This is a genomic window from Nocardioides sp. P4_G10 (genome assembly GCF_056401175.1).
In genome coordinates, this window is the sequence record NZ_JBFUJV010000020.1 from 1 (window position 1) to 56,148 (window position 56,148).

Sequence of the window (56,148 nt, forward strand, 5' to 3'; positions counted from 1 at the left end):
GCAGCGGCAGCCGCGCGGCGACCCTCGCGGCGTACCGCCCGCGGCCGGCCGCCGGCGTACGGCCGACCGCGAGCGCGTCCACGGCCGAGAGCCGCCCCGCTCGTCCCGCGGCGGCCGATGCGGTGACCGTGACCACCGCCAGCGCACCGACGAGCACGGCGGCGTCCACCCAGGGAGCGATCGTCAGGGCGACGGTGCCGTAGAGATCCTCCGTGTCGGCCAGCAACGGCACCGCGACCAGGTTGCCAACCACGACACCCAGCACCGCCCCGGCCGAAGCGGGCAGCAGCGCTTGAGCGACGTACGCCCGCACGACCTGGGACGGGGTGAAGCCGAGCGCCTTGAGAATGCCGATGCGGCGGGTCGTCGAGCCGACCGCGCCGGCCACGACCGTGCCCACGATCAGGACGGAGAGGAGCAGGCTCAGACCGCCGAACGTCAGCAGGAAGGGCACGAACAGCGACGTCTGGCCGTTGGCCTCCTTCTTCACGACCAGCCACGACCGTGCGCTGGCGACCGCCGCGTCCGGGAGAGCGGCCGTGACGGCGTCCCGCACGTCGCCAACTCGAGACGCGGTCCCGGCTTCGTCGAGCCGGTACAGCATCTGGTAGCCGCTGGACATCGCGGGCAGGGCCGCCAGGCCGCCGGGCGTCATCCAGGCATCCGCCGTGTCGCTCACCGACCGCGCCAGGCCGACGACGGTGACGTCCCGGGCGTTCGTGCCGTCACCCATGGTCAGGGTGTCGCCCACGGCGACCCGGAAGTCGCCACCGGCGGCCAGCAAGACCTCACCGGGCTCGCCCGGCCAGCGTCCCTCGACCAGGGTCACCTGGTCGACACCGGTTCCCGGGCCCGTCCGGGCGGCGACGGTCAGGACGGGGCCATCCGCGCCCACGGACGGCTCGCTCAACCCGGGTGGTGGTGGCGGCAGCACCATGACCTGCGCCACTGCGAAGGGGCCGGAGGCCTCGGCCACACCGTCGACATCGGCGGTGGCAGCCAGCTGGCTGGTCGTGGCCTGGTCGGGATCCGTCAGCACCGTCAGGTGTGCCCCGCGCTGGGCGGCGAAGGCGTGGTCGAAGGGTGCATTCGAAGCCACGAGCAGGCCGACCCCCAGCAGACCCGAGGTGACGGCGGCGGCGGTGGCCAGCGTGATCACGACGGTCTGCACCCAGCGGCGACTCACCCCGGAGCGGACGACCCGGCTCAGAGCGCTCATCGCAGCGGTACCAGCGCGGTGTCGGAGGCGATCCGGCCGTCGACGACCTCGATCGTCCGGGTGGCGCACTCGTCCGCGAGCGTCCGGTCGTGCGTGACCAGCAGCATCGTCTGCCCGTCGCCGTGCAGGTCGGTGAGGAGCCGTCGTACGTCGGCGCCGGAGCCGGTGTCCAGCGCTCCGGTCGGCTCGTCGGCCAACAGCAACGCCGGCCGGTTCATCAGTGCCCGGGCCACGGCCACCCGCTGCCGCTCACCGCCGGACAGCCGACCCGGGTAGTTGCCGGCGAGGTGGTCGATCCCCAGCGTCCCCAACAGCTCGGTGGCCCGCCGGGTCGTCTCCCTGCGAGTGCCGCCGGCCAGCTGGGCCGGCAGGACGACGTTGTCGAGCACGGTGAGGTCGTCCAGCAGGTTGAAGAACTGGAAGACCAGCCCGATCGTGGCACGCCGGTACTTCGCCGAGGCGGCCTCGGCCAGCGTGTCGATGCGGCTGCCGCCCACGCTGACGGTGCCCGCAGTCGGCCGGTCGAGGCCGGCGACCAGGTTGAGCAGCGTGGACTTCCCGCTGCCGGACGGCCCGAGGATGGCAACGGCCTCGCCCGTGGCCACGGTCAGCGACACGTCGTCCAGGGCGGGTGGGCCGTCGTCGTAGCGGCGGGTGACGCCCTTCAGCTCGATGAGTGGTGCGGTCATGGTCGGCTCCCCCGGTTCGTCGGTCGCTGGTGGCGAGAGGAACGCTAGGAGCGACACCCGGTGTCGCGCGTCGCTCGCGATGGCGCATTCCGGTCCTCCCTCAGGACCACGCTCGCGGAGTGTCATCCCCGAGGGGTAGTCCGCCTCGGCCGTTGTCGCTCCCGAGGAGGACGCGTGGGTTCCTCGCACGGTGGACAATGAGTCGGTGAAGAGTCGGCGCCTGCGCGACGCGGCCTGGCCGGCCCGTTCCCTACCGGAGTGGGTGCGGCGCCGTCCCGGTACGACCGAGCAGCGGTCCTTCCGGAGCTGGTTGCTCGACATCGGCCTCGCGGCCGGGCTCGCGCTCGTCGCGATCCTCAGCCACGACCAGTCCGACCAGCCGCAGCCCAGGCCATTCGACGGGTCGGGCGTGCCAGCGCCTCCCGTGTTCCCCCCGCCACCGGAGCCGTCCGACCAGGCGTCCTTCTGGGACTGGGGCGGACCTGCGTTGCTCCTCGTGATGATTGCGGCACCTCTGGTCTTCCGGCGGCGCTACCCGCTCTCGACGCTGTGGGTCGTGATGCTGATGGCCACGATGGTCACGGAGCACCCGGATGCGCTGAGGCTCTCGTTCTACGTGTGCGTCATCGCCGCCTACAGCGCCGCCGTGTACAGCCCGTACCGGGTCCCAGCGCTCCTGAGCCTCCCGGTCACCGCCTTCCTCATGGGTGAGCTGCAGGACGACTCAGCCCAACCGGCCCTCGGTGGGGCGATCAACGCGGTGCCCCAGGGCGCCGTCCCGTTCCTGATCCTGGCGCCGATCGCCGTCGCCGCGTGGGGTCTGCGCACCATGCAGGACCGCGCCGACGCCGAGCAGGCGCACGTGGTCACGTTGCAACGGGAGGGCGCCGAGGCGGTCCGCCGCGCGGCCGAGGAGGAACGGGCCCGGATCGCGCGGGAGCTGCACGACGTCGTGACCCACAACGTGAGCGTCATGGTGATCCAGGCCGGGGCGGCACGCAAGGTACTGGACGCGTCGCCGGGTCAGGCTCGCGAGGCGCTGCTGTCGGTCGAGGCAAGCGGCCGGGCCGCGATGACCGAGCTACGGCACGTGATGGGGCTGCTGACCGCGGACGGCGAGACGCTGGACCTGGCCCCACAGCCCGGGATGGCCGAGCTCGAGTCCCTGGTCGGCCGGGTCCGGGCCTCGGGACTGCCGGTCGAGCTGGTGGTGACGGGGTCACCGGACATCCTGATGCCGGACGGCGTCGTCCTGGCGGGGTACCGCGTCGTGCAGGAGGCGCTGACAAACGTGGTGAAGCACGCGGCCGGCTCGTCGGCGACCGTCCGAGTCGACTATGGGTCCACCCACTTATCGATCGAGGTCACCGACACGGGCGGCACGCAGCCGCTGTCGGCCGACGCCGGGAGCGGCCGGGGACTGATCGGCCTGCGCGAACGGCTCGCGCTCTACGGCGGGACGCTCGACGCCGGCCCGCGCATCCGCGGTGGGTACAGGCTCGAGGCGGTCATCCCCCTGGCGCCCGCCGGCCCCGACCCCGTGGAGGTCCCGTGAGTGACCCCGCGAGTGACACCGTCCGGGTCGTGGTGGCCGACGACCAGGCCCTGGTGCGCACCGGCTTCCGGATGATCCTCACCGCCGACGGCATCGAGGTCGTCGCCGAGGCGTCCAACGGCACCGAGGCGATCGACGCCGTGCGGCGCACCCGCCCCGACGTGGTGCTGATGGACATCCGCATGCCGGGTCTGGACGGCCTGGAGGCGACCCGCCGCATCCTGGCGGCCGACGGCGACGCACCCCGGGTCTTGATGCTCACGACGTTCGACCTCGACGAGTACGTCTATGCGGCGCTGGCGGCGGGGGCCAGCGGGTTCCTGCTCAAGGACGTCACACCGGAGCAGCTCACCGCCGCCGTGAGGCTGGTGCGGGACGGGGACGCGCTGCTGGCGCCGTCGATCACGCGTCGGCTGGTGGAGAGGTTCGCGCGCGGCGGCAAGGAGAAGTCCGTCGTGCACCGCGAGCTGGCGTCGCTGACCCCGCGCGAGCGAGAGGTGCTGCAGATGCTTGCGCGGGGGCTGAGCAACGCCGAGCTCGCCGCCGCGTTCCAGCTGTCGGAGGCGACCGTCAAGACGCACGTGGCGCGGATTCTGGGCAAGCTTCAGCTGCGCGACCGGGTCCAGGCGGTCGTGGTCGCCTACGAGACGGGTCTGGTCGCACCTGGGGAGGCGTGAGGCCCGCCGGGCGCTCCAGGCCAGCGAGTCGATCTGCGCCTGGCCCACGTGTCCTTCGAGCTCGGAGGAAAGAGTGCCACGGGCGACCTGACCTGCGGGTTCTCGCATCTCGCGCCGCTACCGGTCGCGCGGGGGCCGCGTCATGGCACGATGCGCCAAGCCAGCCACGCTGGGTGGAAGTCGCGGTGCGTGCTGTACGCAGATGCGTACTCGCCCAGCGCGCGAAGGCAACGCTGCGGAAGTGGGCAGGGCGCTCCTGGTCGGCAGGCGTCGCGAGCCATGTCAAGGAGAACCCGCTCGACGACGTCACACATGCCGAGAAGGGACTCGTCGACGGGCGTCGTCAGCTGGGCACCGAGTCTGTCCTCCTCGACACGGGCGGCGACGAAGGCAAGGAGGCCGGCCACCCGAGGATCGCCACACTCAATCGCTGATCCAGCCACATGACCAGTGTGTCGCCCGCCTCGCAATCCGTACACAGCTCTCTGGATCGACATGCGTCATCTGTGTGCTTGTCAGGTGCGAGACGTCGTGCGCGCCTGCGGGTCCGGGCTCGGCAGGGCGTGGGTGAGGACAAAGGCCACGACCACGGCAACGATCACCGGCGGTGTGACCGACACGCCGTCGGTGCCGAGCAGCAGCGTGGCGAGCAGCGTCGACGTCATGGGCGCGGTCGCAGCTCCGGGTGCGGGCACAGTCGTCGCGCGAGCCGCCGCGGCCACGGATGTCTCACCCACCCTGCATGAGGCGCAACTCGTCAGGTCGTCCCAGCCTGAGAGCAGGGTGCAGCAACGACAGGACGGAGCCGCGATGTCCCAACCTGCAGGGTGGAGACGAGGCGGATGAGCTGGGCCGCCCGCTTCCAGCTGCGGCAGCACTTCCGCCAGAGCCTGTGGGCAGTGCCCCTGCTGGGTGCGATCGCCGGGGCGGCACTCGCCGTCGTCGACCTGGGCGTGGAGGCTCGGGTGACGATGCCTGCATCGTGGTCTTACTCGCCGGCGACCGCGAGCAGCGTGCTGACGACGGTGTCCGGGGCGATGATCGGGCTCCTGGGCCTCGTCGTCACGGTCGGCGTCCTCGTCGTGCAGATGGCCACCGGCACCCTCTCGCCGCGCTTCATGCGGCTCTGGTACCGCGATCGCCTGCAGAAGCTCGTGCTCGCGGCGTTCACAGCGACCTTCGCCTTCTCGTTCGCACTGCTCGGCACGGTCGAGGCTGCATCGGTGCCGAATCTCGGGGTGACGATGGCCGGCCTCGCCGTCTCCGTCGACCTGGTGCTGCTGTTGCTGTACCTGGACCGTTTCGTGCACGCGCTGCGTCCGGTGGCGGTCGCGGCCTCGGTGGCGCGGTCGGGTCTGGCTGTCGTCACCGAGGTCGACCACTCCGGGATCGACCTGCAGGCCGGGGACCGCAGTCCCCGGGCGGTGCAGGGCCACAAGGTCCAGGTCCGGTCGAGGAAGTCGGGCGCGATCCAGGCGATGGACGCGCGCGGGATGGTCGACCTCGCCACCCGGCACGACCTCGCGTGCGTGCTCACGTGCTCCGTCGGCGACTTCGTGAACGCCGGTTCAGTGGTCATGGACGTGTACGGCTCACCGGACCAGCGTGTGCTGCGACGGCTGGGAGGGAAGATCGCCCTGGGCCACGAGCGGACGATCGACCAGGACCCCGCGTACGCGGTGCGGATCATCGTCGACATCGCCATCCGGGCACTCTCGCCCGCGGTGAACGACCCCACCACGGCAACGCAGATGATCAACTACCTGGGCGCCGTGCTCACGGCCGTCGGAGCGCGGGAGCTGGGCAGGCACGGGAGCCTGCTCGACGCGGAGGGACACCTGAGGCTCGCCTTCCGCATGCGCACCTGGGACGACTACCTGCACCTCGGTGTCTCGGAGATCCGACAGTACGGGCGAGATTCTCCCCAGGTGTGCCGACGCCTGCGGGCGATGCTCGCCGACCTCGATGACACGGTCCTGCCCGTCAACCGGCCCGCAGTCCGGCGCGAGCTCGAGGTGCTGGACCGGACCGTACGGCTCTCCTTCGTCGAGGGCGCCGACCAGGCGTTCGCGCTCGGACGGGACCGGCAGGGGATCGGCGGGGCCTCCCAGGCAACGCCCGTGGCCGATGTCGCTGACGGGGAGTAGCGCCTGATCACCGTCGTGTGCGGCACTGACATCCGGTTCACCCGCCTCGGAGGAGGCCGGATCCCGCTGGACGGAGCAGCGTGACGGTCATGAACCTCATAGCCGCGCGCTTCCGTCTGTGGTGGGTGGGCGCACTCGTGGTGCTGGTGGCGACGCTCGCCGGGTGTGGATCCGGATCCGGTGAGGACGACACCCCCGCGGTCTGCTCCAGCGTCGATGCCCTGCGGTCCTCTGTCGCAGCGCTGACCGACGTGCAGGTCGAGCGAGGCGCTCTTGACACGTTCCAGAAGGCCTTCGACAAGGTGAGGTCGAACCTCAGCACGGTGGTGAAGGACGCCAAGCGCGAGTACGCGGACGAGGTGGACACCGTCGAGGAGGCCATCTCCGACGTCGGCACGAGCCTCGACGCAGCCGTCTCAGGACCGACTGCTCCGAACATCGCCGCAGTGGGCGCGGCGTCCAAGGCACTGGGTACGTCGATCAGCGCGCTGGTCGACGCTGTCGACAGCACCTGCTGACTCCCGCCCCAGCGGTCAGGGTGCTTCGCGTGGGCGCGTCGGACCGACGACCTGGCGGAGACCCCACGAGCACCGCCACGGTGTCCCCGGCTCCAGGTCGAGGAGGTCCACGCCGGTGCGGAAGGCGTCCGGCGGACAGGTCATCGGCTCGATGGCAACGGCCGTGCGCCGCCGGTGCGCATCGCCCACGAGGTCGCCGGTGTAGACCATGAGGTGGCGAAAGGCGTTGTCGACCCACAGCTCGACGGACTTTCGGTCCGCCGGGTCGCCCAGACGAGCCACCGCACGTCCGTCGCGGCCGACGACGAGGTCGCTGAACGCCGTGTCCAGCTCGACCGGTCCGATCCTGCGCGGCTGCCGGAAGTCGTGCGCGGTCCCGGCCACGCTGGTCGACGTCCCGTCAGCCGGACCGTCCGGATCGACGAAGGCGGCAGCAGGGACGGTCAGGTCGAGTCCGTCGATCGACGTCGTGCCGAGCGTGAGGTAGGGATGGAACCCCACCCCGAACGGCGCCGGCTCACGATCGGCATTGACCGCCTCCAAGGTCACCGTCAACCCTGACTCGTCCAGTGCGTAGGTGACCTCGAGGTGGAGGTGCCACTCGTAGCCGGGTTGCGGGCGCACGGCGCAGGCCAGGGTGACCGCAGCGGGATCCCGCTCGACGAGGGTCCAGTCGAGCCACCTCACCAGTCCGTGGATGGCGTCGTGCCGACCGATCTCGTTCAGCGGCGCCTGACATCGGCGGCCGCGGTACTCGTAGTGACCGTCGGTCAACCTGTTGGGCCAGGGCGCGAGCACCTGTCCCCGGCCATCGGTGGCGCGCGCGCCTGCCCCGAAGCCGTCGATCACGTCCAGCGCGCCGACGCTGTAGCGACGAAGGGTCGCACCGACCTGGGTGACGACCGCCTCCGAGTCGCCGTGCGCGATGCCGTACTGCTCACCCGAGGGCGGGGCCTGCATGCGTCGTCCCCGGTCCTGCCGCGCGCTCACGTGAGCTCGCTGGCCCTCTCGGCGGCGATGATGCGTGCGGCGGCCTCGATGAGGGCGAGGTGCGAGAACGCCTGCGGGAAGTTCCCGAGGTGGCGGCCGGTCTCGACGTCGAACTCCTCGGCGAAGAGCCCGAGCGGTGAGGCGACCCGGAGGAGCCGCTCCATCAGGTCCTGGGCCCGCTGCTCCTCACCGATGATCGACAGCGCGGACACCAGCCAGAACGAGCAGATGAGGAAGGTGCCCTCCTTGCCGGACAGTCCGTCGTCGGTCTCGTCGGTGCGGTAGCGCAGCACGAAGCCGTGCTCGGTGAGCTCGTCGGCGATCGCGAGCACGCTGGCGCGCAGCCGCTCGTCGGTGGCGGGGAGGAAGCCGAATAGCGCCGCCAGCAGCGTCGATGCGTCCAGTGCGTCCGTCTCGTAGTGCTGACGCAGGACGCCGCGGTCGTCCACACCGTTCGCCAGGATGTCGGCCTTGATCTCGTCGGCGGTCTCCCGCCACGTCGCCGTGAGCTCCGCGTCGCCCCGGATCTCCGCGAGCTTCGACGCCCGGTCGAGCGCGACCCATCCCATCAGCTTCGACGACACGTAGTGCTGCGGTGCGCCGCGGGCCTCCCAGATCCCTTGGTCGGGCTCGCGCCACACCTCGGTGGCACACCGGGCCTGCGACTGGACGATCGGCCACAGCCGTCGCGGGAGTCGCTGGCTGCGGCGGGTGTGCAGCAGGACCGAGTCCAGGACCGCGCCGAACACGTCGTTCTGGCGCTGGTCGAACGCCCCGTTCCCGACCCGCACCGGTCGAGCGCCCGCGTATCCCGAGAGGTCGTCGCGGGTGGACTCCGTCAGGTCGCGTCGGCCGTCGATGCCGTACATGATCTGCAGGGCCCCCGACTCGGTCGCCTCCAGGTCGGCGACGAACTGCATGAACTCGTCGGCCTCCCAGTCCAGGTTGAGGAAGTGCAGTGCCTGCAGCGTGAAGGTGCTGTCGCGCATCCAGGTGTAGCGGTAGTCCCAGTTCCGCTCGCCGCCGGGCGTCTCGGGCAGCGACGTCGTGAGGGCCGCCACGGTGGCGCCGGTCGGCATGTAGGTGAGGCCCTTGATGGCCAGGGCCGACCGTTGGATCGGGTCGCGCCAGCGATGGTCGGGCATCCGCGCCCGTCCGAGCCACGCGCGCCAGAACCGGACCGTGGCGTCGATCCGGGCGTTCGCCTCGTCGATGTCGACCGGCGCCGCCAGCCCGTCGGCCCACGACAGGGCGCAGAAGCACTCCTCGCCGGCGGAGAGCACGTGTCGGGCTCGGACCCGGTTGCCCTCCACCCCGAGCGCGAGGTCGGTGCGCAACCGCATGGTCTGGCCGTCTGCTGTCGCGTCGGCGGCATGCCGCTCGTCGTCGACCAGCGTCCAGTCCGCCGACGTCCGCCCGTAGTCGAAGGCCGGCTCACAGACCAGGTCCAGCTCGACGGTCCCCGACAGGCAGCGAACCGTCCGCACCAGGAGGTGGTCGGCATCGTCGTCCGCCGGGGGCCGGGTGTGGGGCGTCACCACGTCCTCGGTCGTCCGCGGGCCCATCGTCAGCGCATCGCGGACCAGCACCCAGCCGGACGGCGTCTTCCACGTCGTCTCGAGGACGTTCGTGCCGGGCACGTACGCACGCGAGGTCGGGTGGTTGATCCCGAAGGGCCCGAGTCGGAAGTAGCCCGCCTGGCGGTCGAGCAGGGTGCCGAACACGCTGGGCGAGTCGAAGCTCGGGAGGCACAGCCAGTCGATCGCCCCGTCGGGCGCCACCAGGGCGCCGGTGTGGCAGTCGGACAGGAACGCGTAGTCGGCGATGGGTGGGAACGGCGACGGCGCCGCGGCGCTCTGGGGCATCACGTCGCTCATGACGCGATCCACGGGTCGTGCCAGCCGCCGTGCTCGGCCGTCAGCCGGTCGGCTTCCGCCGGCCCCCACGATCCCGGGGCGTACGCGTGGACCGGAGGTGGGGCGTCGAGCAACGGCTGCATGACCCGCCAGGTCTCGTCGACCCCGTCCTGCCGGGTGAACCTGGTGCTGTCCCCGCGCAGCGCAGCCTGTAGGAGCACTTCGTAGGGCGTGGCGCCCTCACCGCCCTGGTCGGCGAACTCCATGTCCAGGTCGATCCTCCCCACGGCCGAGAGGTCGCTGCGTCGTGCGTCCAGGATCATTCGGATCCCCGTCGACGGGTCCAGCTTGACGACGACCTGGTTCGGTTCCGTCTGCGGTCCCATCACACCGAAGCCCAACGGAGGTGGACGCTTGAAGATGACGCGCAGCTCGGTCTGGGTCACGGGGAGCCGCTTGCCGGTCCGGATGAAGAACGGGACACCCGCCCATCGCGAGTTCTGGATCTCGAGCCGCATCGCGGCGTAGGTCTCGGTCGCCGAGTCCGGTGCCACCCCGTCGATGTCGCGATACCCGGCGTACTGCCCCCGGACGTAGTGAGCCGGGTCGGCCGCAACGACGGCCTTGAAGAGGGCGACCTGCGCATCCTTGATCGACGTCAGGTCACCGCGTGAGGGCGCCTCCATCGCCGCCGCCGACACGACCTGCATCAGGTGGTTGACGATGACGTCCCGCATCGCACCGACGGGGTCGTAGAAGTGGCCACGGTCCTCGACCCCGAAGTCCTCCGACATGTTGATCTGCACGTGCGAGACGTAGTTGCGGTTCCAGACCGGCTCGAGGATGGTGTTCGCGAAGCGCAGGTGCAGGATCTCGTCGATCCCCATCTTCCCGAGGTAGTGGTCGATGCGGAACAGCTGTGACTCGTCGATGTACTGGTGCAGCTCGTCGGCGAGCTCGCCGGCAGAGGCCTGGTCGTGCCCGAACGGCTTCTCCACGACAACCCGGGCCGATCGGGTGAGATCGGCCTCGGCGAGGCCGTGCACCACTCGGCCGAAGAGGAAGGGCGGGATCTCCAGGTAGAACGCCGGGCACTCGGCGCCCTTGATCGCGTCGGCGACCCGTTGGTAGGTGGCGGGGTCGGTGAAGTCGCCGTGCACGTACGACAGCCTGGCGGTGAACCGGTCGAACACCTCAGGGTCGATCGTCTCGCCGGTGCCCTCGATCGACTCACGCGCACGCGCGACGAGCTGGTCCTTGGTCCAGTCGTCGACAGCGACACCCACGACGGGACAGTCCAGCACGCCGCGTGCCTCCAGCCGGTACAACGACCGGAACGTCATCACCCTCGCCAGGTCGCCGGTGATCCCGAAGACCACGAGGACGTCCGCGGGGCGCTGGTCGGAGCCATGTGTGGGTGCCACTGTCCATCTCCTCGGCTGGGCGCACGTGCCGGTCGTCGGTGCCGGGCAGCGGCGCAGAGCGCCAGACCTGACCCATCCTTGGTCGAGGCAACACCGCGTTCGCGACGTGGCGCCTCCCCCGATCCGGGTGATGCGCCCGTCGGCCGCGACGAGGCATCGTCCAGATGGTCTGACGACACGGGCGTCGCACCGAGAGATCGCCGGTAGGAGCGGTTCTCTGAGGGTGAACGTAGGTCGCCCGCCGACCCCGAGGTTGAGCCATGGCAGATGACCAGCACTACGACGTCGTGATCATCGGGACCGGAGCCGGGGGAGGGACCCTCGGACACCGGCTCGCCACACGGGGCGCGAAGGTGCTCTGGCTCGAACGAGGCGACTTCCTGCCCCGGGAGCGTGACAACTGGGAGACGCAGGCGGTGTTCGTCCGCGGCAAGTACCTCGCGCCAGAGGTCTGGTACGACGGTCACGGCCACGACTTCCAGCCCGAGGTCAACTACTACGTCGGTGGCAACACGAAGTTCTACGGAGCGGCCCTCTTCCGGCTGCGACCGGAAGACTTCGGCGAGCTGCGCCACCACGGCGGCATCTCGCCGGCCTGGCCCATCTCGTACGACGACCTCGAGCCCTACTACACCCAGGCCGAGCACCTGTACCTCGTGCACGGCGAGCACGGCGAGGATCCGAGCGAGGGTCATGCCAGTGCGCAGTACCTCCATCCGCCGGTCTCCCACGAGCCCCGCATCCAGCAGCTGAGCGACGACCTCGAGAAGCTGGGTCTCCACCCCTTCCACCTGCCCATCGGGGTGAACCTCCAGGAGGCGGCGCCCGGCGTCGCGGCACACGGGAGCGCCTGCATCCGCTGCGACCGGGTGGACGGCTTCCCGTGCCTGCTCGACGCCAAGTCGGACGCGCAGGTCATCTGCGTCGACCCGGTCCTCGCCCAGGACAACGTCACCCTCGTGACCGGCGCGCACGTGCAGCACCTCGAGACGGATCCGTCCGGTCACACGGTCACCGGTGTCGTCGCCACCCTGGACGACGGCTCGGTCACCACGTTCACCGGTGACATCGTGGTGGTCGCGTGTGGTGCGGTGAACTCCGCGGCCCTGCTGCTGAGGTCTCACAACGATCGCCACCCCGACGGCCTGGCCAACGGCTCGGGCGTGGTCGGCCGTCACTACATGAGGCACAACAACGTCGCCCTGATGGCCGTCTCGCGCGAGCCCAACCCCACCAGGTTCCAGAAGACGCTCGCGATGAACGACTGGTACCTGGGTGCGGACGACTGGGACTTCCCCCTCGGGGGCATGCAGATGCTCGGCAAGTCCGACAACGAGGAGATCCACGCCCAGGCGCCGCGCTGGGCGGGCCGGCTCTCACCGGACCTGCCCTTCGAGGTCCTCGCACACCACGCGGTCGACTTCTGGCTCTGCGGGGAGGACCTGCCGCTGCCGGAGAGCCGCGTGACGCTCGACCGCGACGGTGCCATCCACCTCAACGTCGAGGAGAAGAACAACGGTGAGGGCGTCAAGCGCCTCCGTCACAAGCTCGACGGGATGCTCGACGAGCTGGGGATGCAGCGACACCACCTGCTGGACCGCAGTCTCTACCTGCACAAGAGCATGCCCATCGGTGCGACGGCCCACCAGGCCGGAACCGTCAGGTTCGGCCGCGACCCCGCCTCGAGCGCCCTCGACGTGAACTGCAAGGCCCACGACCTGGACAACCTCTACGTGGTCGACACGAGCTTCTTCCCCAGCATCGGCGCCGTGAACCCCTCCCTGACCGCCATCGCCAACGCGCTGCGTGTCGGCGACCACCTGACCGAACGCCTCGCCTGAGACCGCTGCTCCATGACCGATACAGCGGTTCACCAGGTTGTCATCGTCGGAGGCGGCTTCGGCGGGCTGTTCGCGGCGAAGTTCCTGCGCCGGGCGCCCGTGGAGGTGACGCTCGTCGACGCCAGGAACTACCACCTCTTCCAGCCGCTGCTCTACCAGCTGGCGACCGGAATCCTGTCCGAGGGCGAGGTCGCACCCCCGCTGCGGGACATCCTGCGGCGGCACGCGAACGTCACCGTCGAGATGGCCACGGTCCAGGGCTTCGACCTGGCCGCCCGGACCGTCACCGCACACCGACCCGACGGCACGGTCCGCACCTACGCGTACGACAGCCTGGTCGTCGCCGCCGGGGCAGCGCAGTCGTACTTCGGTCATGACGAGTTCTCCCGTTTCGCGCCGGGGATGAAGACGATCGACGACGCCCTCGAGCTGCGGGGCCGGATCTTCGGTGCCTTCGAGATGGCGGAGAACGAGCCGGACCCGGAGGCGCGTCGCGCCTGGCTCACCTTCGTCGTGGTCGGTGGGGGCCCGACCGGGGTCGAGATCGCGGGTCAGATCGCGGAGCTGGCCCGCACGGGCCTCGAGGGCAACTTCCGCCGGATCGACCCCTCGGAGGCCGAGGTCCTCATCGTCGACGGCGGCAGGGAGATCCTTGCGACGTTCGGCGACCGGCTCTCGGCGAAGGCGGCCGCCGAGCTGCGTCGGCTCGGGGTGACGATCCGCAGCAGGTCGATCGTCACGGACGTGGACCCGTTCGGGGTCGACGTGCGCGACGCCGACGGGACGACCGAGCGGATCGTCTGCCGGACGAAGATCTGGGCCGCCGGCGTGCAGGCGTCGCCGCTGGCGGGGCTGCTGGCCGAGGCCGGCGGGGCCACGTGCGACCGTGCCGGTCGCATCGTCGTGAACGACGACTGCACGCTTCCCGGCCACCCGGAGGTCTTCGCGATCGGCGACATGATGGCGCTCCGCGACCTTCCCGGCGTCGCCGAGGTGGCGATGCAGTCAGGCATCCACGCCGCCAACACGATCAAGCGCCGGCTGCACGGCGAGGAGGCGGCGATGTTCACCTACCGCGACCTCGGCAGCATGGCCACCATCTCCCGGTTCCACGCCGTGGTCAGCTTCAGGAAGCTCCGGCTGTCCGGCTTCCTCGGCTGGCTGATGTGGCTCCTGGTGCACCTCACCTTCCTGACTGGCTTCCGGAACCGGCTCTCCGCGATGTTCCACTGGACCGGGACGTTCGCGGCGGGCGGGCGCGCCGAACGCACGATCACGGTGCGCCAGACGGTCGGTCGGGTCGTCCTCGAGCAGGCCGGCGAGGGCGACATCGCTCGAGTGGTCCCACCATTCGAGCGGCCAGACGCTGCCGGTGACGCAGCCCCGGACGACGCGTGACCGCCGCGATGATCGAGGTCCTGACGAGCACTGCCTTCGCCGTCGACCCGGTGCCGTGGGCTCGGTCGCAGATGGCGTTCACGCTGGCCTTCCACATCATCCTCGTCCCGCTGGGGGTGTCGTGGTCGGTGATGGCCCTCATCGCCAACTACCGGGGGATCAAGCACGACGACGCGGACGCCCTGCTGCTCGCGCAGCGATGGTCGAAGTACATGGCGGTCACCTTCGCGGTGGGCGCCGTGACCGGGACGGTGCTGTCCTTCGAGTTCGGCCTGCTGTGGCCGAAGTTCATGGGGCAGTGGGGCGCGGCCTTCGGCGTGCCGTTCGCGTTCGAGGGGATCTTCTTCTTCGCCGAGGCGGTCTTCATCTCGATCTACATCTTCGGGTGGCGGCGCCTGAAGCCGTGGACCCACTTCTGGACCGGCGTGCCCATCGCGGTCGCCGGCATCTTCGGCAGCATCTCCGTGGTGGCGGCCAACGCCTGGATGAACTCGCCCCAGGGCGTGACGCTCGACGCCTCCGGCAAGGTCACCGACGTCGACCCGATGGGGGTCATCTTCAACGACGCGATGCCGCTGATGGCCGCCCACATGGTGGTGGCTGCCTACCTGGTGGGCGGCTTCATGGTCGCCTCGGTGTACGCGGTGGGGATGCTGCGCGGGCGCACCGACCACTACCACCGGACCGGCTTCGTCATCGCCTTCACGGTGGCAGCGATCGCGACCCCCGTGCAGATGGGCGTCGGGGACGGACTCGCCCGCTGGGTCTACGACAACCAGCCCACCAAGTTCGCGGCGATCGAGATGGTGCCCAAAACCAGCAGCGACGTGCCGGAGGTGCTCCTCGGACACCTCGACTCCAAGGGTGAGGTGGTCGGCGGGATCCCCATCCCGGGGTTGGCATCGATCCTGTCCGACCCCGGCAAGGGGACGTCGACCGAGATCCAGGGCCTCGAGGAGACGCCCGCCGCGGACCGCCCGACCAATCACCAGGTGAACGTGACCCACCTCGCGTGGGACGTGATGATCGGCCTGGGCACGCTGCTGTTCCTGCTGACCCTGTGGTGGTGGGCGGCCTGGATCTTCCGGCGGGACATGCCCCGGAGCAGGTGGTTCCTCCGGGTCTCGGCAGCCTCCGGGGTGCTCGCGGTGATCACCATGGAGGCGGGCTGGGTCGTCAGCGAGGTCGGACGACAGCCGTGGATCGTCTACGAGAAGATGAAGGTCGAGGACGCCGCCACCGGCAACACGGGGATATGGATCACCTTCATCGGCGTGGTGCTGCTGTACGTCGGGCTGGGCGTGACGACGATCCTCGTGCTGCGGCAGATGAGCCGCAGGTTCCGGGAGGGTGACCGCACCGGCGAGGCCGACGTGCCCTACGGGCCGAACGACCCGGACCCGTCCGCCCCCGCGGACGACGAGAAGGTGCCGGTGTGATGGCCACGACGGCTGCCGTGATCCTGTTCGTCGCGGTCATCGCGTACGCCGTCCTCGGAGGCGCTGACTTCGGAGCCGGGTTCTGGGACCTGGTGGCCGGGGGCAGCAGGCGCGGGCGACGGCCTCGCGAGGTCATCGACCACGCCATCGCCCCGGTCTGGGAGGCCAACCACGTCTGGCTGATCTTCGTCTTCGTGCTGCTGTGGACCTGCTTCCCGGAGGCGTACGCGTCCATCACCCTGACGATGTTCGTCCCGCTGACCCTCGCCGCGCTCGGCATCGTGCTGCGGGGAGCGAGCTTCGCGTTCCGCAAGGCGGTGTTCGCGACCCGGGACCGCCGCAACTTCGGTGCAGCGTTCGCGGTCTCGTCGGTGCTGGTGCCCTACTGCTTCGGTGCCGTGGTCGGCGGAATCGCCTCGGGGCGGGTCCCATCAGGGGGCAAGGCGGGTGACCCGTGGGACAGCTGGGTCAACCCGACGTCCGTGGTGGTCGGGCTCCTGGTGGTGTGCCTGGACGCGTACCTGGCCGCGTTCTTCCTGGTCCGTGACGCGGACCGGCTCGCCGACGAGACGATGGTCGCCTACTTCCGCCGCCGGGCGACCGTCGCGGCGGTCGCAGCCGGCGTGGCGGCCGCGGTCGGGATCGTCGTGATGCAGCAGGACGCCGCGTACCTCTTCGACGGCCTCACCTCGCGAGCCCTGGCCCTGGTGGTCCTGTCGGCACTCTCGGGAGTGACCGCGCTCGTGCTGGTCGCCCGCCACGTCCACCGGGGCGCGCGCCTGGCCGCGGTCGGGGCGGTCGTCGGCGTGGTCCTGGCCTGGGGCGTGGCCCAGTGGGACTACGTGCTCCCCGAGTCGCTGACCGTCTCGGCGGCGGCCGCGCCGACCGGAACGATCACGGCCGTGCTGGTCGCCACGGGCCTCGCGGTGGTGCTCATCGTGCCGGCCTTCGTGCTGCTGTACGTCCTGGACCAGCGGTCACTGCTGCCCGAGGAAGGCATGCCCGAGCCCGTGCCGGGACGGACGACCGGATGAGCCGGAAGCGGGCCACGCTGCTTCAGCGCTGGTCCGACGGCTCTTCCTCGGCGCGGTGTGGCCGTGGCGCGCCGCGGTCGAGGGCGACGGCGAGGCCCGGGAAGAACATCACCGACAGGACGCCGGCGCCGATGAGTGCCGCGGCGTTCTCCGGGAGCATCTCTCCGGTGCTCAGACCCACCGTGGAGAGCGCCACCAGCAGGGGGAGCGAGGTCGCGGTGAGCAGCATCATCTGGGCGCGTCGTCGCACGTCGAGGTCGCGGCGGTAGAGGACGAACGAGGGAAGTCCACGCACCGCCAGCAGCAGCACGAAGAAGGCGACCAGCCGCAACGGAGCCTCCCGGATCGAGTCCAGGTCCAGGCTCATGCCGGAGGAGACGAAGAAGACGGGGATGAAGAACCCGTACCCGACGGCGTCCAGCTTGTCCTCCAGGGCCGCCACGTCGCCCGGCGCCCAACGGCGCAGGATCACGCCGGCGAGGAACGCGCCGAGCACCACGTCGAGCCCGGCGTCGCTGGCGAGCACGAGCAGGCCGAAGAGGAGCATCAGGGTGAGCCGGAGCGTGATCTGCGACGTCGCGTGCTCGCCCTTGCGGGAGATCGCCTCGATCCGGGGCAGCCGAGCCAGCCGTGGCAGCCACGCGAGACCCAGCGCGACCGCGCACATCGCCAGGAGGGAGAACAGACCGACCAGGCGACCCTGCGAGCCGAGGAAGATCGCGATGCCGGCAATGGGCAGGAACTCGCCCACGGCGCCTGCAGGCATGATGAACCGGCCCAGGGGACCGTCCAGCATGTCGTTGTCGCGCAGGATGGGCAGCAGTGTGCCCAGCGCGGTCGTGGTGAGAGCCAGCGCGACGGGCACGAAGGCGTTCACCAGGCCGGCGGCCGCCAGCGCCCCGGTCACGCCGATCGAGAGCACCGCGCTGACCGCCCAGCCGGCGAGGGCGAGTCGTCCGGACCGCTCGCGGAAGTGGCCGAGCTCCAGCTCGTAGCCGGCGAGCAGGAACAGGAAGCCCAGCCCGACGTTGGCGACCAGCTCCACGGACTCCGGCTGCGCCAGCCCGCCGACCTGCGGTCCGATCAGCACGCCGCCCGCGATCAGCACCACCACCTGCGGAACCAGCAGTCGCGCGAGGAACGCGCTGACGAAGGGCGCGGCGACGGCGACGACGGACACGACCAGCAGCGCCTGCAGCTCTGTCTCGACGTCCATCCGCCCACCTCTCGACACCCACGACCGGCTGGTGCCGGCGTCCCGCCGGAGGCCAGGACACCTCGCGCCAGGCATGCACCGCGGAGACGCCGAGGTGACCGATCGTCGCCGACCGCGCGGGGCGTCGGCATCCTCCGCCGAGGGTGAGGCACGCCTCGACGCGCCGACCTCACCCGGCTCCTTCCTCACCCGGCTCGGGGGAGGTGATCGGCGCGGACGTCGATCTACGTTCGAGTCCGAGGCGGCTCGGCCACGGTCGAGCCCTTCCGCCCTCTCGACGGAGAAGCCATGTCGCAACTCTCGCCACCGAACACACCCACCACGCCGATGGAGACGCTGCCTGCCCCCGGGAGGCCGTCTCGGGGCCGCTCGATCGCGGCGGTCCTCTGCCTGGTGCTGGCCGGGCTCCTGACCACGCCCGCGGGGGTCGCGTACTGGGGCCAACGCACCCTGAACGACACCGAGCGGTACGTCGCGACCGTGGACCCGTTGATCGACTCGCCCGAGGTGCAGGACGCCATCGCCACCAAGGTGACCGCCGCCATCGAGAAGCAGGTCGACATCGAGGCCGTCCTCAACAACGTCTTCGAGGGCGTGATCACCGAGCGGCCGCGACTGGAGCAGCTGGTCGGGCCCCTCTCGGCAGCGATCAACAGCCTCGTGGAGCGGGAGGTCCGCGCCTTCATCGCCTCGGACGAGTTCGCCGAGCTCTGGCTGCAGGTCAACATCCGAGCACAGCAGGCACTGCAGCGCGTCCTGACAGGTGAGGGGACGGGAGCCGTCACGGTCCAGGGCGACCAGCTCGTCCTCGATGTCGACGAGGTCATCAAGAAGGTGAAGGAGCGGCTCGTCGCTCGCGGACTGACCTTGGTCGAGAACGTCCCGATCCCCGACACCGACCGGCAGATCGTGCTGGTGGAGTCCGGTGCGCTCGAGCAGCTCCGCACGATCTACGCCTTCGGCAATCCGGTGGCCATCTGGATGCTCCCGGTCGTCGCGGTGCTCTACCTCCTCGCATTCGTGCTGGCCCACCGTCGCCCGCGGATGGGCGTGCTGATCGGCGCCGTGCTCGCCGCCAATGCCGTCCTGCTGGCCCTGTGCCTCTCGATCGGGCGCCAGCTGTTCGTCAACCAGCTATCGGGCACGGTCTTCGGCCCCGCGAGCAAGGTCTTCTACGACACCCTGCTCTCCTACCTCGAGCGTGGGCAGGGCGTCCTGCTCGCGCTCGGGCTCCTGCTCGTCGTCGCAGGGTGCTTCGCCGGCACCAACCGGTACGGCACCGCACTTCGCACGTCCCTGGGCTCGGGACTCGAGAGTCTCGGAGACCGGATGGGAGGCGACCACCTGGGGACAGCGGGGCGCTGGGTGGGGAGCAACCAGGGGTGGCTGCGCGTCGTCGTCGTCCTTGTGGGCGTGCTGGCCCTGGCCTGGGGCAACCAGATCACCATGGAGCGGTTCTGGTGGTCCCTCGCGGCCGTGGTCGTGGGCCTGTCCGTGCTCCAGGTCCTCGTGGGCGCCGGCAAGGCCGCCCGCGTGGCCGCGCCACCAGAGGGAGACTCGGTCCCGGTCGATGCCGGCTAGGGGCGGCGCCGGCGCGACCTCGTCACCCCTGGCGCCCGGGATGAAGACTTCCCGACGGAGGCACGCGTAGTCGAGACCACGCGGGTCCGGACCCGTGAACACCCACCCCAGATCGGGGATATCGATCCCGCCCCCTTGCTCTCTTTCGGGTGACCTCGGATCCTCGGGACGTGGCTTGCCCTGCCTGCGCTCGCTGGGCTCGTGGTGCGCCCGCCACTCCCTGGCCGGCACGGACAGGGAGGCGACCAAGGACCTCGTGGAGGAACGCTGCCCCCCGCCGCAGAACGGCGTCAACCCGATCGTCTTCGACGTGTCGACGGGCAAGCTGACAGACGACCACGCGAAGCAAGCGGTCTCCGAGTCGGTCAAGGCGATCGCCGCCGTGCCCCATGTCGCGAGCCCGCACGCATGGACCCGATCGGACGGGGTACGGCGACAGGTCGGGGGATCCCTCATCGGACAGAGCGCATCATGCGACACCCCCTCGGCCGGCGGCCCGTCACCCGGCCTGCCGCCCACCGCAGCCGACGTGGCTCACCACGACCCTGCACGGCTGCCCTCCGCGCCCGCGCGCCGCCCGCCGCGTCGTCCGTGGCCCTCGCCCGCGCCCGCTACCGGCTCCCCGCGCACCTGCGCGGATCCCGTCGCGAGCGACGTACGGCCACGTGACGTCCAGCGCCACACCGCCCCCTGAAGGGAACCCCCATGAACGACCACCTTCGCCGATACGGGCCCGCCGGGCTCGCCCTCGGATGCATCGCCACGCTCGCCATTGCCGTCAGCGCCCAGTCCGCCCCGAGCTCGGGCCCGGACGCTCCCACGCTCGAGAGCCGCGTCACGGCGCTCGAGCAACGGGTGACCGCGCTCGAGAACGACCAGCCGACGCCGACCCCGACCCCGACGCCGACGCCGACCCCCACACCCACGCCGACGCCCACCCCGACGCCCACGCCGACCCCCACMCCCACGCCGACCCCCACACCCACGCCCACCCCGACGCCTGCGGGTGACTTCCCCAACGCCGCGACCACCGGCGTCCCGGCCGGCGTGACCCTCGAGCCCTACACCGGTCCGTGCATCTTCCGGGAGTCCAACGGCTCCTCTGCGGAGATCGACGGCAAGGACGTCCGGGCGAAGTGCGGCGAGCTGTTGGCCTACCACCCGTTCGCGCTGACCGTCCGCAACAGCCGCGTGCCCCGCATCGAGGTCACCGGAAACGGCCAGAGCCTCGACATCAGCGACAGCGACGTCGTGGCGGGCGCGTGGTCCGACGGCGCGCTGTGGGGGTCGAACATCACGGCCACCCGCGTCGAGATCACCGGCGGCCAGCACTCGGCGCACTGCGAGGACAGCTGCACCATCGTGGACTCCTGGCTCCACGGCCAGTACAACCCGGACGGTGGGGCGTTCCACACCAACGCCTTCCTCACGAACGGCGGCAGCGGCATGGTGCTCCGGCACAACACCCTGCACTGCGACTCGATCCTGAACAGCACGGACGGCGGGTGCACCGCCGACGTGTCGCTGTTCGGCGACTTCGGTCCCGTCTCCGACGTGCTCGTGGAGCGGAACCTGCTGAAGGCCAACGCCTCGTCGATCTCGTACTGCGCGTACGGCGGCTACAGCCCCAGCAAGCGGTACCCGATCGCCACCGGAATCCGGTTCATCGGCAACGTCTTCGAGCGCGGCACCAACCGCCGGTGCGGTGTCTACGGCCCGGTCACGTCGTTCCAGGCCAGCGCCGCCGGCAACCAGTGGTCGGGCAACACCTGGGACTCCGGCGAGCCCCTGACCCCCTGACCGCGCCCGACCCGTAACACGCTCGGCCTTCACGGCGCTGAAGGGAAGAGGGCAGCGGCGCGACCATTTCCCCCCGGATCGAGGTCGCGCCGCTGTTCCCTGTCTTGCACAGCCCCCCGGGCTGTACCGTGGACCCAGGCGTTCGATCCGGGGGGATGGACTGCCTGGTGGCGGCCCGGGTGCTCACATCCTGAGCACCCGGGCCCGCCGCTGATCTCGCAGCGGGGCCGGCGGCCTCAGTCGCCCGTCGGGCCGAAACGCTCGACGCGGATGGCCGCGGGGTCGAGCCCGCACGCGACGAGCAGCTCCTCGGCGTACGACGCGAAGCGCGCCGAGCCGCAGACGTAGCCGAGGTCGACGCCCTCCAGCAGCGGCGCCAGCTCCGCGGTCGTGAACGGCCCGGCCGGCCGGCCGCCGACGTCGGCGCGCGTGAACGCGAGCGTCGCTCCGTAGCGCTCGAGCTCGCGGGCGTAGGCGAGCTCGTCGGGCGTGCGGCCCATCGCGGCGACGCGCAGCAGGTCGGTGCGCCCGAGCCGGCGTGCCGTGCGGGCCATGGCGACAGCAGGCACGACCCCGGTGCCGCCGACGAGGCACAGGACACGGGACTTCGTGTCCCAGACGAACCAGCGGCCGATCGGTCCGCGCAGCTCGAGCACGTCACCGACCTCGGCGACGTCGGCGAGGAACTCCGACACCTCCCCGTCCGGCTGCCGCTCGATCAGCAGCTCCAGCAGCGGGTCGTCGCTGTCGGAGGCCAGGGAGTACGAGCGCTGGGCGGTGTAGCCGTCGGGCGCGCGCAGCCTGAGGATGTAGTGCTGGCCGGGCAGGTGGTGGGGCCGGTCGTCCACGTGCAGCCGCAGCCGGACCGTGTTCGTGGTCGGCTGGTCCTTCTCGATGATGCGGCCGTCGCTCCAGGCCGCCATGGGGGCCGGGGCCACGTCAGTCGTCACCCTGGTAGCGCTGCTCGCGCCACGGGTCGCCGCGGTCGTGGTAGCCGTTCTGCTCCCAGAAGCCCGGCCGGTCATCGGTCATCAGCTCGAGGCGCGAGAGCCACTTGGCCGACTTCCAGAAGTACAGGTGCGGCACCAGCAGCCGGAGCGGACCACCGTGCTGGCGGGGGAGCGGCTTGCCGTCGAAGCTCCACACCACCCACGCGCGACCGCCGGTGACGTCCGCCAGCGGCAGGTTGGTGGTGTAGCCCGTCACCGAGTGCGCCATGACGTACGCCGCCGAGGTGTCCGGCTCGGCGACCGCGAGCAGGTCGTCGACGCTGACGCCGCTGAAGGTGGTGTCGAGCTTGGACCACGTGGTCACGCAGTGGATGTCACCGAAGTAGGTCGAGCCGGGGAGGGCGTGCAGCTCCTGCCAGGTCCACGTGTGCGGCGACTCGACGAGGCCGTCGATGCTGAACGTCCACGACTCCTCGGGCTGGTGGGGCGTCGCCTCGGCGCTCAGCACCGGCCACGACGAGCCCGTGTCGTACTGCCCGGGTGGGAGCCGACCGCGCTCGGGCTCGGGGCGGCGGCGGTGGAATCCTCGGGTGACAGGCATGACTCTGCTCCTGGTGGCTCGCTGCTCAGGCGGACGGGGCCAGTCTGCCGTGGACCGGGCATGGACCGCACGCAGGAAGTCGAGGACGGCTCAGCCGTTGCGGCCGCGGGCGGTGACCGGCCAGGGGGCGCTCCCGGTGGTGGGCCACAGCTCGTCGGCGAGGTTGACCGCGCTGCAGCAGTGGTTGGGCACGACGAGCACCCGCCTGCCGAGCCGCGGGAGACGGCCCGGCAGCTCCACGACCGCGTGGTGCTCGGACAGCTGCACGATCCGGGCCTCGGGGTGCTCGAGGAGCCGACCGGACCCCGAGGCGTAGGGCGCCCGGTCGGCGCCCAGCACCTTGGACCCGGCGTCCAGGACGGCGCGGCCGCCAGCGTGGCTCACGACCGTGGCCACCGCCGTGAGCGCGACCTGGTCGGGCGTCGCGGAGCCGAGCTCCCACTGCTGGGCGTCGCCGAAGACGTAGACGCCGGGCCGGACCTCGGTCAGGACCGCGGTGTCGGCGTGCTCGAGCGAGGGCGTCGACCCGCCGCTGACGACCTCGATCTCGATCCCGGCCGCGGTGACGGAGGCCCGCGCGGCCGCGAGGGCGACGCCTTCGTCGCGGGCCGCGACGGCCCGGGCGTCGGGGGAGTAGGAGTGTCCGGGGAAGGTGTAGACGCCCCGCACGGGGAGGTCGCCGGCGGCGAGCGCGACCTGCCCGGCCGACGACGGCTCGACGCCGCTGCGGTGGTGGCCGCAGTCGACCTCGACCAGCACCTCCAGCCCCGAGCCGGCCAGGAGGGCGGCGGCGGTGCGGGCCCCGCCGACGGAGTCGACGCCGATCGCGAGCCGTACGCCTGACGACGCGATCGATCGCAGCCGCCCGGCCAGCTCGGCGGTCAGCCACAGCGGGTAGGCGATGAACAGGTCCGCCACGCCCTCGGCGGCGAAGGCCTCGGCCTCGCCGACGGTGGCGACCGTCAGTCCGACGGCGCCGGCCTCCAGCTGCAGGCGGGCGATGTCGGCGGACTTGTGGGTCTTGGCGTGCGGACGCAGTGCGACACCACCGGCAACGGCGGCCCCGGCCGCGCGGGCCACGTTGGCACGCAGCCGGTCGACGTCGACCCGGAGGTAGGGCGTGGGCCGCTGGTCCGTGCTCACCCGAACCGTCGCCACTCGCCCTCGGAGACGACCTCGACCCGGTCGCCGTCCACGAGCACCGCCGACTGCTCGTCGAGGGCATACGCCGGGTTGCCGAGCTCGGCGGCCCACTGCTCGGCCACCTCCAGGGTGTTGCCCGGGAAGAGCCCGACGTGCGGGAACAGCGAGAAGTCGACGAGGCCGAGCGTCCGGTCGCCGTCCTCGGGTCGCCACTCGACGAACAGGTCGCCGATGCGCGGGGTCAGCACCATGCTGCCGGCGCTCACGCCCACCCACACGGTGTCGGTCAGCTCGGGCAGCAGGTCGGCGAGCCCCGACTCGACCAGCCAGTGGGCGAGGTAGGTCGCCTCGCCGCCGTCGACGAGCAGCACGTCGGCCTCACGGACCCACGGCACCCAGCGGTCGGGGCTGATCGTGGGGAGCGCCGTCAGCTCGAGGAACCCGACGGACCGCCAACCGAGGCCGGTCATCGTCGGCGGCGACCCGTCGGTGACGAAGCGTCGCAGCGACTCCGGCCCACACTTCGGATGACCCCACTGAGCCGTCGGGATGCACAGCGCGGTCGACTCCTCGACCGGCTTGTCGAGCAGGTCGACCAGGGCCGCTCGGATGCTGTCGTTGGTCACGCCACCGGAGGTGAGCAGGAGCTTCATCCCCGCATCGTCGCAGGCTCGTCCGACGCTGACCGCGGCACGCCCGCGCGGCCTCAGGAGATCCGCACGCGAGGATCGAGCACCGCGTAGGTGAGGTCGACGAGGATGTTGGCGACCACCACCGCGGTCGAGGCGAACAGGACGACCCCGATGATCACGGGAAGGTCCTGCTGGGTGATCGCGACGATGGCGGTCTGCCCCAGGCCCGGGAGGCTGAAGACGGTCTCGGTGACCACGACGCCGCCGACGAGCTGGCCCAGGTCGATGCCGAACTGGGTCACGATGGGCGTGAGGGCGCTGCGCAGGGCGTGCCGGTAGGTGACGCGTCGCTCGGAGATGCCCTTGGAGCGGGCGGTCCTGATGTAGTCCTCGCTGAGCACGTCGAGCATCGATCCGCGGGTGAGTCGGGTGTAGGCAGCTGCCGACACCAGCGCAAGGGTCGCCCAGGGCAGCACCAGGTGGTTGACCCACGGTCCGATGCCCTGGCTCACGGGCACGTACCCGCCGGGTGGGAACCAGGCATAGCCCGCCTTGGTGAGCTGGAAGTAGAGGAAGTAGAGGAGCACCAGGCCCAGCAGGAACGACGGCATCGAGTAGAAGAACAGCGCGAAGGCGGTCAACGCCCGGTCTGCCAGCGAGCGGGGGTGCGTGGCCGAGACGACACCGTTGCTGACGCCCAGCACCAGCCAGATCACCGCCGCTCCCACCGCCAGCGAGAGGGTCACGGGCACGGCCTGGGTGATGATCGTGGTGACCGGGACCTGGTGGTAGTAGTCGTAGCCGAGGTCGCCGTGCAGCGCGTCGCCGACGAAGCTGGCGTACTGCTTCCACAGCGGCTGGTCGAGGCCGAGGCGTTCGTTGATCGCGGCGATGGTCTCCGGTGTGGCCTGTCGTCCACCCAGGGTGCGCGCGACGTTGCTCGGCACCACGTAGAACAGCGCGAACACCGTCATGCTGATCAGCCACAGGACCAGGAGCCCCGTCAACGTCCGCACGATGAGGAACCTCACCATCCGGGCTCACCTCCCGATCAGCCGGTCGACGCGCGGGTCGAGCGCGTCGCGCACGCCGTCGCCGAACAGGTTGAACGCCAGGGTGGTGATCAGGAGTGCGCCACCGGGGAAGGCGATGAACCACCACGCGGTCCGGTAGTAGCGCTGCGCGGTGCTGATCATCCCGCCCCAGTCCGCGGTCGGCGCCTCCAGGCCGAGGCCGAGGAAGGAGAGCGTCGCCTGAGCCACGATCACCACCGGCACCAGCAGGGTCGTGTAGACGATGATCGGCGCCATCACGTTGGGCAGGACGTCGATGAACATGATGCGGAGGTCCCCGGCACCCAGCGAGCGCGCAGCCTCGACGTACTCCCGCTCCTTGACCGAGAGCACCTGCCCACGCACGATGCGCGCCATCGAGGCCCAGCTGAAGAAGCCGATCACCACGATCGTCACCAGCAGGCTCGGGCCGGTGATGGACACCAGTGCGACGGCCACCAGCAGGAACGGGATCGAGAGGACGACGTCGATCAACCGCGCGAGGACCAGGTCGACCAGGCCCCCGAAGAAGCCGGCGGCAAGGCCGACGACGACCCCCACGATCACCGTCAGCATGGTCGCCAGCACGCCGACGCCGAGCGAGACGCGAGCTCCGTAGGCCACCCGGGTCAGCACGTCACGGCCCAGGTCGTCGGTGCCGAACCAGAAGGTCGAGCTCGGACCGACGGGCAGGCCGTCGGGAGTCAGGCCGGTCTCCCGGTACTGCACGTTGGGCGGGTGCCCGGTGAGCCAGGCGAAGAACGGCGCGAAGATCGCGACCAGCACCAGCAGGCCGATCACCACCAGGGACCAGATGGCGACCTTGTCCTTCCTCAGCCGGAGCCAGGCCAGCTTCCACGGACCGCGGCCCTCGATGGTGCGGGGAACGTGCCCGGTGGTCACCGTGTCGGTCATCGTCGGGACGCTCAAGATGGGGTCGGTCATGGCTCGACCTCCCCGGGGGTCGCGATCTCGAGGCCGGGGACCGCGCTGCCCAGGCTCTCGCCGTGCGCGAGCGGGTGCCAGCACGCGGTCACGTGGACGTCCGGGTCGCCCTCGACCGGCTCGAGCGGGGGCTGCTGCTCCCGGCAGTCCGCGCGGGCCTTGGGGCACCGGGGGTGGAAGTGGCACCCGCTGGGCGGGTCGACGGCCGATGGCAGGTCGCCGCTGAGGACGACGTGCTCGCGGCTGTCGGCCGCGTCCGGGTCGGGCGCGGGCAGCGCCCCCAGGAGCGCCTTCGTGTAGGGGTGCCGGGCCCCGCCGAAGAGGTCCTCCACCGTTCCCTGCTCGACCACCCTGCCCAGGTACATCACAGCGATGCGGTCGCTGACGTGACGCACGACGGACAGGTCGTGGGTGATGAAGAGGTAGGTGAGCCCCAGCTCGTCCTGCAGGTCGATGAGCAGGTTGAGCACCTGCGCCTGGATCGAGACGTCGAGCGCGGACACCGGCTCGTCGCAGATGATCAGGCGAGGACGGAGCGCCAGCGCACGGGCCACCCCGATGCGCTGCCGCTGGCCACCGGAGAAGTCGGCGGGGAACCGGTTGTAGTGCTCCGGGTTGAGCCCTACCAGCTCCATCAGCTCCTGGACCCGGGCCTTGCGGGCCGGGCCCTTCTCCAGGGCGTGGATCGCGAAGGCGTCGCCGATGATCGAGCCGACCCGCCGTCGCGGGTTCAGGGAGCCGTAGGGGTCCTGGAAGATCACCTGGATGTCGCGCCGCAGCGGCCGCATCTCGCGGCGGGAGAGGTGCGTGACGTCCCGGCCGTCGAACCACACCTCGCCCGCGGTGACGTCGTACAACCGGGCCAGGCAGCGTGCCAGGGTCGACTTGCCGCAGCCGGTCTCGCCGACGAGGCCGAGGGTCTCCCCGGGGAGCACCTCCAGGTCCACCCGGTCGACGGCGTGCAGCACACCGGTCGCGCGTCCCGTCAGGCTGGTGCCGCCGGCCGGGAACTCCTTGCAGACCGCACGGGCCTCCAGGAGCGGTGTTGCCGTCGACGTGGTCACGACGCGGCCCCCTCAGCCCCCTCGGCCGTCTCGGCCGTCTCCACGGTCTCGTCGGCCGCGGCGGCCGCGGCGGCCTCGGCGGTCTCGGCGCGGAGGCGGTCCCGCATCGCGGTGCGCGCAACCAGGTCGGCGGGCAGCCAGCACGCGGACCAGTGGTGGACGTCGCCGAAGACGCGGGCGAGCGGAGGCTCCGCGGCCCAGCACCGGTCGAAGGCGTAGGGGCAGCGCGGAGCGAACGAGCAGCCGGGCGGGAGCTCGATCACGCTGGGTGGGGTGCCGCGGATGGGGGTCAGCCGGCGTCGGCCCGCGCCCACGGCGGGCAGCGAGTCGAAGAGGCCCTCCGTGTAGGGGTTGTGGTGGTGGTAGAAGGTCTCGCGTCGGGGCGCGTGCTCCATCACCACCCCCGCGTGCATGACCACCACGTCGTCCGCCACCTCGGCGACCACTCCGAGGTCGTGCGTGATGAGCACGATGGCGGTACCGAACTCGCGCTGCAGGCGCGTCATCACCGCCAGCACCTGCGCCTGCACGGTGACGTCGAGCGCCGTCGTCGGCTCGTCGGCGACGAGGAGGTCGGGGTTGAGCGCCATCGCCATCGCGATCATGACCCGCTGGCGCATGCCGCCGGAGAACTGGTGCGGGTAGTCGTCCAGGCGTTCCTCGGGGTGCGGGATTCCGACCAGTCCCAGCAGCTCGGCGGCCCGGGTCCGTGCCTGCTGCCGGGTCACGCTGCTGTCGTGTGCCTGGATCATCTCCCGGATCTGCCAGCCGATGCGGTAGAGCGGGTGGAGGCTGGAGAGCGGGTCCTGGAAGATCATCCCGATCCGCTTCCCACGGATCTGCCGCAGCTCGTCGGGCTGGGCGGTCAGCAGGTCGACGCCGTCGAAGAAGGCGTGACCACTGACCGTGGCGCCACGGGTGAGTCCGGCGATCGTCTGCGTGGACACGCTCTTGCCGGACCCGGACTCCCCGACGATGCCGAGCGTGTGGCCGCGGTCGAGGTCGAAGCTGACTCCGCGGACCGCCTCGACGACGCCGTCGTCGGTCGAGAACGAGACGCGCAGGTCCTGGACCTCCAGCAGGCGCATGGAGGTCAGCCCCCCTGCATGTCCGGGGACAACCAGACGTTGGCGGGGTCGAAGTTCTGGATGGCGGGCAGGTAGATCGCGTTGTTGACCTGCGTGGCGTGGTAGTTCGCGTTGAGCGGCGAGGTGATGGGGAAGAACGGTGCGTCCTTCATCACCTGCTCATCGGCCTTCGCCCACAGGGACGCGGCCGTGGACTCGTCGGGTGCCGCCGCGGCCTGATCGATCAGCTTGTTGGTCGCCGGGTTGTCGTAGAACCCGAAGTTGCTGCCGACGGGCGGGAACGACGGCTCGCCGGAGAACAGCGGACCGAAGAACGACAGGGCCGCGTTGCCGAACCAGTCCGGCCCCCAGCCGGCCAGCGAGACGTCCCACACCCCGCTGCGCGCGGCAGTGGGCTCCTGCAGGTACTTGGTGTAGAAGTCTGCGTCGGGCGACGGGACGCCCTCGACCTTGATCCCGGCATCGGACAGGTCCTGCTGGACGGTCTGGAACGCCTTCGTGCCGCCCTCGGAGGAGCTGCGGTAGAGGAACTTCAGCGTGAGACCGTCGGAGTAGCCCGCATCGGCGAGCAGGGACTTGGCCTTGGCCACGTCGTAGGGGTAGAGGTCGAGGTCCTGCGAGCCGACGATGCCGGGAGGCAGCACGTGGGTGAGCGGGGGGTTGACCTTCGGTCCGCCGAGGACCTGGATGATGTTGTCCCGGTTCATGGCGTACTCCAGGGCCTGACGTACCTCCGCGTTCTTCAGCGCGCCCCCGTTGTTGGGGGAGACGGTGTTGAACACGACGTACGGGTTGGTGGAGTTGGTCTCGCCGAGGTTGAGGTTGGGGTCGTTCGCCGAGATGAGGCCCGGGAGCTGGGACGGCGGCGGGAAGGTGCCGAACTCCATGTCGGCGCTCGCATTGCCCGTCTGGAGCTGCTGCTGCACCGATTCCTGGCTGACCGTCTCGTTGACCACCACCTTGTCGACGTAGGCCTTCCGGATGGGGTCCGAGTCAGCCGTCCAGGCCGGGTTGCGCGTGAAGACGATCTCCTTGGTCGGGTTCCAGGACTCGATCTGGTAGGGACCGTCGGAGACCTGGTGCTGGCCGAGGTCCTGGCTGCCCGGAAGGTACTTGAGCACCTCCTCCGGTGCGGGGGAGAAGGCCGGCAGGGTGAGCATGTCGACGAAGTACGACGCCGGTTGGGTGAGCGTGAAGACCACGGTCTTGTCGTCCTTGGCCACCACCCCGGGCAGGTCGTTGCCGTCGATGTAGGAGGCGATCGCCTCTGGGGTCTGGCCGGCGTTCGTGAACCCGTCGCAGAAGTCCTGGTAACCCTCGATCAGGGTGGCGAAGTCGGGGATGCCGCCGAACGGCTGGACGGGGTTGCACGTGCGCTTGACCCCTCGCACCACGTCCTCGGCGGTGACCGGCCGAGCCGGGTCGGTGTTCCACTGCGCGCCCGAGCGGAGGGTGATCGTGTAGGTCGTGCCGTCCTTGCTGATGCCGCCGTTGTCGGTGGTCGGGATCTCCTCGGCCAGGTCCGGCGCGGCGGTCGTGGTCTGGCCCTTGACGGCGGAGTAGGTGAACAGCTGGCGGCTCCACAGGCGCAGGGCGCTGTAGCCCACGCTGTAGTAGGAGACGTTGGGGTCCATGTAGTCGACGTCGCCGGTGCCGAGCATGTTGAGCACGCCGCCCGCGCTCGGCTCTCCCGAGCTTCCGCCTCCGCCGGAGTCCGACGAGCCGCCCGAGCCGCCGCAGGCGGAGAGCAGGAGCAGGGCTGTGGAGGCGAGCGCCAGGGCGGGCAGGCGACGGACGGTGGGCTTCATGGGGTCCTCCAGACCAGAGCGAGGTCGATCTGGCCCCGAGCACCAGTCGTCTCCATTGGACGCGTGAGCCGCGGGCCTTTCCATGCCTGCGGCCCGGATGTCACGGGTCCGTCACCGAGCTGTCACGTCGGCCGACGGTTGTGGCGCGATCGTGACGAATGTGAACGGTTGTGTGTCGCAGCCGAAGGGGGACACTGGAGGCGTGACGCGCACGGTGCTGCTGATCGAGGACGACCCGCGGGTGAGGCGGTCACTGCACCTCGCGCTGCAGGACGAGGGCTACCAGGTCGGGGAGGCGGCGACCGGCGAGGCGGGGCTGCGACAGCTGCGGGCGCAGGCACCCGACGTCGTCCTGCTCGACCTCATGCTGCCCGACACCGACGGCTTCTCGGTCTGCCGCGAGGTGCGACGGTGGACCGACGTCCCGGTGATCATCGTCTCCGCACGGACCGACAGCCACGACGTGGTCGCTGGGCTGGAGGCCGGGGCCGACGACTACGTCACCAAGCCCCTCGTCGCCAAGGAGCTGTCGGCGCGGATCCGGGCGCTCCTGCGGCGCGTCCACCACCCCGAGGCGACGGATCCTCGAACCCTGGTGCTCGGCGACATCTCGGTCGGGGTCGACAGCGGCGTGGTGACGGTCGGCGGGGTGGGGGTCGACCTCACCCGCACCGAGCTCCGCCTGCTGGTGGAGCTGTGCCGCAACGAGGGCCAGGTCGTGAGCCGGGAGGACCTGCTCGAACGCGTCTGGGGCTACGACTACCTCGGCGACGGCCGGATCGTCGACGTGCACGTCCACCGGCTGCGCGTGAAGGTCGAGGCGGACCCCGCCAATCCCCGCCACGTCGTCACCGCTCGTGGGCTGGGCTACCGCGCGGTCCCGTGAGCGTGCTGCGCGATGAGCCGACTGCTGCCTCGCCGACTCCTTCCTCGACGACTGGGCCTGCGTGACCGGGTGGCGCTCGGCTTCGGCCTGATGGCGCTGGTCCTTGCGACGCTCCTGGCCGTGACGACGTGGCTCCTCACGTCGGCGTACCTCACGGCGCAGCAGGAGGACGCGGCGCTCGCCCAGGCCACCGACCACGCGCTGACCATCAAGGTGGGCGTGCGGGCGGGCCAGGACGTCGCCACCCTGGTCGACCGCCTCCGCTACCCGAAGGACGGCGCGGCCCTCCTGGTCCGCGACGGCCAGCGCTACCGCGGCACCACCTCGACCGACGCCACCTTCCCGCAGGACCTGGTGCGACGGGCGGCGTCGGCGACCAGTTCCTCGATCCACGAGAGCCGTGGTGGCACCTACCTCGCCGTGGGCATCCCGATGGGCCACGGTGACGTCTTCCTCGAGCTCTTCCCCCGGGCAGACCTGGCCCGCACCCTGCGCGCGCTGTGGCTGAGCCTCCTGATCAGCGCCGTGATCACCACGTCGCTCGGGGTGGTGGCGGGTCGCGTCGTGGCACGGCGCCTGCTGCGGCCGGTGGAGGAGGTGACCGCCGCGGCCGCCGCCATCGCCGAGGGCGACCTCGACGCACGGCTCGACCCGGGCGCCGACCCCGACCTCGCCGAGCTCGCCGCGTCGTTCAACCACACCGCCCGCTCGCTGCAGCACCGCGTGCAGGCCGACGCCCGGTTCGCCGGCGACGTCAGCCACGAGCTGCGCACCCCGCTGACCACCATGGTCAACGCGATGGAGTCGCTGAAGCACCGGCGCCGCGTCCTGCCGGCCACGGCTCTCGAGCCCCTCGACCTGCTCGACCACGAGCTCGAGCGCTTCCGGCAGCTGGTCATCGACCTGCTCGAGATCTCGCGCGCCGACAGCGGCGACGAGGAGGTGCGTGAGCCCGTGCGTGTCGCGGAGCTGGTGCGCCATGCGGCCGACGCTGCTGCCGGACGTCCGGTCACCTCCGTGGCGCCGGCGGCGGAGCACCTCGAGGTCGCCGCGGACCGCAGGCGCCTGGCGCAGGTCGTGGCCAACCTGGTCACCAACGCGGAGCTGCACGGCGGCGGGTGCACCCGGGTGTGCGTCGAAGCCACGGGACGAGACGTCCAGGTGACGGTGGACGACGCCGGCCCGGGGGTGCCGATGGACAGCCGGCAACGGATCTTCGAGCGCTTCGCCCGCGGTCCCGGGCGGGAGGAGGGCGGCTTCGGACTGGGCCTGGCCATCGTGGCGCGTCACGTCGCCTGGCACCGGGGCACCATCTCCGTCGTCGACGGCCCCGACGGTGGGGCGCGCTTCGCGCTGCGGCTCCCGGCCTCGACCGGTGGGGTCGCGCCCAGGAAGGTTCCGGCGACTAACGTCGGAGCGTGACCGACTTCCAGCGGATCCTCGTGGTCAGCACGCGGGCCGACGCTGCGGAGGTCGGGCGGGTCCGGGCCGGCATCGGGTCGTCCGCGGTCGTGATCACCGCCCCGACCGCCGACGGCAAACGGATCGTCCAGGGGCTCGGGCACACCGCCCACCCGGAGGTGGTGCTGGCTCCGGTCCGCTTCCCCGACGTGGACCGCGGTCACCGGCTCGACGAGGTCGTACGCCGCCACGCGGTCGCCGACCGGTTCCGCGACGTCGTGGTGGTGGCCGACCCGTCCACCATCACCCTCCTGCTGCGGGTGCTGGCGCCCGACCAGCTGCCCGCGGCCGGCCCCGTCACCGAGGTCGGCCTCCCGCGGGGACCGCGGCCGGTGCCGCTCGGTCGCGCGGCTGCTGCGGGCGTGGGCCTCGCCCTGCTGGTGTCCTTGCTGTCCGCGGTGGTGCCGGTCTGGGTGCTGCCCGCGGTGGCGGCCGCAGGCGGGCTCGTGCTGCTGGCGCTGCCCGGGCGTCGCTGGCTCGGCCTGTCGGTGCTCATCGCGGTCGGGGTGGCGCTCGGCGTATCGCTGCTCGCCATCGCGGGGTCGGCGAGGTTCCCGGGCGCCTGGTGAGGCGGGCCCGGACCGGTCAGGCGGGGGCGCCCGGCGCGGCCAGGGCGGGGGTGCGCCGCAGCACGACGACCATCGCGCAGACGGTGAGCAGGAGCGCCGAGGCGAGGGCGACCACGCCCGGCCAGCCGGCGTGGCTCCAGGCGGCGCTGCCGAGGTTGCCGAAGACCGACGCGCCCACGTAGTAGGCGAAGAGGTAGAAGGCCGCAGCCTGCCCCGTGCGTACGCCGGCGAGGTGGGCGCGCGAGGTGACCCATCCGCTGGCCAGGCCGTGGATGCAGAAGAAGCCGACGGTGAGCGCCGCCATCCCGAGGACGACGACCGGCAGGGCGTGGGCCAGGGTCAGCCACACGCCCACGAGGGCGAACGCGCAGCCGACCGGGATGGTGGCGCGACGGCCGATGCGGTCGGCGATCCGTCCGGACGTCGCCGAGCTGACCGAGCCCAGCGCGTAGACGAGGTAGACCAGGCTGATCGTGCCGACCGAGAGCCCGTAGGGCGCGGAGCTGAGCCGGAACCCGAGCGCGTTGAAGACCGCCACCATCGTGCCGATCCCGCAGGCGCCCAGGACGTAGAGCGCCACCAGGGCGCGGTCGCGCACCGCCGCGCGGGCGCCGTCGAGCACCGACCGCAGGTCGGCCGGCCGGCGCACGAAGTGCTGCGACGCCGGCAGCAACCACGCCACCACCGCCGCGCACGCGAGTGCGGCGAGTGCGGCGGCCGCCATGCCCCAGCGCCAGCCCGCGGCGTCGGCGATCGGGGCGGTGACCACCCGGCCGGCCATGCCGCCCAGGGCGGTGCCGGCGATGTAGAGGCCGAAGGCCCGACCGTGCGCGGAGGGATGCAGCTCCTCGCGGAGGTACGCCGTCGCGACGGCCGGCAGCCCGGCGAGGGTCACGCCCTGCAGCACCCGGAGACCGAGCAGCGCCTCCCACGACGGCGCCAGCGCGCACAGGACGCCCACGACCGCGGCGGACCACAGGGCGAGGTGGATCAGGGGCGTGCGGCCGACTGCTTCCGAGACCGGCCCGGCGACGAGCAGCGCCACGGCGAGGGCCCCGGTCGTCAGCGACATCGCCAGCGTGGCGCGTGTGGGGGAGACGTCGTACGCCTCGACGAGCTCGGGCAGCAGCGCCTGCACGTCGTACAGCAGCACGAAGGTCGCCATCCCGGCGGCGAACACCGCCACCATCACGCGGCGGTAGCCGGCGGTGCCCGGGCGGTACGGCGTCGGGCCGGCGTCGACGGGCGAGAGCGGGGCGGTGTGCACCCGTCGATGGTCCGCTCTCCCGGCTCATGCGTCCAATGTCACGAGAAGAGCAAGGCGATACGATCGACGCATGATGCTCCGCGACCTCGGCTGGCTGGTGGAGCTCGGCGACCTCGGCCACGTCACCGAGACGGCGGCGGCGCTCGGCACCAGCCAGCCCACGCTGTCGCGCTCGCTCGCCCGGATCGAGGCGGAGCTCGGGGTGCGCGTCTTCGAGCGGACGCCGGTCGGGCTGGCGGTCACTCCTGACGGACGGGTGGTGCTCGACGCCGCCCGCGACCTCGTCGTACGCCACGAGCAGCTGCGCGCCGACCTGGCCAACCGGCTCGACCCGGACACCGGGATCGTCCGGCTCGCGTTCCTGGACTCGATGGCCACCACGCTGGTCCCCAAGCTGCTGCGCGCCTTCCACGCCGAGGCGCCGGCCGTGAAGGTCGTGCTGAGCCAGGAGCCCGCCCACGACATCCGCAGCGACCTCGACCGCGGTGCCGTCGAGCTCGGCCTCACCATGGACCGGGCCGAGGACCTCGGCTGGCTGGCGGTGCAGCGAGAGCGACTCGTGGTGGTGGTGCCCCCCACGCACCGCTTCCGCGACCGCACGCGCATTGACCTCGCCGCGCTGGCCGACGACGAGCTGGTCACGACACCGCCGGGCTTCGGCCACAGCGCGCTCGTGCAGGCGCTGCTCGCCGAGGCCGGCGTGAGCCCCCGGATCTCCTTCGAGAGCGCCGACCTGGCCACGATCGAGGGACTGGTGGCCGCCGGGCTCGGGGTGGCGATCGTGCCGGAGGCGTTCGCCGGTCAGTCCGGGTCGGTGGGGCTCGCGCTGTCGTCGGCGTCGGCGACGCGAACGATCGGCCTCACCTGGCGAACCGACAAGCCGCTCGCGCCGCCGGCCGAGCGGTTCGTGGCGTTCGTGCGCGGCCGGACGTGGGCCGACTGACGCCGAACGAGGTTGCTCAGCCCTGGCGCGGGCCGAAGAGCAGCCCGCGGCGTGCCTTGCGCGGCTGCGGAATCGCCGGGGCGGGCCACCACTCGAGGCTCGGGTAGCCGGCACGGTTGAAGCCCTCGCGGTAGACGAAGTTGTCCCCGCACGAGCAGACCCAGCGCTCACCCACCTCGTGGTGCTCACCGGTCGGTGCTCCGTCGGTCTGCAGGCAGACGTGGATCATCGTCGAGTCCATCAACGCTCCCTCCCTCGCGTCGAGCCCGGGCACAAACCCCCGTGTGTGCCGGGTTCGACCATCGTCGTGGGGACCTCGCGGAAAGAGAATGGGCGGGAGCCGAACTGCGACCCATCTTGAGGAAACCTCGGTTGTTCATGCCGGGTTCACCGGATCGGGTGCAGGCGAGGCCCCGAGGGGTCAGATCCAGCGCTGGAACCAGATGCGGGCGTCCCACTCCGACTTCGTCAGCAGGACGTCGGTCCAGATCGGCCAGAACCACGCGAACGCGATCACCGCGAGCACCGTGTAGCTGCCGGCGACGACGACGCCGAAGGTGCGCCGCGGCGTCGGCACGTCGGACGTCCCGATCAGGTGGCCCATGGCCAGCGCGACCGACAGCACGAGGAACGGCAGGGCGGTGATCGCGTAGAAGAAGAAGATCGGCCGGTCGTCGTAGGCGAACCAGGGGAGCCACGTGCTGGCGAGGCCGGCGACCACGACGCCGTGGCGCCAGTCGCGTGCCCCGATCCACAGCAGCAGCGATGCGATGGCGGCCAGGCTGCCGCCCCACCAGATGACGGGGTTGCCGAGGAGCAGGACCTGCCGGATGCAGCTCGAGCCCGAGGGCGCCTCGCACCCCTGCGAGCCGGGCTGGATGTCGGTCTGGGCGTCGACCCCGACCGGGCGACCCATCACCAGCCACGTGGACGGCTTGGAGGCGTAGACGTGCGTCGAGTCGTTGAGGAAGTGGCTGTGGAAGGTGTAGACGTCCTGGTGGTACGACCACAGCGACCGCAGCGACTGGGTGACCTCCCCGAGGCCGTGGGCGTCCGGCTCGCTCGCGGTCGGCCACGGCTTCCCCCCGCCGTACGACGTGTACTGCGTGTTGTTGAACGCGTCCTCGTAGGCGTCGGCGTGAACCAGCCAGCCCGTCCACGACGCGACGTAGGTCGCCAGCGCGACGCCCACCAGCGCGACGAACGCCGGCGCCCCGTCGAGGACGATCGAGCGTAGGAGGGGCCGGCGCTGGCCGAACGCCCGCCGCGCGCCGGCGCTCCACAGCCACGCGAGCAGGCCGAAGACGGCCAGCGCGTAGACAGCGGACCACTTGGTGCCGCACGCGAGGCCGAAGCTGATCCCGCCGAGGACCAGCCAGGGTCGCCACCACGTCCGTGTGGCCCCCGCGGCCAGCCGGTCGCGCAGCCACTGACGGTCGGCGACCACGCAGTGCACGCCGCAGAGGGTGAAGAACGCCAGGAAGATGTCGAGCAGGGCGAGCCGCGACAGCACGAGCTGGAGGCCGTCGACGGAGAGCAGCAGGCCAGCGACGAGTCCGAGGACCGTCGAGCCGGTGACGCGCCGGGCGAAGCGGCACATCAGCAGCACCATCAGCGCGCCCACCACCGCCGACGCCGTGCGCCAGCCGGTGGGGTCCATCCCGAAGACCTTGATGCCGGCGGCGATCACCCACTTGCCAACCTCGGGGTGGACGATCATCGACGGACCGTCCAGGAACAGCCCGGTCAGGTTGCCGTTCAGGATCGTCTTGTCGGCGTCCTCGACGTAGCCGCGCACGTAGCCGTGGTTGAGCAGCGACCACGCGTCCTTGGCGTAGTAGGTCTCGTCGAAGGAGAACGCGTGGGGTGTGCCGAGGTGCCAGCGGCGCAGGAAGAACGCGAGGGCTGCGAGGAAGAGGGCGCCGGCCCACCCGAACATCGGGTCCTCCGACCGCCAACGCGGACGATTCCGCTCGGCGGCAGTCGGGCTCACGCGGGCACTCTAGCCAGACGCCACCGACGGCTCCGCCCGCACGCGCTGACCCGGTCGGCGAGCGCTCAGACCCCGATGGAGGCCCAGTCACCCCAGATCGCGAAGGTCAGGCCGCGGCTGGCCTGGATGTTGACGTAGAGGGTGTGCCCGTCGGGGCTGAACGTCGACCCGGCGAACTCGTCGCCCTCGCGTCCGACCATCGCGTTGCGCGCGATGGAGAACAGGTCGCCCTCGGTGGTCAGGCCGCGTAGGTAGTTGCCCTGGTCGTGGTCCTCGCACAGCACCAGGGTGCCGCGCGGGCTGGTCGTGACGTTGTCGGGGAAGTCGAGCACCTCGCGGCTCTCGGACTGGTAGACGCACCGCAGCGTCCGGGTGCGGGTGTCGTAGCCCCACACCTGACCGAAGCCCTTGCCGTAGCCGTTGACGTTGTCGGGACCCGTCATCGCCGGACCGCCGCCCTGGGTGGCGGTGAAGTAGACGACGCCGTCGTGGAAGATCTGGCCCTCGCAGCGCGCGAAGTGGGCGGCGCCCTTCGCCCGGCCCTGGTCGCCCACGAAGTTGATCGCGGTGTCGTTGCTCGTCGGCGCGGGCTCGCCCGGCGTGTAGGGGAACTCGACGTCCGGCTCGTCGATGTCGACCCACGCGACGTCGTGGACGGTCGTGGTGTCCTGGTGAGCCTCGAGGTGCAGGTTGGGCCGGCCCGCGACGGCGAGCATCTGCAGCCGGCCGTTGTGGTCGAGGTTGCGGTGGCCGTCGCGCCGCTCGCGGGGCACGTAGCGGTAGAACCCCGACGGGAAGGCGAAGTTGTCCTCGGTCAGGTAGAGCACGCCCTCGGCCGGGTCGTACGACACCGCCTCGTGCGCGAACCGTCCGGCCTTGCGCAGTGGCTGGGCGTCGGCGAGGCCGCCCGCGGGGACCTCGAAGACGTAGCCGTGGCGCTTCTGCAGGGGCACGTTGGAGGCGCCGGTGAAGTCGGGGCCGACGTCGGGGCCGTTGACGGTCTCCTCGCAGGTGACCCAGGCGCCCCACGGCATCTGGCCGCCGCTGCAGTTCATCATCGTGCCGCTGAGGCTGGTGTAGGCGTCCTGCACCTCGCCGAACCTCGTCACCTGGATCGTCGTCGTGCCCGCGCCGCCGCGCTTGTCGTACGGCTTGGTCGGGCCGAACGCCGGCTGCGGGTTGTTGACCTCATGGTTGCGCACCAGCAGCACCGACCCGCCGGGCCCGGCGAACGCGCCCATCCCGTCGTGCCGGCCGGGCAGCAGAGTGCCGTCGCGCAGCGTCACCGGCGTGCTCGTGTCATGGAACGAGCGGTAGGCGAAGCCGGCCGGCAGGTGGAGTCGTACGGCGCCGTCTCGGGCGTCGGCGACCGGGACCAGCGCGCCGACGGCAGCGCCGGCGAGGGCGCCCGTCCGCGAGAGCGCGGCGGCGTTGGTGAACCCGGCGAACGGGCCGGCGGCGAGGGCGCCACCGAGGGCTCCCTTGATGGCGGTGCGGCGGTTGAGCTCCATGAGGGTGACCTCCGAGGGCGCGACAACGGGTGGGGGGATCTCGTCACGCTAGGGGCGTGAGGCCGGGACGGGAACCCCTCTTGCGAGCATCTACGGTGAACCCGTGAGCACCCCCCGACCTTCTTCTCCTCCGCTTCGCTCCGCCGAACAAGGTCGCGGGGCCCCCGCATGACTGGCGTCCTCGTCCTCGCGGGCACCCCGATCGGGCAGGCCGGCGACGCGCCACCGCGGCTGGCCGCCGAGCTCTCGGGTGCCGACGTCGTCGCGGCCGAGGACACCCGACGGCTCAAGCGGCTGTGCGCCGACCTCGGGATCACGCTGTCCGGTCGGGTCGTGTCCTACTTCGAGGGCAACGAGCAGGCCCGCACGCCTGCCCTGCTCGAAGCGCTGCTGGCCGGCGAGCGGGTCGTGCTGGTGACCGACGCGGGGATGCCGAGCGTGTCCGACCCGGGCTACCGGCTGGTCGTGGCCGCGGTCGAGCACGACGTACGCGTCACGGCGGTCCCCGGACCCAGTGCCGTGCTGACGGCGCTGGCCGTCAGCGGCCTGCCGGTCGACCGGTTCTGCTTCGAGGGCTTCCTGCCGCGCAAGGCGGGCGAGCGCGGGCGACGGCTCGCCGCCCTGGCCGCGGAGGAGCGCACGATGGTCTTCTTCGAGGCACCGCACCGGACCGAGGCGGCGCTGGCGGCGATGGCCGAGGCGCTGGGCGAGGACCGTCCGGCCGCGGTGTGCCGCGAGCTGACGAAGACGTACGAGGAGGTGCGCCGCGGACCGCTGGGCGAGCTGGTCGCGTGGGCGGCCGACGGCGTGCGCGGCGAGGTCACCATCGTCGTCGAGGGCTCGAGCGGAGCCCCGCCGCTCGACACCGACCCCGGCACCCTGCGCGCGGCCGTCGCCGACCTCGAGGCCTCCGGCTCCACGCGCAAGGAGGCGATCGCCGAGGTCGCCAGGAGGGCCGGCCTGCCCAAGCGGGAGGTGTACGACGTTGTCCACCGCTGACGGCGGAGCCGGGCCGACCCGCAGCCGCGCGGCCACCGAGGAGACGTCAGGCGCCCGGCGCGACCGCGAGCGACCGCCCGCGCCCGAACCCCTGCCGCACCCGGTCGTCGACAACCACTGCCACCTCGACATCGCTGACGGCGACTGGCTCGACACGGCGGACGCCATTGCGGCCGCGGCGGCCGTCGGTGTGCCCAGGATCGTGCAGATCGGCTGCGACCTCCCCGGCGCCCGCTGGGCGGTGGCCGCGGCGGCCGAGCACGACGCCCTCGTCGCCGGCGTCGCGCTGCACCCGAACGAGGCGCCGCGCCTCGCCGAGGGCGGCCGCCTCGACGAAGCGCTCGCCGAGATCGAGCAGCTCGCGCGGGCCCACGACAAGGTGCGGGCCGTCGGCGAGACCGGGCTCGACACCTTCCGCACCGGCGAGGACGGCCGGGCGGCGCAGGAGGAGAGCTTCCGGCGTCACATCGACCTGGCCAAACGCCTCGACAAGACGCTCGTCATCCACGACCGCGACGCCCACGACGACGTGCTGCGCATCGTCGACTCCGAGGGTGCGCCCGAGCGCTGGGTGATGCACTGCTTCTCCGGCGACGAGGCCTTCGCCCGTCGCTGCCTCGACCGCGGGGCGTTCCTCAGCTTCGCCGGGACGATGACCTTCAAGAACGCGCAGCCGCTGCGCGACGCGCTCGCCGTCACGCCCCACGACCGGGTGCTGGTCGAGACCGACGCGCCCTACCTGACGCCCACGCCGTGGCGCGGCCGGCCCAACGCCTCCTACCTCGTCCCGCACACCGTGCGGGCGATGGCCGAGGTGCTGCAAGCCGACCTCGAGGAGCTGTGCCGGGCGATCGACGCCAACACCGAACGCGCCTTCGGAGGCCCCTGGTAGATCGGCTGGTAGATCGGCTGACAGGTCGGCTGACAGGCAGAACCGTGAGCGGTGACACGCCGGATTTTGCCGTCAGGAGTTTGCGTCATGGCCGGTCATCGTTATCGTCCTGTGATTGATGGCCGGGATCGGGAGCGATCACCGGCAGCACGAGGACCGGTTCGGGCCGGTCCTGCGAGACCCCCGCTCGCACGTCGTACGGCTCCCGCGACCTGGTCGTGGATGGCATGCAACGCTCGGCCGGGGGGTGCTGCCCCCGAGGACCGGAAAGTACGACGTTCGGAGAATCGTGCGCTCTCGTCTCGCGCAGCTCAGCAGGTCCAAGACCGTCCTGGCGACCCTCGTCGCGCTGGTCGTGGCAGCCGTCGGAGGTACGACGGTCGGCTACGCCGCCCTCAGCAAGGACGTGACCCTCACCCTCGACGGGGAGACCCGTCAGGTCAGCGCCATCGGCGGAACCGTCGCCGACGTGCTCGCGGCCGAGGGTGTCGAGGTCACCGACAAGGACCTGGTCGCCCCGGCGGTCGACGAGCCCGTCACCGACGGCTCGGCCATCGCCGTGCAGTTCGGGCGACCGCTCGAGCTCGCCGTCGACGGCGAGTCGCACACCTACTGGGTGAACTCGACCAATGTCGCGAGCGCGCTGGGTGAGATCGGCCGCCGCTTCGAGGGCGCCGACCTGTCGGCCAGCCGCGGGTCCTCGATCGGACGCAGCGGACTGACGCTCGACGTCGTCACGCCGAAGGTCGTCCACCTCAAGCTGGGCGCCAAGAAGCTGAAGCAGCGCAAGATGGCGGCGCTGACCGTCGCCGACGTGCTCAAGTCGGCCGGCTTCGAGGTCGACAAGCACGACAAGGTGCGTCCCTCGCTGACGACCGAGATCGCCGACGGCGACAAGATCGTCGTCACCGACATCCGCGTGGCCACCAGGAAGGTGGAGCGCGAGGTGCTCGACGCCCCCGTCGTCGAGCGCGAGGACTCCTCGATGTTCGAGGGCGAGCAGGAGGTCGTGCGCGCCGGTCGCGACGGCGTCCGCAACGTCACCTACCAGCTGCGCTTCGTCAACGGCGACCTCGCGGCCCGCAAGGTCGTCCGGGCCGACGTGCGCCGCAAGGCCGTGCCCCGCGTGATCGCGGTCGGCACCAAGGAGAAGCCCGAGGAGCCGGCTGCCGACTTCTCCGCCGGCAGCACCGTGTGGGACTCGCTCGCGCGGTGCGAGTCGGGCGGCAACTGGGCCATCAACACCGGCAACGGCTACTACGGCGGCCTCCAGTTCAACGTCGGCACCTGGCGTGCCTACGGCGGCACGGGCTACCCGCACCAGGCCTCCCGCGAGACCCAGATCGCCGTGGCGACGCGCCTGCGCGACGCGACCGGCGGCTACGGCTCGTGGCCCGGGTGCGCGGCCAAGCTCGGCCTGCCCCGCTGATCGAACGCTGACCACCTAGGCTTCACCACCATGACCACGAACCCGGCCGGCCCGAGACTCCTCGGGCCGGCCGAGGTGCGTCAGCTGGCCGCCGAGCTCGACCTGCGACCCACCAAGCAGCGCGGGCAGAACTTCGTCATCGACGCCAACACCGTGCGCCGGATCGTCCGCGAGTCGGGCATCACCGGCGACGACGTGGTCGTCGAGGTCGGACCCGGGCTCGGGTCGCTCACCCTCGCGCTGCTCGAGGTCGCCCGCCGGGTCATCGCGATCGAGGTCGACCCGCTGCTGGCCGAGCGGCTGCCCGCCACGATCGCGTCGTACGCCCCGGGGCAGGCCGACCGCTTCGAGGTGGTGCTGGCCGACGCGATGCGCGTGGACTCAGTGCCCGGCCCGCCGCCCACCGCGCTGGTCGCCAACCTGCCCTACAACGTCTCGGTGCCGGTGCTCATCCACCTCCTCACCCTCCTGCCGTCGCTGGAGCGCGGTCTGGTGATGGTGCAGGCGGAGGTCGCCGACCGCCTCGCCGCGCCGCCCGGGTCGAAGACCTACGGCGTGCCGAGCGTGAAGGCCGCATGGTTCGCCGACGTACGCCGTGCCGGCGCGATCGGGCGCAACGTCTTCTGGCCGGCCCCCAACGTCGACTCCGGCCTCGTCGCCTGGACCCGGCGCGAGCCCCCGGACACCACCGCGACCCGCCAGCAGGTCTTCGCCGTCGTCGACGCCGCCTTCGCGCAGCGCCGCAAACAGGTGCGCGCCGCCCTGCGCGGGCTGGCCGGATCGGCCGACAACGCGACCGCCGCGCTCGAGGCCGCGGGCGTCGACCCGACCGCCCGCGGCGAGGTGCTCGACGTCCACGACTTCTCGCGCATCGCCGAGGGCTTGGCGGCCACGCGCGCCTCGACGCCGGACCAGGTCGCCGAGTGAGCACGACGGTCCGCGCCGCCGCGAAGATCAACCTCCACCTCGGGGTCGGCGCGCCCCGCGAGGATGGCTTCCACCCGCTCGACACGGTCTACCAGGCCATCTCGCTCTACGACGACGTCACCGTCTCCGACGCCGGCGAGGACACGCTCTCCGTCGCAGGAACGCCCCACATCGACGTGACCGCCGTGCCGACCGACGCCACCAACATCGCGATGCGCGCCCTCGTCGAGGCGCCGTGCGGGGGTCCCCACCACGTCCAGATCACCAAGCAGATCCCCGTCGCAGGCGGGATGGCCGGCGGCTCCGCCGACGGCGCGGCCGCCCTGCTCGCCCACGACCGGCTGCACGACCTGGGCCAGCCCGACGACCTGCTCCTCGCGCAGGCCGCCCGGCTCGGCAGCGACGTGCCGTTCTCGCTCGTGGGAGGTACGGCGCGGGGCCGGGGCCGCGGCGAGGTCGTCGAGCCGATCGTCGACCACGGCACGTGGTGGTGGGTCGTCGTGCCGGCTCCCGTCGGCCTCTCGACGCCGGAGGTCTACCGCCACTTCGACCGGCTGCACCCCGACGCCCCAGCGCGGCCCGCCGAGCCGACGGAGCTCCTGGCCGCGCTGGCGAGCGGCGAGCCCGTCCGGCTGGCGCGCGCGCTCCACAACGACCTGCAGGAGCCGGCCATCGACCTGCGACCCGAGCTCGGCGACCTGATCGCGCTCGGGGAGGCCGAGGGTGCCCTCCGCGGCATGGTGAGCGGATCGGGCCCGACCTGCGTCTTCCTCTGCGACTCGCAGGTCGGCTCCATGGAGGTGGTCACGGCGCTGTCGGCGTCGTACGACGTCGTGCTGTCTGCCATCGGCCCCGTGGCCGGCGCCCACGTCGTCAGCACGCGCGAAGCGGAGTGGGACCTGCGCTAGTCCCCGGATGGGGTCCGGACCGGGTGGTGTGAACCGCAGCGGGCGGGGAAGCATGTCGTTATGTTGTGCGCGGCGTCGACGACGTCGCACTGATCGCCTGGGGGAGGCATCGTGACCGTGTTCCTGGTGGTGGGCGCCGTCGGCGTCCTGCTGCTGCTCGTGGCGCTGGTCGTCGGCGACGTCCTCGACGGTGCCTTCGAGGGCCTCAGCGCCGGGTTCTTCTCGACCGAGGCGGTGGCCGGCTTCCTCGGCGCCCTCGGCTTCGGCGGCGCGATCGCCCTCGAGGTGACCGGCTCGACCTCGCTCGCGGTCGTCATCGGCCTGGTGCTCGGAGTCCTGCTCGGCTGGCTCGCGGCGCGGGCCTCGACGTTCCTGCGCGGCGACGGCAAGGGCGACACGGTGCGCACCTCCGACATGCTCGAGAAGATCGGCTCGGTGGTCAGCGCGATCCCCGACGGCGGCGGCTTCGGAGTGGTCTCGCTCAGCGTCGGTGGCCACATCACGCGCCTCAACGCCCGCTCGAGCGTCGCCGTCCCTGCCGGCACCCAGGTCAGCGTCACGCAGGTCATCTCGCCGACGGCCGTCCAGGTCGAGCCCCTCTTCCTTCCCTGATCCGTCCTCGATCCACGTACGCCCTCTCGCTAGGAGCACTGCCCATGTTCAGTCTGTCCCCGGTCGTCACTGCTGTGGCCGGCCTCGCCTTCCTGGTGGTGCTGCTCGCGCTGCTGGTGACCACGCGCTACAAGGTCGCCGGTCCCAACGAGTCGTTCATCGTCACCGGCCGCAAGGGAAAGGGCGAGGTGCGCAACCCGGAGACCGGTGAGATCTCCACCGACCTGTCCGGCCAGAAGGTCGTCATGGGTGGCGGCGTGTTCGTCATCCCGTTCGTGCAGCGCCTCGCCACCCTCGACCTGTCCTCGCGGCGCATCTCGGTGCAGATCCGCGGAGCCGTGTCCGGGCAGGGCATCAAGCTCAACCTCGACGGCGTCGCGCTGGTCAAGGTCGGCGGCAACGAGGACTCCATCCGCGCCGCCGGCCAGCGGTTCCTGAGCCAGCAGGCGGAGATCGAGACCTTCACCCAGGAGGTCCTCGCCGGCGCCCTGCGCTCGATCGTCGGCTCGATGTCGGTCGAGCAGATCATCCGCGACCGCGCCGCCTTCGCCCAGCGTGTGGCCGAGGAGTCCGAGTCGTCCCTCACCGGGCAGGGCCTGGTTCTCGACACCTTCCAGATCCAGGACATCACCGACGACGGCTCCTACCTCGCCGACCTCGGCCGCCCCGAGGCCGCCAAGCTCAACCAGCTCGCCTCCATCGCCGAGGCCAACGCCCGCCAGGCGGCCGAGCAGGCCCGGATCGCCGCCGAGCAGGAGATCGCGGTCACCCAGCGCGCCCTCGCCCTCAAGAACGCCGAGATCAAGGCCGAGACCGACGCCGCCAACGCGCAGGCCGCGGCCGCCGGCCCGCTCGCCCAGGCCGACCGCGACCAGGCCGTCCTCCTCGAGCAGGAGAAGGTCGCCGTCCGGCAGGCGGCGCTGAAGGAGCGCCAGCTCGACACCGAGGTCCGCAAGCCCGCCGACGCCGAGCGCTACCGCGTCGAGACCGAGGCGCAGGGTCGCCGCAGCTCGGCGATCCTCGAGGCCGAGGCCCGCAAGGCCGCGTCCATCGCCAACGCCGAGGCGGAGGCCGAGAAGGCCCGCCTGACCGGTGAGGGCGAGAAGTCCCGCCGCTCGGCGCTGGCCGAGGCCGAGGCCATCGAGGGCGCCAAGCGCGGTGAGGCCGAGAAGGCCCGCCGTGTCGCCGAGGCCGACGCCGTACGCGCCGAGGGCGAGGCGCAGGGTGCCGCCATCCTGGCCGCAGGCCAGGCCGAGGCCGAGGCCATGGACAAGAAGGCCGCGGCGTTCGCCGGCTACAACGAGGCCGCCGTGCTCCAGATGCTCATCGAGGTGATGCCCAAGGTGGCCGCCGAGCTGGCCCGCCCGATGGGCAACATCGACAAGCTGACGGTCATCTCGGCCGACGGCGCCGGCGAGCTGCCCAAGCAGGTGACCAACAACCTCGTGCAGACGATGGAGATGCTCAAGGCCACCACCGGCCTCGACGTCGAGTCGCTGATCCAGAAGTACTCCACCACCAACGGATCCACGCCCGGCCTGGCCGCGGCGTCAACGACCGACGGGTCGCCCAGCTCCTGACGCCGTCGTGGGCGGTGTGCCAGCCACATTCCGGAGTCCGGGGACGTGGCTGGGGCACCGCCCGTCGGCGTGCCGCGCGGGACTCGCCGGGCGAGCGGTGTGCGAGCCACGTCCGAGCGCGGCGAGATGTGGCTCACGCACCGCCCGTGAGGGGGCGTACGCCGATCCGTCCCCGCTGGGGCGCACCTGAGAGGATCGCCCGGACATGGCGAACCTGATCAACCTCGAGCGCGTCTCGAAGTCCTACGGCGTACGGCCCCTCCTCGACAACGTCTCGCTCGGCATCTCGCTGGGCGAGCGCGTCGGCGTCGTGGGCCGCAACGGCGACGGCAAGACGACCCTGCTCGAGGTGATGACGGGCATCGAGCAGCCCGACACCGGCCGCGTCTCCCGCACCCGCGGCGTCGAGATCGGCTACCTCCACCAGGGCGACGAGCTCGTCGACAGCCACAGCGTCCGCGAGGCGGTGCTCGGTGGGCGGCAGGACCACGAGTGGGCCGCCGACCCCACCACGCGGCAGGTCGTCGAGGAGCTGCTCGCCGGGGTGACCCTCGACCGCGCGGTCGTCGGCCTGTCCGGTGGCGAGCGGCGCCGCTGCGCGCTCGCTGCCCTGCTGCTCTCGCGCCACGACCTGATCGTGCTCGACGAGCCGACCAACCACCTCGACGTCGAAGCCGTGGCCTGGCTGGCCGGACACCTCGTCGGCCTGCCGAGCGCGCTCATCGTGGTGACGCACGACCGGTGGTTCCTCGACGCGGTCTGCCAGACGACGTGGGAGGTGCACGACGGCGCGGTCGACTCCTACGAAGGCGGCTACGCGGCGTACGTCCTCGCCAAGGCCGAGCGGCAGCGGCAGGCGGCGGCCACCGAGACGCGGCGGCAGAACCTCGCCCGCAAGGAGCTCGCCTGGCTGCGGCGCGGTGCCCCCGCGCGTACGTCGAAGCCGAAGTTCCGCATCGACGCGGCCAACGCCCTGATCGACGACGTGCCCGACCCGCGTGACCGGCTGGAGCTCCAGCGGTTCGCCAGCCAGCGGCTCGGCAAGGACGTCATCGACATCGAGGACGTTGACCTCAAGCGCGGCGAGCGGGTGCTGCTCGAGCATGCGACCTGGCGCATCGGCCCGGGCGACCGGATCGGGATCGTGGGCGTCAACGGCGCCGGCAAGACGTCGCTGCTGTCGCTGATCGCCGGGACGCTCACGCCCGACGTCGGCCGGGTGAAGCAGGGCCGGACGGTCGAGATGCAGCACCTCACGCAGGCGCTCGACGAGATCGACCCCGAGGCGCGGGTGCTGCCGACGGTCGAGTCGATCCGGCGGGTCAGCAAGACCCTCGACGGCCAGGAGGTCACCGCCACCTCGCTGCTGGAGCGCTTCGGCTTCACCGGCGACCGGCTCACCGCGCGGCTCGGCGACCTGTCCGGTGGTGAGCGGCGGCGCTTCCAGCTGCTCAAGCTGCTGCTGATCGAGCCCAACGTGCTGCTCCTCGACGAGCCGACCAACGACCTCGACATCGACACCCTCAACGTCCTCGAGGACTTCCTCGACTCCTGGCCCGGCACGCTCATCGTGGTCTCGCACGACCGCTACTTCCTCGAGCGGGTCACCGATTCCGTCTGGGCGCTCCTCGGCGACGGGCAGGTCTCGATGCTGCCGCGCGGGGTGGACGAGTACCTGGAGAGGCGAGCCGCATCCGCCTCGTCCGCCTCCCTCGGCGCCGGTGGTGGCGGCACCTCGCAGCCGTCGGGCTCTTCCGGGCGCGATCTGCCGCCACCCCCGCACGGTGGTGGCGGCACCTCGCAGCCGTCAGGCGACGAACCGGGCGATCTGCCGCCACCCTCGCCCAAGGCGCGGGCCGGCAGCGCGGAGGACCGCGCGGCCCGCAAGGTGCTCGCCCGGGTGGAGAAGCAGCTCGAGCGCATCGCCGTACGCGAGGCGGAGCTGCACGCGGAGATGGAGGCCAACCTCACCGACTACGACCTGCTCGCGCGGGTCGGCGGGCAGCTCGGCGAGCTCGCCGCGGAGAAGGACGAGCTGGAGATGGAGTGGCTCGAGGCGTCCGAGGTCGTCGACTAGACGCTTGCGCGTCAGCTGAAGGGCGCGAGCAGCGAGCGCAGCAGGCCGGCGAGCTGGGTGCGGTCGCGGTCGGAGAGGTCGGCGAGCAGGTCGGCCTCCGCCGCCAGCAGCGCCTCGAAGGCACCGTCGACCGATGCCTTGCCGTCGGCGGTCAGCCGCACCAGCACGCCGCGGCGGTCGTGGGGGTCGGGGAGCCGCTCGACGAGACCCCGCGCCGTCAGCCGGTCCACCCGGTTGGTCATCGTGCCGCTGGTCACGAGCGTCTCGCGGAGCAGCCGGCCGGGGGAGAGCTCGTACGGCTGTCCGGCCCGGCGCAGCGCCGCGAGGACGTCGAACTCCCACGACTCGATGCTGTGGGCGGTGAAGGCGACGCGCCGCGCGAGGTCGAGGTGGCGGGCCAGGCGACTGATGCGGGAGAACACCGCGACGGGCGCGAGGTCGAGGTCGCCGCGCTCGCGGCCCCACGCCTCGACCAGGTCGTCCACCTCGTCACGCATGACGACATCGTGCCAGATCGGTCGAGAATCTTGACATCGAGACTGTTTCGGGTGAGGCTGGAAGTATCTCGACGTCAAGACATCTTCGCTGCTCCACCCGGGTCTGAGGACGTCCGGGTAGGCGGATCGACCGGTTGACCTACCAGGACGTCCCCGGATATCTGGTGGGGTACCGCGACCGAACACCTGTGGAGGACGCCATGAGCCACACCTGGGACCCCGACCGCTACCTCGCGTACGCCGACGAGCGCGGCAGGCCGTTCGTCGACCTGCTCGCGCGGGTGCCCGCCGAGAGCCCGCGCGTGGTCGTCGACCTCGGCTGCGGCCCCGGCAACCTCACCGCCCTGCTGGCCGACCGATGGCGCGGCGCCGAGGTGACGGGGGTCGACAGCAGCTCCGAGATGATCGAGGCGGCCCGCGCCGTCGACGGCGTCCACTGGGAGGTCGGCGACCTGCGTGAGTGGGCGCGCCCCGACCCGCTGGCCATGCGAGCGCCGATCGACGTGCTGGTCTCCAACGCCACCCTCCAGTGGATCCCGGAGCACCTCGACCTGCTGCCTGGCCTGGTCGACCGGCTGCAGCCCGGTGGCTGGTTCGCCTTCCAGGTGCCCGGCAACTTCGACGAGCCCAGCCACACCACCCGCACCGACCTCGCCGCGCGTGAGCCGTACGCCGAGCACGTGCGCGACGCCCGCGTCCCGACGAGCCACGACCCGGCGGACTACGCCCGGGTCCTGCTCGACCTCGGCTGCGAGGTCGACGCGTGGGAGACGACGTACCTCCACGTGCTCACCGGTGCGGACCCCGTCTTCGACTGGGTCTCCGGGACCGGGGCCCGCCCGACGCTGCAGGCGCTGCCCGACGACCTGCGTCCACACTTCGAGGACGAGTTCAAGGCGCTGCTGCGCGAGGCCTACCCGGCCGACGCCGCGGGCCGCGTGGTCCTGCCGTTCCGACGCATCTTCGTGGTGGCGCGCAAGCCGCAGGGCGTGCCGGTCCCGTGAGGCTCCACCACGTGCAGGTCGCCTGCCCGCGCGGGGGAGAGGACGCGGCCCGCCGCTTCTACGCCGAGGCGCTCGGCATGACCGAGGTCGACAAGCCGGCCGACCTGGTCGCGCGCGGCGGGTGCTGGTTCCGGGCGTACGACGACAGGGGCTCCGTGGCGGCCGAGCTGCACGTCGGCGTCGAGGCCCCGTTCGCACCGGCGCGCAAGGCACACCCGGCCTTCGTCGTCGACGACCTGGTCGCGGTCGCCGCTCGGCTGCGCAGCCTCGGCTTCGAGGTCGACGAGAGCCAGCGTGACTCGTTCCCCGGCCACGTCCGGCTCCACGCCTTCGACGGCCACGGCAACCGGGTCGAGGTGCTGCAGCCGGTCTGACGGCCGTCCCCAGAATCGGGGCACCTCGGCTGGATCCGGTGGGAGGTCGGTCGACCCGTCCCTACGGTGGCGGGGTGCTGAGGGAGCGCAGGGGGACGCGGGCACGCGCCGTCGGGCGGGTGCTGCTGGGTGCTGCCGTCGTCCTGGCGGTCGGCGCCGTCGTGCTGGTCCGCTTCTGGGGGCCGCGCGAGCCGGAGCAGTCGCCGGACGCCGCCGCCCCGGCCGTCACGCCGGCCGAGCTCGGCGCGGTCGCCGGGCAGCGGGTCTTCATCGGCCACATGTCGATCGGCTGGAACATGCTCGACGGCCTCCAGCGCCTGTACGCCGATGCCCACGTCCCCGAGGCGGAGGTCGTGCAGGTGTCGGTCGGCGACCCGCACCCGGACCTGCCGGAGGGCCAGGGTGCCGTCGTCCACGCGGAGATCGGCGTCAACGGCGACCCGCTGGGCAAGCTGGCCAACTTCGACACCGCCATGCGCTCCGGTCTCGCCGACGAGGTCGACGTCGCCATGGTCAAGCTCTGCTTCACCGACGTGACGGCGAAGACGGACGTCGAGCAGGTCTTCGCCGCCTACCAGGAGACGCTCGACGGCCTGCAGCGCGACTTCCCGGACGTGCGGTTCGTCCACGCGACGGTGCCGCTGACCGCGGCGCCGTCCGGCATCAAGCAGCACCTCAAGGTCCTCCTGCGCGGCGACGACAACGCTGCCCGCGAGCAGTTCAACGACCTCGTGCGCGAGGCCTATGCCGACGACGACCTCTTCGACATCGCTGCCGTCGAGAGCACCACCCCCGACGGGACCAGGCTCGCCACGCTCGCCCCCGGGTGGGCCGATGCGGACCGCGAGCACCTCAACTCCGCCGGGTCCGCCGTGCTGGCCGCCCGGTTCCTCGACCTCCTCACGCAGGGAGCACACTCATGACCGCCACCGCCACTGTCGAAGCGCCGCCCCTCTTCGCCCAGCACCTCGCGCGTCTCGAGGCCGAGGCCGAGATCCTCCCGGACCATCCCGAGGAGACGCCCGAGTCGACGCTCCGCGCGTTGTGGGCGGCTGCCGCGGGTCGCCCCCTCTCAGTGACGGCGGCGGGCGCCGTGCCCCTCGCCCCGCTGACCGAGGAGGGTGAGCGCCTGCTCGGCGCCCTGGTGGAGCGCCGGGTGGCCGGGTCGCCGCTGGGCCACCTCACCGGACGGCAGAGCTTCATGGGTGTCGAGCTGCTGGCCGGCCCGGAGGCGCTCGTGCCGCGCGTGGAGACCGAGATCCTCGGCCGCACCGCCCTCGACCTGGTGCGCGCCACCGATGGGTCCGTCGTCGTCGACCTCTGCACGGGGGCGGGCAACCTGGCTGCGGCCGTCGCCGTGGCAGCCCCTCAGGTCACGGTGCACGCCGCCGACCTCTCGACGTCCGCCGTCGGGCTGGCCCGGGCCAACATGGTCTTCACCGGCGTCGCCGACCGCGTGACGCTGTCCGACGGTGACCTCTTCGACGCGCTGCCCGCCGACCTCCGGGGCAGTGTCGACGTGCTGATCTGCAACCCGCCCTACATCTCCTCGGCGCGGGTGGGGGAGATGGCCGCAGAGATCTCCGAGCACGAGCCCCGGATGGCCTTCGACGGCGGCAGCCTCGGGCTCTCGATCGTCAGCCGGCTCGTCCAGGAGGCGCCCGACTGGCTGCGGTCGGGTGGCGGGCTGTGCTTCGAGATCGGCCTGGGCCAGGGGGCGTACTGGCAGAAGCGGATCCCCCGGTTCCCCGGCTGGGAGGTCGTCGAGCCGGTCGAGGACGACGACGGCAACATCCGCGTGATCACCGCCCGTCGGAGCTGACACACCCGAAGTTACCCGCTGGTAGCATCGCGGCATGGCTACCGTCCTGGACCTCTGGAAGAAGACCTCCGCGCTCCCGCTGGGCACCCGGGTCTTCTCGATCGCCTTCGCCCAGAAGGCGCCGTACTTCGCCTCCATCCGGCCGCGGTTCACCGTGGTCGAGCCGGACCACGTCGAGCTCGTCATCCCGAAGCGTCGCGCGGTGCACAACCACATCGGGACGGTGCACGCGATCGCGCTGTGCAACGGCCTCGAGGCCGCCATGGGGGCGCTGGCCGAGTCGACGATCCCGCGTGACCGGCGCTGGATCCCGAAGGGCATGGAGGTGGCCTACACCGCCAAGGCCACGACCGACATCACGTGCATCGCCGAGACCGACCCTGGACAGTGGACGGCAGAGGTGGGGGAGGGGTACGACCTGCCGGTGCGCGTGCGGGGCGTACGCACCGACGGCACCGTCGTCGTCGAGGGCGAGATCCGGCTCTGGGTGACCGAGAAGACCGGAGCGAAGCGACGGACGTCGACGTCTTGAGTGCGCCCGAGCCTGCGAGGGCGCAACCGTTCGAGAAGACCCGACCCCAGCGCTAGACGACGGGTGCGCCGGGTCCTGTCGGGGCGCCCACCATCGGCACGTCGAGCACCTTCTTCTCCCCGACCAGGCGCTTCTGCACGAGGGTCGCGACCCAGGTGAGGACGAGGTTGACCGCGACGTAGATGCCGGTGATGACGATCGCCGTCGGCACCTGGTTGGAGAACTCGAGGTAGATCGGCTTGGCCACCGCCGTCAGGCCGGGGGCGAGGATGTAGTAGCCGAGGCTGGTGTCCTTCAGCGCGACGACCATCTGGCTGATGATGGCCGGCAGCATGATCTTGACCGCCTGCGGGAGCAGCACCGTGGTCATCACCTGCGACTTGCGCATGCCGATGGCGTACGCCGCCTCGGCCTGGCCACGCGGCACGGCGTTGATGCCGGCACGGAACACCTCGGCGAGCACCGACCCGTTGTAGAGGGTCAGGGCGATGACCACGCACCAGAACGACGACAGCGGCCCGTTGCCGATGGCGAGCAGGAAGAACGCGAAGACCATCAGGAGCAGGACGGGGACGGCGCGGAAGAACTCCACGACGAGCCACGCCGGCCAGCGGATCCAGCCGCGGTCGGACAGCTTGGCGACTCCGAAGACGAGGCCGAAGACCACCGCGAAGATGATCGAGAAGAACGCCATCTTGAGGGTCTCGAGGAGGCCGTCCACGAGGATGTACTGGATGTACTCGGGGGTGACGAACGGCTCCCAGAGCGCGTACTCGAGCTGCCCGGCGTCGTAGAGCTTCCAGATGGCGAAGGCGACCATCGCGACCAGCGCGGCGATGCTGATGACGGTGTAGACGCGGTGCCGGGCGACCGTCTTGGGACCGGGCGCGTCGAAGAGGACTGAGGCGCTCATCGGACCACCCTCACCTTTCGCTCGACGAGGTAGGACGACAGCGAGATGACCTCGACGACGATGATGTAGCCGATCGCGAACGCGAGGAAGATCCCGATCCGCTCGTCGGCGTTGTTGTTGGTGAAGCCGCGCATCGTGGCCGTGGCCTCGGCGAGGCCGAAGGCCGCCGCCACGGAGGTGTTCTTGGCCAGGGCGATCATCACGCTGGTCATCGGGGGGATCACCGCGCGCGTGGCCTGGGGAAGGATGACGAGGGTCATCGACTGGGAGAAGGTGAGGCCGATCGCGCGGCCCGCCTCGGCCTGTCCGAGGGGGACGGCGTTGACGCCGGAGCGCAGCGCCTCGCAGACGAAGGCGGAGGTGTAGAGGGTGAGCGCGAGGCAGGCGCGGAAGAAGAAGGCCGAGACGTTGTAGCCCGCGATCTCGATGTTCTCGACGATCTTGAAGTTGTAGCCCAGCACCGGCATCGCGATGAAGATGAAGACGAAGATCATCAGCAGCGGGGTGTTGCGGAACAGCGTGACGTAGAGCGACGCCGCCTTGTTGAGGATCGACACCGGGCCGACCCGGAGGACGGCGAGGATGGTGCCGAGCACCAGCGAGGCGATGCCGGAGACGACGAACAGCCCGATCGTCAGGCCGAACGCCTTGAGGTACTCGTCGAAGTTCGAGATCACCGCGTCCATGGGCTGCGGGCTCCTCTCTGCGGGACGCCGGCGGGCCTCGCGGCCCGCCGGCGTCCGATCAGTGGTGGTTCAGTGGTGATTCAGCCGTGATGCACGTGGTGCGGTGGTGCTGCGTCAGGCGGCCGGGCACTCGTCCATGGCAGGCGGCTCGGGCGTGTCGACGCCCGACTGGCCCAGGGTGGCCTCGAAGGCCGTGTCCCAGTCGCCGCTGTCCTGCGCCTCGGTGATCGTGTCCACGATCCACTGGCACATCTCGGGCTTGTCGATGCTGTAGCCGACGCCGTAGCGCTCCTCGGAGAACGGCTCCACGACGACCTTGAGCTCGTCGGGGTTCTCCGCGGCGTAGCCGAGCAGGATCGCGCCGTCGGTGGTCATCGCGTCCACGGTGCCGCTGAGGACCTGATCGACGCACTCGGAGTAGGTGTCGAAGCCACGCGGCTTGGCGCCTTCGGCCTTGATGTTCTCCAGCGACGTGGAGCCGGTCACGGAGCAGACCTCGGTGCCCTTGACGTCGTCGAGCGACTCGATGTCGCTGTCGGACTTCACGAGCAGCTGCTGGCCGGTGACGTAGTAGGGGCCGGCCTGGCCCACGACCTCGCGGCGCTCGTCGGTGATCGAGTACGACGCGATGACGAGGTCGACCTCGCCCTCCTGCAGGAACGGCTCGCGGTTGTCGGAGATCGTCTCCTTCCAGGTGATGTCCTCGGGGGCGATGCCGAGCGACGCGGCGAGGATCTTGCCGATCTCGGGGTCGAAGCCGACCGGCATGTCGTCGGTGGCGCCCTTGAAGCCGATTCCGGGCTGGTCGTACTTCACGCCGATGGTGATCTCGCCCGAGTCGGCGAACTCCTTCATCGCCGTCCCGTCGTCGAACTCGTCGCCGGCGTTCTCCTGGACCTCGACGTCGGTCGTCTCGCCGCCGTCGTCACCTGCGTCGCCGCAGGCAGCGAGCGAGAGGGCGAGCCCGACCGTCGCGATGACGGCCTTGGTACGGATGAATCGCATCTGCTTCTCCCTATGTCTGTGGTGCGGGAACTCGTGGTCGGACGCGATGCCTCAGTGCTTGAGGATCTTGCCGAGGAAGTCCTTGGCGCGGTCCGAGCGTGGGTGGGTGAAGAACTCCTCCGGGGTGTTCTCCTCGATGATCGCGCCGTCGGCCATGAACACGACGCGGTCGGCTGCGGTGCGGGCGAAGCCCATCTCGTGGGTGACGACGACCATCGTCATGCCCTGCTGGGCGAGGTCGACCATCACGTCGAGGACCTCCTTGATCATCTCCGGGTCGAGCGCGGAGGTCGGCTCGTCGAAGAGCATCACCTTCGGCTCCATCGCCAGCGCACGGGCGATCGCCACGCGCTGCTGCTGGCCGCCGGAGAGCTGGGCGGGGTACTTCTCGGCCTGGTGGCCGACGCCGACGCGGTCGAGGAGCTCGCGCGCCTTCTTCTCGGCCTCGGCCTTGCCCATGCCGCGGACCTTGATCGGGCCGAGCGTGACGTTCTCGAGGATCGTCTTGTGGGCGAAGAGGTTGAAGCTCTGGAAGACCATGCCGACCTCGGCGCGCAGGGCGGCGAGCGCCTTGCCCTCCTGCGGGAGGTCCTT

At 71.4% G+C, this 56,148-nt stretch carries 53 protein-coding genes (1 of these 53 only partly in view); 28 read left to right on the top strand and 25 right to left on the bottom strand.

The window, feature by feature from the left end; translation table 11 throughout:
• Window positions 1–1,219 (bottom strand): FtsX-like permease family protein (locus AC1DP1_RS18065; protein WP_477508007.1); only part of this gene is annotated, 1,219 nt, incomplete at its 3' end.
• A complete protein-coding gene (locus tag AC1DP1_RS18070) occupies window positions 1,216–1,908 on the bottom strand; it encodes an ABC transporter ATP-binding protein (protein WP_477508008.1) in 693 nt (230 codons plus the stop codon). The genes AC1DP1_RS18065 and AC1DP1_RS18070, both read right to left, overlap by 4 nt.
• Before the next feature lie 205 nt (window positions 1,909–2,113).
• Between AC1DP1_RS18070 and AC1DP1_RS18075 the strand changes: the two genes are divergently transcribed.
• From AC1DP1_RS18075 to AC1DP1_RS18085, 3 genes are all read left to right on the top strand, one after another.
• Window positions 2,114–3,463: a sensor histidine kinase gene (locus AC1DP1_RS18075; RefSeq protein WP_477508009.1), complete on the top strand. Its 1,350-nt coding sequence runs from the start codon at window positions 2,114–2,116 to the stop codon at window positions 3,461–3,463.
• Complete coding sequence (locus tag AC1DP1_RS18080) at window positions 3,460–4,140, top strand: response regulator (RefSeq protein WP_477508010.1); 681 nt, start codon at window positions 3,460–3,462, stop codon at window positions 4,138–4,140. Before AC1DP1_RS18075 ends, AC1DP1_RS18080 begins: the two co-directional genes overlap by 4 nt.
• Window positions 4,141–4,313: 173 nt before the next feature.
• Window positions 4,314–4,574, top strand: a complete 261-nt coding sequence (locus AC1DP1_RS18085; RefSeq protein WP_477508011.1) for a hypothetical protein — start codon at window positions 4,314–4,316, stop codon at window positions 4,572–4,574.
• A gap of 81 nt (window positions 4,575–4,655) precedes the next feature.
• Here AC1DP1_RS18085 and AC1DP1_RS18090 read toward each other — a convergent pair whose 3' ends face one another.
• The gene (locus AC1DP1_RS18090) at window positions 4,656–4,805 is read right to left on the bottom strand and encodes a hypothetical protein (RefSeq protein ID WP_477508012.1); all 150 of its coding nucleotides are present in this window, start codon (window positions 4,803–4,805) and stop codon (window positions 4,656–4,658) included.
• Window positions 4,806–4,982: 177 nt separating this feature from the next.
• On the opposite strand from AC1DP1_RS18090, the gene AC1DP1_RS18095 reads away from it, so the two are divergent.
• Entirely contained in the window at window positions 4,983–6,287 is a 1,305-nt protein-coding gene (locus tag AC1DP1_RS18095; RefSeq protein WP_477508013.1) for a DUF2254 domain-containing protein, read from the top strand.
• Between the two features lie 89 nt (window positions 6,288–6,376).
• Complete coding sequence (locus tag AC1DP1_RS18100) at window positions 6,377–6,805, top strand: hypothetical protein (RefSeq protein ID WP_457188861.1); 429 nt, start codon at window positions 6,377–6,379, stop codon at window positions 6,803–6,805.
• Between the two features lie 15 nt (window positions 6,806–6,820).
• On the opposite strand, the gene AC1DP1_RS18105 is transcribed toward AC1DP1_RS18100, so the two are convergent.
• The 3 genes from AC1DP1_RS18105 to zwf are packed head-to-tail and all read right to left on the bottom strand — an operon-like array spanning window position 6,821 to window position 11,075.
• Complete coding sequence (locus AC1DP1_RS18105) at window positions 6,821–7,795, bottom strand: aldose 1-epimerase family protein (RefSeq protein WP_477508014.1); 975 nt, start codon at window positions 7,793–7,795, stop codon at window positions 6,821–6,823.
• Window positions 7,792–9,672 carry a glycoside hydrolase family 15 protein gene (locus tag AC1DP1_RS18110; protein ID WP_477508015.1) on the bottom strand — a complete coding sequence of 627 codons (1,881 nt, stop codon included), beginning with the start codon at window positions 9,670–9,672 and terminating at the stop codon, window positions 7,792–7,794. Before AC1DP1_RS18110 ends, AC1DP1_RS18105 begins: the two co-directional genes overlap by 4 nt.
• A complete protein-coding gene (zwf, locus tag AC1DP1_RS18115) occupies window positions 9,669–11,075 on the bottom strand; it encodes a glucose-6-phosphate dehydrogenase (protein ID WP_457188855.1) in 1,407 nt (468 codons plus the stop codon). Before zwf ends, AC1DP1_RS18110 begins: the two co-directional genes overlap by 4 nt.
• Window positions 11,076–11,335: 260 nt before the next feature.
• Between zwf and AC1DP1_RS18120 the strand changes: the two genes are divergently transcribed.
• From AC1DP1_RS18120 to AC1DP1_RS18135, 4 genes are read left to right on the top strand one after another with little or no spacing between them, the layout of a single operon-like run.
• Window positions 11,336–12,916 (top strand): GMC oxidoreductase, encoded by a 1,581-nt coding sequence (locus AC1DP1_RS18120; RefSeq protein WP_477508016.1) that lies wholly within the window; start codon window positions 11,336–11,338, stop codon window positions 12,914–12,916.
• A gap of 12 nt (window positions 12,917–12,928) precedes the next feature.
• Window positions 12,929–14,314, top strand: coding sequence for an NAD(P)/FAD-dependent oxidoreductase (locus AC1DP1_RS18125; protein ID WP_477508017.1), 1,386 nt, complete (start codon window positions 12,929–12,931; stop codon window positions 14,312–14,314).
• Window positions 14,311–15,753, top strand: coding sequence for a cytochrome ubiquinol oxidase subunit I (locus AC1DP1_RS18130; protein WP_477508018.1), 1,443 nt, complete (start codon window positions 14,311–14,313; stop codon window positions 15,751–15,753). Before AC1DP1_RS18125 ends, AC1DP1_RS18130 begins: the two co-directional genes overlap by 4 nt.
• Window positions 15,753–16,787 carry a cytochrome d ubiquinol oxidase subunit II gene (locus AC1DP1_RS18135; RefSeq protein ID WP_477508019.1) on the top strand — a complete coding sequence of 345 codons (1,035 nt, stop codon included), beginning with the start codon at window positions 15,753–15,755 and terminating at the stop codon, window positions 16,785–16,787. Before AC1DP1_RS18130 ends, AC1DP1_RS18135 begins: the two co-directional genes overlap by 1 nt.
• Window positions 16,788–16,809: 22 nt before the next feature.
• On the opposite strand, the gene AC1DP1_RS18140 is transcribed toward AC1DP1_RS18135, so the two are convergent.
• A complete protein-coding gene (locus AC1DP1_RS18140) occupies window positions 16,810–18,003 on the bottom strand; it encodes a cation:proton antiporter (RefSeq protein ID WP_477508020.1) in 1,194 nt (397 codons plus the stop codon).
• 327 nt (window positions 18,004–18,330) lie between these two features.
• On the opposite strand from AC1DP1_RS18140, the gene AC1DP1_RS18145 reads away from it, so the two are divergent.
• Both AC1DP1_RS18145 and AC1DP1_RS18150 read left to right on the top strand, forming a co-directional pair.
• The gene (locus tag AC1DP1_RS18145; protein WP_477508021.1) at window positions 18,331–19,584 is read left to right on the top strand and encodes a hypothetical protein; all 1,254 of its coding nucleotides are present in this window, start codon (window positions 18,331–18,333) and stop codon (window positions 19,582–19,584) included.
• Window positions 19,585–20,289: 705 nt separating this feature from the next.
• Window positions 20,290–21,384, top strand: coding sequence for a hypothetical protein (locus tag AC1DP1_RS18150; protein WP_477508022.1), 1,095 nt, complete (start codon window positions 20,290–20,292; stop codon window positions 21,382–21,384).
• A 236-nt stretch (window positions 21,385–21,620) separates the two neighbouring features.
• Here AC1DP1_RS18150 and AC1DP1_RS18155 read toward each other — a convergent pair whose 3' ends face one another.
• The 9 genes from AC1DP1_RS18155 to AC1DP1_RS18195 form a co-directional block, all read right to left on the bottom strand.
• Window positions 21,621–22,334 carry an FAD-binding oxidoreductase gene (locus tag AC1DP1_RS18155; protein WP_477508023.1) on the bottom strand — a complete coding sequence of 238 codons (714 nt, stop codon included), beginning with the start codon at window positions 22,332–22,334 and terminating at the stop codon, window positions 21,621–21,623.
• Window positions 22,324–22,935 (bottom strand): sulfite oxidase-like oxidoreductase, encoded by a 612-nt coding sequence (locus AC1DP1_RS18160; RefSeq protein WP_477508024.1) that lies wholly within the window; start codon window positions 22,933–22,935, stop codon window positions 22,324–22,326. Before AC1DP1_RS18160 ends, AC1DP1_RS18155 begins: the two co-directional genes overlap by 11 nt.
• Window positions 22,936–23,025: 90 nt before the next feature.
• On the bottom strand, window positions 23,026–24,078 hold the full coding sequence (locus AC1DP1_RS18165; protein ID WP_477508025.1) for an alanine racemase: 1,053 nt from the start codon (window positions 24,076–24,078) through the stop codon (window positions 23,026–23,028).
• Window positions 24,075–24,731 carry a Type 1 glutamine amidotransferase-like domain-containing protein gene (locus tag AC1DP1_RS18170; RefSeq protein ID WP_457188831.1) on the bottom strand — a complete coding sequence of 219 codons (657 nt, stop codon included), beginning with the start codon at window positions 24,729–24,731 and terminating at the stop codon, window positions 24,075–24,077. The genes AC1DP1_RS18165 and AC1DP1_RS18170 overlap by 4 nt, the downstream gene beginning before the upstream one ends.
• Window positions 24,732–24,784: 53 nt before the next feature.
• The gene (locus AC1DP1_RS18175; RefSeq protein WP_477508026.1) at window positions 24,785–25,744 is read right to left on the bottom strand and encodes an ABC transporter permease; all 960 of its coding nucleotides are present in this window, start codon (window positions 25,742–25,744) and stop codon (window positions 24,785–24,787) included.
• A gap of 6 nt (window positions 25,745–25,750) precedes the next feature.
• Window positions 25,751–26,707, bottom strand: a complete 957-nt coding sequence (locus tag AC1DP1_RS18180; protein ID WP_477508027.1) for an ABC transporter permease — start codon at window positions 26,705–26,707, stop codon at window positions 25,751–25,753.
• A complete protein-coding gene (locus tag AC1DP1_RS18185; RefSeq protein WP_477508028.1) occupies window positions 26,704–27,771 on the bottom strand; it encodes an ABC transporter ATP-binding protein in 1,068 nt (355 codons plus the stop codon). Before AC1DP1_RS18185 ends, AC1DP1_RS18180 begins: the two co-directional genes overlap by 4 nt.
• Entirely contained in the window at window positions 27,768–28,859 is a 1,092-nt protein-coding gene (locus AC1DP1_RS18190; RefSeq protein ID WP_477508029.1) for an ABC transporter ATP-binding protein, read from the bottom strand. The genes AC1DP1_RS18185 and AC1DP1_RS18190 overlap by 4 nt, the downstream gene beginning before the upstream one ends.
• A gap of 5 nt (window positions 28,860–28,864) precedes the next feature.
• Window positions 28,865–30,667: an ABC transporter substrate-binding protein gene (locus tag AC1DP1_RS18195; protein WP_477508030.1), complete on the bottom strand. Its 1,803-nt coding sequence runs from the start codon at window positions 30,665–30,667 to the stop codon at window positions 28,865–28,867.
• A 202-nt stretch (window positions 30,668–30,869) separates the two neighbouring features.
• Here AC1DP1_RS18195 and AC1DP1_RS18200 point away from each other — a divergent pair, with 202 nt between their 5' ends.
• From AC1DP1_RS18200 to AC1DP1_RS18210, 3 genes are read left to right on the top strand one after another with little or no spacing between them, the layout of a single operon-like run.
• Window positions 30,870–31,553: a response regulator gene (locus AC1DP1_RS18200; protein WP_477508031.1), complete on the top strand. Its 684-nt coding sequence runs from the start codon at window positions 30,870–30,872 to the stop codon at window positions 31,551–31,553.
• 12 nt (window positions 31,554–31,565) lie between these two features.
• Window positions 31,566–32,975, top strand: coding sequence for a HAMP domain-containing sensor histidine kinase (locus AC1DP1_RS18205; protein ID WP_477508032.1), 1,410 nt, complete (start codon window positions 31,566–31,568; stop codon window positions 32,973–32,975).
• Window positions 32,972–33,583 carry a hypothetical protein gene (locus AC1DP1_RS18210; RefSeq protein WP_477508033.1) on the top strand — a complete coding sequence of 204 codons (612 nt, stop codon included), beginning with the start codon at window positions 32,972–32,974 and terminating at the stop codon, window positions 33,581–33,583. The genes AC1DP1_RS18205 and AC1DP1_RS18210 overlap by 4 nt, the downstream gene beginning before the upstream one ends.
• 16 nt (window positions 33,584–33,599) lie before the next feature.
• Here the strand turns inward: AC1DP1_RS18210 and AC1DP1_RS18215 are convergent, their stop codons facing one another.
• Complete coding sequence (locus AC1DP1_RS18215; protein ID WP_477508034.1) at window positions 33,600–34,850, bottom strand: MFS transporter; 1,251 nt, start codon at window positions 34,848–34,850, stop codon at window positions 33,600–33,602.
• 70 nt (window positions 34,851–34,920) lie between these two features.
• On the opposite strand from AC1DP1_RS18215, the gene AC1DP1_RS18220 reads away from it, so the two are divergent.
• Window positions 34,921–35,793: a LysR family transcriptional regulator gene (locus tag AC1DP1_RS18220; RefSeq protein WP_477508035.1), complete on the top strand. Its 873-nt coding sequence runs from the start codon at window positions 34,921–34,923 to the stop codon at window positions 35,791–35,793.
• Between the two features lie 16 nt (window positions 35,794–35,809).
• Here the strand turns inward: AC1DP1_RS18220 and AC1DP1_RS18225 are convergent, their stop codons facing one another.
• From AC1DP1_RS18225 to AC1DP1_RS18235, 3 genes are all read right to left on the bottom strand, one after another.
• Window positions 35,810–36,034, bottom strand: a complete 225-nt coding sequence (locus tag AC1DP1_RS18225) for a hypothetical protein (protein ID WP_457188809.1) — start codon at window positions 36,032–36,034, stop codon at window positions 35,810–35,812.
• 180 nt (window positions 36,035–36,214) lie between these two features.
• A complete protein-coding gene (locus tag AC1DP1_RS18230; protein WP_477508036.1) occupies window positions 36,215–37,786 on the bottom strand; it encodes a dolichyl-phosphate-mannose--protein mannosyltransferase in 1,572 nt (523 codons plus the stop codon).
• Between the two features lie 65 nt (window positions 37,787–37,851).
• Entirely contained in the window at window positions 37,852–39,297 is a 1,446-nt protein-coding gene (locus tag AC1DP1_RS18235) for an alkaline phosphatase PhoX (protein WP_477508037.1), read from the bottom strand.
• Window positions 39,298–39,465: 168 nt separating this feature from the next.
• Here AC1DP1_RS18235 and rsmI point away from each other — a divergent pair, with 168 nt between their 5' ends.
• The 8 genes from rsmI (at window position 39,466) to AC1DP1_RS18275 (ending at window position 48,721) form a co-directional block, all read left to right on the top strand.
• Window positions 39,466–40,296: a 16S rRNA (cytidine(1402)-2'-O)-methyltransferase gene (gene rsmI, locus AC1DP1_RS18240; protein ID WP_477508038.1), complete on the top strand. Its 831-nt coding sequence runs from the start codon at window positions 39,466–39,468 to the stop codon at window positions 40,294–40,296.
• Complete coding sequence (locus AC1DP1_RS18245) at window positions 40,283–41,188, top strand: TatD family hydrolase (RefSeq protein WP_477508039.1); 906 nt, start codon at window positions 40,283–40,285, stop codon at window positions 41,186–41,188. Before rsmI ends, AC1DP1_RS18245 begins: the two co-directional genes overlap by 14 nt.
• Before the next feature lie 289 nt (window positions 41,189–41,477).
• Window positions 41,478–42,617, top strand: a complete 1,140-nt coding sequence (locus AC1DP1_RS18250; RefSeq protein ID WP_477508040.1) for a transglycosylase family protein — start codon at window positions 41,478–41,480, stop codon at window positions 42,615–42,617.
• A gap of 30 nt (window positions 42,618–42,647) precedes the next feature.
• On the top strand, window positions 42,648–43,544 hold the full coding sequence (rsmA, locus tag AC1DP1_RS18255) for a 16S rRNA (adenine(1518)-N(6)/adenine(1519)-N(6))-dimethyltransferase RsmA (protein WP_457188800.1): 897 nt from the start codon (window positions 42,648–42,650) through the stop codon (window positions 43,542–43,544).
• Window positions 43,541–44,452 carry a 4-(cytidine 5'-diphospho)-2-C-methyl-D-erythritol kinase gene (locus AC1DP1_RS18260; RefSeq protein ID WP_477508041.1) on the top strand — a complete coding sequence of 304 codons (912 nt, stop codon included), beginning with the start codon at window positions 43,541–43,543 and terminating at the stop codon, window positions 44,450–44,452. Before rsmA ends, AC1DP1_RS18260 begins: the two co-directional genes overlap by 4 nt.
• Window positions 44,453–44,563: 111 nt before the next feature.
• Window positions 44,564–45,064, top strand: coding sequence for a hypothetical protein (locus AC1DP1_RS18265; protein WP_477508042.1), 501 nt, complete (start codon window positions 44,564–44,566; stop codon window positions 45,062–45,064).
• 44 nt (window positions 45,065–45,108) lie between these two features.
• Window positions 45,109–46,644, top strand: a complete 1,536-nt coding sequence (locus AC1DP1_RS18270) for a flotillin family protein (protein WP_457188794.1) — start codon at window positions 45,109–45,111, stop codon at window positions 46,642–46,644.
• Window positions 46,645–46,849: 205 nt separating this feature from the next.
• On the top strand, window positions 46,850–48,721 hold the full coding sequence (locus AC1DP1_RS18275; RefSeq protein ID WP_477508043.1) for an ABC-F family ATP-binding cassette domain-containing protein: 1,872 nt from the start codon (window positions 46,850–46,852) through the stop codon (window positions 48,719–48,721).
• A gap of 11 nt (window positions 48,722–48,732) precedes the next feature.
• On the opposite strand, the gene AC1DP1_RS18280 is transcribed toward AC1DP1_RS18275, so the two are convergent.
• Window positions 48,733–49,218 (bottom strand): MarR family winged helix-turn-helix transcriptional regulator, encoded by a 486-nt coding sequence (locus AC1DP1_RS18280; protein WP_457188790.1) that lies wholly within the window; start codon window positions 49,216–49,218, stop codon window positions 48,733–48,735.
• A gap of 200 nt (window positions 49,219–49,418) precedes the next feature.
• Here AC1DP1_RS18280 and AC1DP1_RS18285 point away from each other — a divergent pair, with 200 nt between their 5' ends.
• From AC1DP1_RS18285 to AC1DP1_RS18305, 5 genes are all read left to right on the top strand, one after another.
• Window positions 49,419–50,222 carry a trans-aconitate 2-methyltransferase gene (locus AC1DP1_RS18285; protein ID WP_477508044.1) on the top strand — a complete coding sequence of 268 codons (804 nt, stop codon included), beginning with the start codon at window positions 49,419–49,421 and terminating at the stop codon, window positions 50,220–50,222.
• Window positions 50,219–50,596: a VOC family protein gene (locus AC1DP1_RS18290; protein ID WP_477508045.1), complete on the top strand. Its 378-nt coding sequence runs from the start codon at window positions 50,219–50,221 to the stop codon at window positions 50,594–50,596. Before AC1DP1_RS18285 ends, AC1DP1_RS18290 begins: the two co-directional genes overlap by 4 nt.
• Before the next feature lie 74 nt (window positions 50,597–50,670).
• Window positions 50,671–51,519 (top strand): SGNH/GDSL hydrolase family protein, encoded by an 849-nt coding sequence (locus tag AC1DP1_RS18295; protein WP_477508046.1) that lies wholly within the window; start codon window positions 50,671–50,673, stop codon window positions 51,517–51,519.
• On the top strand, window positions 51,516–52,418 hold the full coding sequence (locus AC1DP1_RS18300) for a N5-glutamine methyltransferase family protein (RefSeq protein ID WP_477508047.1): 903 nt from the start codon (window positions 51,516–51,518) through the stop codon (window positions 52,416–52,418). Before AC1DP1_RS18295 ends, AC1DP1_RS18300 begins: the two co-directional genes overlap by 4 nt.
• Before the next feature lie 34 nt (window positions 52,419–52,452).
• Complete coding sequence (locus tag AC1DP1_RS18305) at window positions 52,453–52,950, top strand: hotdog fold domain-containing protein (RefSeq protein ID WP_477508048.1); 498 nt, start codon at window positions 52,453–52,455, stop codon at window positions 52,948–52,950.
• A gap of 52 nt (window positions 52,951–53,002) precedes the next feature.
• Here AC1DP1_RS18305 and AC1DP1_RS18310 read toward each other — a convergent pair whose 3' ends face one another.
• The 4 genes from AC1DP1_RS18310 to AC1DP1_RS18325 all read right to left on the bottom strand — a co-directional run.
• Window positions 53,003–53,863 carry an amino acid ABC transporter permease gene (locus tag AC1DP1_RS18310; RefSeq protein ID WP_477508049.1) on the bottom strand — a complete coding sequence of 287 codons (861 nt, stop codon included), beginning with the start codon at window positions 53,861–53,863 and terminating at the stop codon, window positions 53,003–53,005.
• Window positions 53,860–54,549 carry an amino acid ABC transporter permease gene (locus AC1DP1_RS18315; RefSeq protein WP_477508050.1) on the bottom strand — a complete coding sequence of 230 codons (690 nt, stop codon included), beginning with the start codon at window positions 54,547–54,549 and terminating at the stop codon, window positions 53,860–53,862. The genes AC1DP1_RS18310 and AC1DP1_RS18315 overlap by 4 nt, the downstream gene beginning before the upstream one ends.
• Before the next feature lie 114 nt (window positions 54,550–54,663).
• The gene (locus AC1DP1_RS18320; protein ID WP_477508051.1) at window positions 54,664–55,554 is read right to left on the bottom strand and encodes a glutamate ABC transporter substrate-binding protein; all 891 of its coding nucleotides are present in this window, start codon (window positions 55,552–55,554) and stop codon (window positions 54,664–54,666) included.
• 51 nt (window positions 55,555–55,605) lie between these two features.
• Window positions 55,606–56,148, bottom strand: the 3' portion of a protein-coding gene (locus AC1DP1_RS18325; protein WP_477508052.1) for an amino acid ABC transporter ATP-binding protein. 234 nt of this gene lie beyond the right edge of the window; only the last 543 of its 777 coding nucleotides appear in the window; its start codon lies beyond the right edge, outside the window; its stop codon occupies window positions 55,606–55,608.

Bases quoted from the DNA above. Each gene is read 5' to 3' on its own strand.
- AC1DP1_RS18070 (WP_477508008.1), bottom strand. From the start codon at position 1,908: ATGACCGCACCACTCATCGAGCTGAAGGGCGTCACCCGCCGCTACGAC.
- AC1DP1_RS18090 (WP_477508012.1), bottom strand. From the start codon at position 4,805: ATGACGTCGACGCTGCTCGCCACGCTGCTGCTCGGCACCGACGGCGTG.
- AC1DP1_RS18095 (WP_477508013.1), top strand. From the start codon at position 4,983: ATGAGCTGGGCCGCCCGCTTCCAGCTGCGGCAGCACTTCCGCCAGAGC.
- AC1DP1_RS18100 (WP_457188861.1), top strand. From the start codon at position 6,377: ATGAACCTCATAGCCGCGCGCTTCCGTCTGTGGTGGGTGGGCGCACTC.
- AC1DP1_RS18110 (WP_477508015.1), bottom strand. From the start codon at position 9,672: ATGAGCGACGTGATGCCCCAGAGCGCCGCGGCGCCGTCGCCGTTCCCA.
- AC1DP1_RS18120 (WP_477508016.1), top strand. From the start codon at position 11,336: ATGGCAGATGACCAGCACTACGACGTCGTGATCATCGGGACCGGAGCC.
- AC1DP1_RS18125 (WP_477508017.1), top strand. From the start codon at position 12,929: ATGACCGATACAGCGGTTCACCAGGTTGTCATCGTCGGAGGCGGCTTC.
- AC1DP1_RS18135 (WP_477508019.1), top strand. From the start codon at position 15,753: ATGGCCACGACGGCTGCCGTGATCCTGTTCGTCGCGGTCATCGCGTAC.
- AC1DP1_RS18140 (WP_477508020.1), bottom strand. From the start codon at position 18,003: ATGGACGTCGAGACAGAGCTGCAGGCGCTGCTGGTCGTGTCCGTCGTC.
- AC1DP1_RS18145 (WP_477508021.1), top strand. From the start codon at position 18,331: ATGGAGACGCTGCCTGCCCCCGGGAGGCCGTCTCGGGGCCGCTCGATC.
- AC1DP1_RS18160 (WP_477508024.1), bottom strand. From the start codon at position 22,935: ATGCCTGTCACCCGAGGATTCCACCGCCGCCGCCCCGAGCCCGAGCGC.
- AC1DP1_RS18170 (WP_457188831.1), bottom strand. From the start codon at position 24,731: ATGAAGCTCCTGCTCACCTCCGGTGGCGTGACCAACGACAGCATCCGA.
- AC1DP1_RS18175 (WP_477508026.1), bottom strand. From the start codon at position 25,744: ATGGTGAGGTTCCTCATCGTGCGGACGTTGACGGGGCTCCTGGTCCTG.
- AC1DP1_RS18180 (WP_477508027.1), bottom strand. From the start codon at position 26,707: ATGACCGACCCCATCTTGAGCGTCCCGACGATGACCGACACGGTGACC.
- AC1DP1_RS18190 (WP_477508029.1), bottom strand. From the start codon at position 28,859: ATGCGCCTGCTGGAGGTCCAGGACCTGCGCGTCTCGTTCTCGACCGAC.
- AC1DP1_RS18195 (WP_477508030.1), bottom strand. From the start codon at position 30,667: ATGAAGCCCACCGTCCGTCGCCTGCCCGCCCTGGCGCTCGCCTCCACA.
- AC1DP1_RS18205 (WP_477508032.1), top strand. From the start codon at position 31,566: ATGAGCCGACTGCTGCCTCGCCGACTCCTTCCTCGACGACTGGGCCTG.
- AC1DP1_RS18220 (WP_477508035.1), top strand. From the start codon at position 34,921: ATGATGCTCCGCGACCTCGGCTGGCTGGTGGAGCTCGGCGACCTCGGC.
- AC1DP1_RS18225 (WP_457188809.1), bottom strand. From the start codon at position 36,034: ATGGACTCGACGATGATCCACGTCTGCCTGCAGACCGACGGAGCACCG.
- AC1DP1_RS18235 (WP_477508037.1), bottom strand. From the start codon at position 39,297: ATGGAGCTCAACCGCCGCACCGCCATCAAGGGAGCCCTCGGTGGCGCC.
- rsmI (WP_477508038.1), top strand. From the start codon at position 39,466: ATGACTGGCGTCCTCGTCCTCGCGGGCACCCCGATCGGGCAGGCCGGC.
- rsmA (WP_457188800.1), top strand. From the start codon at position 42,648: ATGACCACGAACCCGGCCGGCCCGAGACTCCTCGGGCCGGCCGAGGTG.
- AC1DP1_RS18270 (WP_457188794.1), top strand. From the start codon at position 45,109: ATGTTCAGTCTGTCCCCGGTCGTCACTGCTGTGGCCGGCCTCGCCTTC.
- AC1DP1_RS18275 (WP_477508043.1), top strand. From the start codon at position 46,850: ATGGCGAACCTGATCAACCTCGAGCGCGTCTCGAAGTCCTACGGCGTA.
- AC1DP1_RS18280 (WP_457188790.1), bottom strand. From the start codon at position 49,218: ATGCGTGACGAGGTGGACGACCTGGTCGAGGCGTGGGGCCGCGAGCGC.
- AC1DP1_RS18285 (WP_477508044.1), top strand. From the start codon at position 49,419: ATGAGCCACACCTGGGACCCCGACCGCTACCTCGCGTACGCCGACGAG.
- AC1DP1_RS18300 (WP_477508047.1), top strand. From the start codon at position 51,516: ATGACCGCCACCGCCACTGTCGAAGCGCCGCCCCTCTTCGCCCAGCAC.
- AC1DP1_RS18305 (WP_477508048.1), top strand. From the start codon at position 52,453: ATGGCTACCGTCCTGGACCTCTGGAAGAAGACCTCCGCGCTCCCGCTG.
- AC1DP1_RS18310 (WP_477508049.1), bottom strand. From the start codon at position 53,863: ATGAGCGCCTCAGTCCTCTTCGACGCGCCCGGTCCCAAGACGGTCGCC.
- AC1DP1_RS18315 (WP_477508050.1), bottom strand. From the start codon at position 54,549: ATGGACGCGGTGATCTCGAACTTCGACGAGTACCTCAAGGCGTTCGGC.
- AC1DP1_RS18320 (WP_477508051.1), bottom strand. From the start codon at position 55,554: ATGCGATTCATCCGTACCAAGGCCGTCATCGCGACGGTCGGGCTCGCC.